Consider the following 57,671-nt stretch of genomic DNA (forward strand, 5'->3'; position numbering starts at 1 on the left):
CTTTCTGCGGGTGTTACGGCGCGCAGGCACTGTTTTGCCGGCGTTAAAAGCCCGGTGGCCCTATACATCGGTGCCGATGAAAGGCGCCTGGAACCTCCGGTTGAGTAAGTTGGAGAAGCTGGCTGCCTGATGATTATCGACCGCGCGATGCCGATAGCTTTCACTGGAAGGTCAGCCGCGACCGCCCTGTGTCAGCCGATCCACCCTCAATCGCTCGCGCCCGTCAAACAGTCTTCGGGAGCAGATGGCCACCGCGGTAAAGGTGCCGAAACCGGTGCCGGCGGCGATGGTGAACATGATCAGTATCTGGTATTTCACCGCCAGCGCCGGCGGGCTGCCGGCAAGTATCTGGCCGGTCATCATGCCCGGCAGGGAGACTATGCCGGCCGCGGCCATGGCATTGATGACCGGCATCAGCCCCGCGCGCATGGCCTCGCGGCGGAAGTCACCGCAGGCATCTGCCCAGGTATCGCCGAGCATCAACCGGTTTTCGATGATATCGCGCGAGCGGTGCGCGCTTTCGGTGAGCCGGTCCAGGCCTAGCGCCACGCCGGTCATGGTGTTGCCAAGCAGCATGCCCAGCAGCGGTATCGCGTACTGGGGCTGGTACCAGGGCTGTGGGTCTATCACTGCAATCAGCGTCAGTATCGTGACGCTGAAGGCGGAGATAAACATGGACACTGTGCCTATGGCGAAGCTCCAGCCACCGCGCAGTCGGTACTTCTGCCGGGCGACGATTTCGCGCCCGGCGAGTAGTAGCATGGCCAGGCCCATCAGGGCCACCCAGTGCAGGCTGCCCACCGCGAAGAGTACCTCCAGCACCACGCCGATCAGCGCCAGCTGAAGCGCGGTGCGCGCTGCGGCTATCAACAGGGATCCGCCCAATCCCAGGCGCGCGAAATGAGTGCAGGCGGCCAGGGCAAGCACCAGGGACGATGCCAGGGCCAGTTGCCACCAGGACAGTGCGATCACATTCATTCCCGCACTTCCACCAGTCGCCGATCCTCGATGCGAAAATGCCGCCCGGCCACCCGCTGTATCTGGTCTTCGCGGTGAGCTACCCAGAGCGCCGGGCAGTGGCGTTCACGAATGACGGACTGCAGCCAGGCTTCCACCTGCCGGGTGGTCTTGTCGTCCAGGTTGGCCGTGGGTTCGTCCAGCAACAGGGCTCGGGGCTCGCGGGACAAGGCTCGCGCCAGGGCCAGGCGCTGCTTCTCCCCGGACGACAGGCGGGACACGGACCAGTTGCCGACATCCCCGGCGAAGCCCAGGGCGCGCAGCGCTTCGGGCATGGGCTTTTCCAGGTGCTCGCCGACGGTATCGAACCACCAGGCGCTCTCAGCCGGCACCATCATCACCGAGTGCCGCCAGCGGTGGCCGGGCACCGAGTCCTGCTCCGTATCGCCCAGGCGCACCCTGCCGCCGTGGGGTTCCAGGTCCGCGACTGCCCTGAGCAGGCGGCTCTTGCCGGCGCCGGAGGCACCGGACAGGCAGACGATCTCCCCCGGCGCTATTGCCAGGTCGATTTTTTCCAGATCACCGACAGCGACGTCTTTGAGGGTGAGGCTCGTCATGGGGTCTACCCGTTTAGCCGCCTTTCTATTTTAGCGAAACTGGCCTATCCCCTTCGCCATCATCGCTGCGCACAGCAGTATGCCGACAATCGCCGCCAGCTCGATATGCACAACCCTGCGCATCAGCTTCCACTGGCCGTCGCTGACATCGGGCAGCTGCCCCTGCTTCAGGGATTTGTTCCAGCGAATAAAGCGCACCGTCGGATAGATGGACAGTAAAGCGGCGAGGAAAAACAGGGTCAGTTTTGCGTGGAAGGCGCCATTGTGGAAATAGTAGGCGGCGCCCTTCTCGAAATAGAAGACCCGCAACAGGCCGACCACCAGCAGCAGACCGGCGGAAATACCCAGCACCCGGTCGACGGCCTGCAGTTTGCGCGCGCTCTCCAGGGTGAACTTCTGCCCCAGCAGCACCAGTTCTATGGCGATGGCGGCGACCAGGGCGAAGGCGGTCAGGTGGTGCAGGAAGGCGAGCAGGGTGGGCATCAGCGGTCTCCCGTATTCCGTTGGGGATTATTATTTCCAGAATGCGGGAGAAGGTATCACAAATGGTGTAAATATTTATGAGCGGCAATAGACAGGCTGCAGGCCGTCTCAGGCTATTGAGTGCACTTTCCCGGTCAATGTCTCCACAAGCTTGTCCACCTCCCCGTAGGCACTCTCGATGGACTGGCTGTGGCGCTCGTCGCCGAACTCCTGGTATTCGATGCGGATCTCATAAAAGTCCTCGACCCCAAGGTAGTGGCCCAGTGTGCGCACATGGGGTCCCAGGTGGTTCATGCTCTCGCGGATTCCGCCGGGCTCGAAGCCGAACTCGCCGCTGGACGACAACAGCACCAGGGTTTTTCCCGAGAGTATCGGTTGCAGCGGGAAGTCGCCGCGGGCCAGGTCAAAAGAGAAGGTCTTGTTGACCCGCACCACCTGGTCAAACCAGGCCTTGAGACTGGCCGGCATGCCGTAGTTGTACATGGGCGTGGAAACCAGGATCAGGTCCGCCTGCGTCACCTCGTCGATCAGCTGATCGGAGAGCGCGAGCAGTGCCCGCTGCTCTGTACTGCGCTGGGCCTCGGGGGTAAATACAGCGGCGATCCAGTCCTGGCTGACGAATGCCGGCGGCGTCGCGCCGACATCCCTGTGGATGAATAGGTCTTCGCTACTGTGCTCCAGCCAGCGCTCCTGGAAATGCTGCGACAACAGTCGGGAAAGGGAGCGGTAGGCCGGTACTTCGCTGTCCACTGTGCGTGCACTGGCATCTATTTTCAGCACTTTTTTCATATCTGTCTCCTGTATCTGGCTGGGTTTTCAGTGCAAATATGCTGTCCATGACCTGTGTTGACAAAGGATGCTTTCTCACTTATAGATGAGCAAAATTCACTTATAGGGGTGCCATGTACAGGCAGTTGAGCAACCTGAACAGCATCCGGGTATTCGAGGCGGCCGCGCGCCTGGGCAGTTTCAAGGGGGCGGCGGAAGAGCTGCATATCACGCCCACCGCTGTCTCCCACCAGATCCGCAACCTGGAGGCACAGCTGGACACGGCGCTGTTCGAGCGGCGCACCCGCGCCGTCTACCTGACCGGGGCCGGCCAGCAACTGGCTGATGCCGCGCGCCTGTCACTGCAGACCCTGGCGGATGCGATTGAGGCAATCTCAGGCCGGCCCAAGGTGCTCACGGTCAGCACGACCAGTGCCTTTGCCGCCCTGTGGCTGGCATCGCGGCTGCAGGATTTTTACCGGGCGCATCCGCAGCTGCGGGTGGTGGTGCAGACAGATGAGCAACTGGTGGACCTGGAGCGCGACCGGCGGGTGGACATTGCCATCCGTTACGGCCAGCCGCCGGCGGAGAGCGGGGCCGAACTATTGTTGCGCGAGGCGTTCGGTGTTTACGGCAGTGCCGATAGCCTGGCGAAGCTGGAAAAAGGCCGGCCGGTTACCGCGTTTGAAACCCAGTGGAAGAGTAGCAATCTGCAGGCGATTACCGCGGAACAGTGGTGGCGGCGCTTTATGCCGCGCCGCAAGATGCCGGAGCGCTACCGTTTTGACCAGGAGCTGCATGTGATTCAGGCGGCGCTGGCGGGGCGGGGCTTGGCCTTTGTCAGCAGCCTGCTGGTGGACTCCGCCGTACAACAGGGATGGCTGCGGCCCTATCGGGAGGACTGCCGCCTGCCGGGTTTTGGCTATTACCTGATAAGCCGCGAACGCGGCCAGCCAGCGAAAGTCGAGGCGTTTCGCTCTTGGCTGAAAAGTGAACTGCCCGGAGTTGCCGAACCGGAGGGCAATTGATACCCCCGGGGTCTCCTCTTTGAACCGACCGCCATTCGCCGCCATAATCCGCTCCTTCCGAACAGAATAACGAGAGCTGTATGACCGACACCTCCGTCTATGAGGCCTCCGAGCGACTGCCGCTCAAGGAATACACCGAGAAGGCGTACCTGGACTACTCCATGTACGTGATCCTCGACCGAGCCCTGCCCAATATCGGCGACGGCCTGAAGCCGGTGCAGCGCCGCATCGTCTACGCCATGAGCGAGCTGGGCCTGAAGGCCAGCGCCAAGTACAAGAAATCCGCGCGCACCGTGGGCGATGTGATCGGTAAGTACCACCCGCATGGCGACAGCGCCGTCTACGAGGCCATGGTGCTGATGGCGCAGCCGTTCAGCTACCGCTACCCGCTGGTGGACGGCCAGGGCAACTGGGGCTCGCCGGACGATCCCAAGTCTTTCGCCGCCATGCGCTACACCGAATCGCGCATGGGCAAGTACTCCGAGGTACTGCTGTCGGAGCTGGGCCAGGGCACTGTGGACTGGCAGCCGAACTTCGACGGCACCATGGACGAACCGGCGGTATTGCCGGCGCGGGTACCCAATATATTGCTGAACGGCACCACCGGTATCGCCGTGGGTATGGCCACGGATATTCCGCCGCACAACCTGCGCGAGGTGGTGGATGCGACTGTGGCACTGCTGGAAAATCCCAAGGCCACGGTGGCGGAGCTGTGCGAATATATCCAGGGCCCGGATATGCCCACCGAGGCGGAGATCATCACCCCCCGTGCGGATATCCATAAGGTCTACGAGACGGGCCGCGGCTCGATAAAGATGCGCGCTATCTGGAGCAGGGAGGACGGCGATATCGTTATCACCGCGCTGCCCTACCAGGCCAGCGGCGCCAAGGTACTGGAGCAGATTGCCGCGCAGATGCAGGCCAAGAAGCTGCCGATGGTGGCAGACCTGCGCGATGAGTCGGATCACGAGAACCCGACCCGCCTGGTGATAGTGCCCAAGTCCAACCGCGTGGATATGGACGGGGTGATGAACCACCTGTTCGCCACCACCGACCTGGAGAAGAGCTACCGGGTCAACCTGAATATGATCGGTATCGACGGTCGCCCGCAGGTCAAGTCACTGGACAAGATACTGGGCGAGTGGCTGAGTTTCCGCACCGTGACGACAAGACGCCGCCTGCAGTTCCGCCTCGACAAGGTCGAGAAGCGATTGCACCTGTTGGCCGGTCAGTTAATAGCCTTCCTCAATCTTGATGAAGTCATCGAGATAATCCGCACCCACGACGAGCCGAAGCGGGCGCTGATGGAGCGCTTCGAGCTCACCGATACCCAGGCGGAATATATCCTCGACACCAAGCTGCGCCAGCTGGCGCGCCTCGAGGAGATGAAGATCCGCGGCGAGCAGGCGGAGCTGGAGAAAGAGCGCGATACGCTGACCAAGACCCTGGACAGCGCGCGCCGCCTGAAGACATTGATCAAGAAGGAATTGTTGGCCGCCGCCGACGAGTTCGGCGATGAGCGCCGCTCGCCGATCGTCGCGCGCGAAGAGGCCAGGGCCTTCAGCGAGGCGGAGTTGCTTTCCAGCGACCCCATCACCGTGGTGCTGTCAGACAAGGGTTGGATTCGCGCGGCCAAGGGTCACGAAATCGACCCCACCGCACTCAATTACAAGGCCGGCGACGGCTTCAAGTTCGCCGCCCGCGGCAAGAGCAACCAGCCGGCGCTGCTGCTGGACTCCACCGGTCGCAGCTACGCGATAGCATCCCATTCACTGCCGTCGGCGCGCGGCCAGGGCGATCCACTGTCCGGCCGTATCAATCCGCCCTCTGGCGCCACCTTCGAAGGGCTGCTGATGGGGAGCGACGAGCAGCGGGTGCTGCTGGCCTCGGACGCCGGTTACGGCTTTATCGCCAAGCTGGCGGACCTCCAGTCGCGCAACAAGGCCGGCAAGGCGATGCTGACCCTGCCCAAGGGCGCGCGGGTACTGCCGCCCTGTGAGGTACAGAATCCGCAGGAGGCGCTGCTGGCGGCGGTGACCAGCGAGGGCCGCATGCTGGTGTTCCCGGTCTCCGAACTGCCGGAACTGGCCAAGGGCAAGGGCAACAAGATCGTCAATATTCCCTCGGCCCGCGCCGCCAGTCGCGAGGAGATCATGGTGGGTATCGCGGTGCTCGAGGGCAGTGCGCAACTGGTGATTCACGCCGGCAAGCGCCACACCAGGATCAAGATCTCGGAACTGGATCACTATCACGGCGAGCGCGGCCGCCGCGGCAACAAGCTGCCGCGGGGCTTCCAGAAGGTGGACAGGATCGAGGTGCTGGAGAAATAAGGTCCTCCTCAACTTGATGCGTAGGGGCGATCCTTGTGATCGCCCTTTTCGGTTGTGTCGTAGGCGGCCATCGATCGCGGCCACCGGCGGATGGCCGCCCCGCCGCTCCTACTGTTGCCCTGTGGTGAGTCTTGTGCACCCATTGCGACATTTATAAGCATGCTTATAATGAGCGCCCTTAAAACGGGGGCCAGTCCAGAAAATCCATGTCCACTAAAGACAATGCCGCTCAGATGAGCTTCGAGCTGCACAGCGCCGCGCGCCTGTTGCGGCGCAACTTCGACCGCCGCGCCAAGGCCCACGGGCTCAGCCGCTCGCGCTGGCAGGTGCTGTGGCACCTGGCGCGGGAGCAGGGGCAGAAGCAGGCGGAGCTGGCAGAGAGAATGGATGTGGCGCCGATCAGCCTGGCGCGGCAGCTGGACAACCTGCAGCAGGATGGCCTGGTGGAGCGCCGCCCGGGTCCCCGCGACCGGCGCGGCTTTCGCCTCTTCCTCACCGCCGCCGCCGAGCCGGCCCTGGATGTGCTGCGCGGCCTGGCGCTGCAGACCCGCACCCAGGCGCTGGCCGGTTTCTCGATGGAGGAGGTGGGACAGCTGCAGGGGCTGCTGGAGCGGCTGCGGGAAAATCTGACACGGGAGGAGGCCTGAAGTGATAGGGGACGACGTGAAGGAGCAGGTGGGGAAAAAACTGGGCGGACTGCCGGCGCGGCGCCTGGGCTTCGCCGCCGGTATCGCCGCCGCCCTGGCAGTGGCGGGCTGGTGCCTGTTCGGTGGCGGCAGCAGTGTGGAAACCGAGAACGCCTATATCAAGGCCGACAAGATCTCATTGGCGCCGGAAGTCAGTGGCGTGGTGGCGCTGGTGTTGGTAAAGGCCAACCAGGCGGTCGCAAAGGATCAGTTGCTGGTGCAGCTGGACTCGACGCCCTTCGATCTGGCGGTGGCCGAGGCCGAGGCGCACCTGGGGCAGGTCAGGAATGACCTGCTGGCGCGCCGCGCCGACTATGCGGAAGCCGAAGCCGCGGTGCAGCAGGCGCGCCAGGATGCGGACTACTATCGCCGCATGCTGGAGCGCAACGAGAAGCTGGGCAAAGTGGCGCTGTCGGAGGCACAGCTGGACGAATCGCGCCAGCAACTGGAGCGGGCCAAGGCGCAGATAGCGATCAACACCGAAAAACTCTCCAGCCTGCGCGCGGAGCTGGGCGGCAATCCGGAGATTCCGCTGGAGGAGCAGGCGGACCTGAAGGTGGCCCAGGCGCAGCTGGACAAGGCGCGCTACCAGCTGTCCCGCACCCGTATCGTGGCGCCGGTGGCCGGCGTCATCGCCAACACGGTACCGCAGGTGGGCGAGATGGTTCCGGCCGGAATCAGTGTGATCAGCATGCTCGGTGCCGACGGCTTGTGGGTCGAGGCCAACCTGAAGGAGACGGAGCTGGCCAATGTGCGCACCGGCCAGCAGGCTGAAGTGACCCTGGACGCCTATCCGGGTTTCACCTGGCAGGCGCAGGTGGACAGCCTCAGCCCCGCCAGCGGCAGCGAATTCGCGCTGATACCGCCGCAAAATGCCAGTGGCAACTGGGTCAAGGTGGTGCAGCGGGTGCCGGTGCGCCTGCGCCTCTACCCGGCCAAGGAGGCGCCGGCCCTGCGCGCCGGCATGAGCGCCAGGGTGCGTATCGATACCAGCGAAGACGACAAGCTGGTGTCCGCGCGTGCCAGCGGCGGTGAGAGCGGTCGCGTCGTACTGGCGCCGTGAGTGCCCCTGGCATGACCGCTGTCGCCATGACTGAAGGGCGCCGCAAGATGATCACGGCCAGTATCATGCTGGCCACGATTATCCAGGTGCTGGACACCACCATCGCCAATGTGGCCCTGCCCCATATGCAGGGCAGCCTCGGTGCCGGCAGCGACCAGATCACCTGGGTGCTGACCTCCTATATTGTCGCCGCGGCGATCATGACATTGCCGGTGGGCTACCTGTCCCAGCGTATCGGCCGCCGCAAATTGTTTCTCTGGTCGGTGGCCGGCTTTACCATCACCTCGATGCTGTGCGGCCAGGCCGCAAGCCTCAACGAGATGATCTTCTGGCGCCTGATGCAGGGCGTGTTCGGCGCCGCGCTGGTGCCCCTGTCCCAGGCCACACTGTTGGATACCTACCCGAAAGAAAAGCACGCCTCGGCCATGAGCCTCTGGGGCGTGGGGGTGATGATCGGGCCCATCCTGGGGCCGACCCTGGGCGGCTGGCTGACCGAGTATTACTCCTGGCGCTGGGTTTTCTATATCAATCTGCCGTTCGGCATTCTGTCGCTGGTCGGTATCTATCTCTACCTGCCCGAGGGCGAGACCAGAAAGCCGCGCTTCGACGCGCTGGGTTTTGGCCTGCTGGCGCTGGCGGTGGGCGCGCTGCAGATGCTGCTGGACCGCGGCGAGCAGGTGCACTGGTTCGAGTCCCTGGAGATACAGCTGTATGCGATCGCCTCGGTACTGGGGCTCTACCTGTTTGTGGTGCACTCGCTGACGACCAGGACGCCCTTCCTGTCCCCGGAGCTGTTCCGCGACCGCAACTATGTATCCGGGCTGGTGTTCATTTTCGTGGTGGGCATTATCCTGCTGGCTACCATGGCCCTGTTGCCCTCCTTCCTGCAACAGTGGAAGGGCTACCCGGTGGTGACCACCGGCCTGGTGCTGATGCCGCGGGGCCTTGGGGTGATGGTGGCGATGATGCTAGTGGGCAGGTTGCTGCAGCTGGTCGACGGGCGCAAGCTGATCTTTGTCGGCATGCTGCTGGTGAGCCTGTCCCTGCACTTGATGGCGGGCTTCAACCTGCAGGTAAGCCAGTCTGCGCTGGTAATGACCGGCATGCTGCAGGGTTTCGGCCTGGGGCTGGTATTCGTACCCATCTCGACACTCGCCTACGCGACCCTGCCGGCCAGCCTGCGCGGCGAGGCCACGGCGCTGTTCAGCCTGTCGCGCAACCTGGGCAGCAGTATCGGCGTGTCCATCGTGATGGCAGTGCTGACCCGCAACCTGTGGATCAACCAGCAGCAGTTGGGGGAGCGGCTGCAGCTGTCGCCGGATCTGATCGGTACATTGCCGGGGGGCGGGGAGCTGGGGACACTGCCACTGAATGTGTTTCAGGAACTGTCGCGGCAGGCGGCGGAGATCGCCTATGTGAACGATTTCCAGCTGCTGATGTGGATCAACCTGGCGGCGGTGCCGCTGGTGTTTTTGCTGTCGAATCCGGGCAATGAATCGGAAGTTACAGCGTAATCTTCTGTAGGAGCGGCGGGGCGGCCATTCGCCCATGGCCGCGATCGATCTGGGGCGTTGCCTGAAAGTCCGATCGCGGCCATGGGCCGCTCCTACCGCAGAAACTCAGATCGCGTGTTGTTCCGCATTCATCATTCACTGCACCCTGTGCCAGGTCTGCGTGCGGTAAAAGAAACCCAGGTAGCCGCGCACCTTCAACTGGTTGCCCTCGAGCCAGAACTTGCAGTCGTAGATCTTGCCCTTGGTGGGGTCGAGAATCTGGCCGCCCTCGTAGATATCGCCGCTCTTCACCATGCCGGTGATCACGTCCATACCGACAATCTTCTTGCCCTTGCGCGCGCCGGGGCACTTGTCGCAGATGGTGTCGTCCGGCTTCATCAGCAGGTCCACCACGCGGCCGTAGTATTTGCCGCCCTTCTGGTAGATCTCGACGATGGATTTCGGCTGGCCTGTCTCGTCGTCGACGGTGCGCCACTTGCCCACCACATCCTGGGCGCTGGCCTGGAGCGCAAACAGCAGGCAGCAGGCCGCCATCAGCAGGTTTCTCATCATCTCGGTTACCCCTTTGTTAGAACTGTGACCGGGATCTTACACCAAGTCATGCAGATCGACAGGAATCTATTTCCAGTGTAGCTCTGGCGTGAGAATTTTGTTTTAGCGCTTCCCGCTAGGAGGAACAGCTGACCGGCATATGCTTGCCGGACTCCGGCGGTGCCGCGGCCCAGGTCTCATGGTCGGGATGTTCGTCAAAGGGGTTCTGCAGCAGCAGCACCATCGTCTGCAGCGGTCGGTGGTCGCCCTGCTCGGCGGCGTCTATGACCTTCTGCGCATAGTGGTTGCGCAGGACATACTTGGGGTTGGCGCCGAGCATGGCGCGATTGCGCGCGCGTGAATCGCTGTCCTCGTGGGCCAGACGCTGGTCGTAGCGATCCAGCCACTGCTCCAGCGCGCCATGTTGTGCCGGGGCAACCAGTTCCCGCAGCGCCGCGGCCGGGCGCTCGCCGCGGTAGTGGGCCAGGGCGCGGAAAAACAGCGTGTAGTCGGCCTGGCCGTCGGCCAGCAGTTGCAGCAGACTCGCGCAGAGTGCCTGGTCGCCGTCCTCCTCCATCTCCAGTCCCAGCTTGCGGCGCATGCGTGCGGCGTAGCCGTCGACCAGGCGTGGCTGGAATTCCTCCAGGCAGTCGCGCAGCGCCTCGGTGCTGACAAAGGCGGAGAGGGCGTGGGCCAGGGCATTCAGGTTCCACAGCACCACGCCGGGCTGTTGCTCGAAGGCGTAGCGGCCCGTGTGGTCCGAGTGGTTGCAGATAAAGGCCGGTTCATAGTCGTCGAGAAAGCCGTAGGGGCCATAGTCGAAGGTGTCGCCGATAATCGACATATTGTCGGTGTTCAGCACGCCGTGGGCGAAGCCCACCGATTGCCAGCCGGCCACCAGCTCGGCGCTTTTTCGTGTCGTGAAGCGCAGCAGCGCCTCGGCCTGCTCGCTGACGCTAAGCCCGGTAACTTCGGGCAAAAAGCGTTGGCAGACAAATTCGATCAGCTTGTGCAGTGCTTCCAATTGCTTGGTATAAAAAAAGTATTCGAAGTGACCGAAGCGCACATGGGTCTCGGCCACGCGGATCAGCATGGCGCCGCTCTCGATCTGTTCCCGCGTCACCGGCTCGTCGCTGCCGACGATACACAGGGCGCGGGTGCTGTTGATGCCGAGCCCGGTCAGTGCTTCGCCGGCCAGGTATTCGCGAATGGTCGAGCGCAGTACCGCGCGGCCGTCGCCGAAACGGGAGTAGGGAGTCTTGCCGGCCCCTTTCAGGTGCAGCTCCCAGCGCCTGCCGGCATTTTCGATTTCCCCAAGCAGCAGTGCGCGGCCGTCGCCCAGCTCCGGGTTGTAGACGCCGAACTGGTGGCCGGTGTATTTCATTGCGAAGGGCCTGCTGCCCTTGAACAGTTTCTTGCCACAGCCGAGCTGGGCCCAGTCCGGATTTTTTGATTCGGCTGCGTCTATGCCCAGCAGCTGCAGTACCGCCGGATTCACGTGAATCAGCCCGGGGTGTTCAAACGGCGTGGGATCTATCCGGGTGCCGAAGGCATCGCCCAGATCGGCGTAGTGGTGGCTGAGGGTGACTTCGCTGAGTTTCATAAGTGACAATTGTAGGGTGAGGTAAGCGTTTGCGAAGCACCGCTTCGCGCGCAGCCGAACGACGCCAATCTGTGATTGGCGGCCGGGCTCAACGGCCGACACGCTCGGTGTGTCTCGCAAGGGATACCCACCAGCAGCGCCGCCCAGATCTTCATGTTTTGGCCTTATACAGCATCCAGTTTCAGCATTAACGGCTGCGACTGCCAGTGGTCCACCTCCTGGTAGAGCAGATCCTCGATGGCGGGATTTTTTTCCAGCCACTCCTGGGGAATACGCAGCCGGTAGCGGTCGTCGCGCGCTTTCAGTTCCAGGTCATTCACGGCGCGATCGGTATGATCGCGGTGCACGATACAGGCGAGGCGCAGGCACAGCAGCAGGTCGGGATTGGGGCGGAATCCGTAGTGTTCCCGCCTTGGTTTGATGCGGCCGCGCTGGTTGCGCACCAGGTGGGCAATGTGTTCCTGCTCGTTTTTGGAGAAGCCCGCCAGGTCCGACTGCTCGACCATATAGGCGCCGAGCTTGCGAAAATTGCTGTGGGAGAGCGCCAGGCCAATCTGGTGCAGCTGCGCGGCCCAGCGCAGGCGCTGTCGCTGGTCGGCGGGGGTGTCGGGGCGCAGCTTGTTCAGCAGATCCAGCGCCGTGTCGCCGACGCGGCGCGCCTGGGCGGCGTCCACCTTGCCGTCGTGCATCAAAGTCGCGACCGTATCGGCGCGCCTGTCGCCGCCGTGTAACCGCCCGGCCAGGTCGTGGACTATGCCCTCGCGAATCGCGTAGGGGGACACCTGCATGCTCTGGATATCCAGCTCGCAGAAGATGGCGTGCAATATCGCCAGCCCGGCAGCAAATACCGGGTGCCGCTCCTCGTCCAGGTCGGGCAGTTTCAGGTCGGCGATATGCCTGGCGCCGGCCACCTGTTCCGCCAGCTTGTCGATATCCTCGCGCTTGATCGCCGACAACTCGCCGCCGTTCAACACCCGCGCCACCGCCTTGACAGTGCCGGAGCAACCCACCACCTCGGCATTTTCCGCCAGGTGCTGCAACTCCTGCAGTTCGGCGCGCGCGGCGCGGCGGGCGCGCTCAAAGTGGTTGACGGTATTGGTGGAGAGGATGCCGTCAGCAAAGAAGCGCTTGCTGAAGGACACGCAGCCCATATACAGGCTCTGCAACCGGTGCGGCACCTCGCGCCCGCGCACCAGCTCGGTGGAGCCGCCGCCGATATCGACGATACAGCGCAGCCGCGGCGGGCCGTCCGCTGCGGCCATGGCGCCGCTGTAGATCAGGCGCGCCTCCTCTATACCGCTGATGATCTCGATGGGTACCCCGAGGATGGATTCGGCGGACTCGAGGAAGCCGTCCGCATTGGCGGCGGTGCGCAGCGTATTGGTGCCGACGCAGCGGATATGGTCCGTCGGGAGTTCCGTCAGCACCGGACGAAAGCGATGCAGTGCCGCCAGCGCCCGCTCGGCGATGGCCGGGGCGAGATTGCGCTCCTCGTCCAGCCCCTCCGCCAGGCGCACCATGGATCTGTCTGTGTGCAGGCGCACCATACGCTGGTCGCGGAATTCCGCCAGCAGCAGGTGGAAACTGTTGGAGCCCAGGTCCAGGGCGGCGTAGCGTTCTAGGTCAGGCACCATCCGCTTCCTTGTCAAAAAACTGTCATCTGAATGTAGCAAACTGCTCTACTATTTTATGTCGATCGCACCCGGCCGCCCCGCGACCCAATGGATCCCCAGGACGTACAAGCAGTCACTCATGTCCAATAATACGCCCCTATACCCGAAAGAGCTAAGCTGGCTTTCCTTCAACGAACGCGTCCTGCAGGAGGTGGAGGATGAGACGGTACCCATTATCGAGCGGGTGCGCTTCCTCGGCATCTTCTCCAATAACCTGGACGAGTTTTACCGTGTGCGCGTGGCCGACGTACGCCGCCTGGCCACCTTTGCCAAGGGCGGCAAGAACAAGGAGCACTTTGCCGAGTTGCTGTCGGATATCAACGAAAAGGTACTGCGCCTGCAGCGCCGCTCCCACGCCGCCTATACCAAGGTGCTGTCGGATCTGGACAAGCACGATATCCACCTGGTCAACGAATCCCAGCTGTGCGACAAACAGCGGGCTTTCGTCGAGGACTATTTCCACCGCGAAGTGTTGCCGGAATTGGAACCATTTTTTATCGACGACCGCGACACAATGCCGCTGCTGAACGAAGCGAGCATTTATTTTGCGATCTACCTGCAGCTTGCGGACGGTTCCGAGCGCTTCGCGGCGATGGAAATCCCCACCGATACGCTGCCGCGCTTCGTGGTGATACCGCCCCGGGAGGGCAGGCACGAAAAGGTCTATATAGTCCTCGACAACATCATCCGCGCCTGCCTTGTGGAGGTGTTCCGCTACGTGCTGCCGATCGCCAGGGCGCAGGCGTATATGTTCAAGATCAGTCGCGATGCAGAACTGGAATTGGGGGAGCATATCACCCAGAACATCGTCGACCGGGTGGCCAAGTCGCTGAAGAAGCGCAAGCAGGCGGAACCGGTGCGCATGGCCTACGATGCCGAGATGCCGGAGGGGCTGCTGAAACTGGTGAAGAAAAAGCTGAAGATGGGCCGCTACGACAGCTTTACCCCCGGTGGTCGCTACCACAACTCCAAGGATTTCATGGGCTTCCCCGCCGACTCGGCACGCGACCGTTACAAGCCACTGAACCCGCTGCAGACGCTGCCCGACAGCGAGAGCATCTTCGATGTGCTGCGTGGTGGTGACCAGCTGTATTACTACCCCTATCACGACTTTCGCGCGATTACCAACCTGCTGATTTCCGCCGCCATAGATCCGGAGGTCAGGGAGATCCGCATCAACCTGTACCGGGTGGCGAAGAATTCCCGCGTGGTGGCGGCGCTGGTGAACGCGGTGCGCAACAACAAGAAGGTAATCGCGGTGGTGGAGTTGCAGGCGCGCTTCGACGAACAGGCCAATATTCACTGGTCCGCCGAGCTGCGCGATGCCGGCGTCAAGGTGATCTACGGCGTGCCGGGTCTCAAGGTGCACTGCAAGTTGATTTCAATCGTGCGCAAAGAGGAGAGTGGGGACCGTTTCTACAGTCACCTGGGTACCGGCAATTTCAACGAGAGCACCGCCCGCGTCTACTGCGATTTCAGCCTGCTCACCAGTGACCAGGAACTTGGACGGGATGTCTACGACGTGTTCGAGTTTATCCAGTTCCCCCACCTGCGGCCCGACTACCAGCATATTGCCGTGTCCCCCTACACCAACCGTCCGGCACTGCTGGGCGCCATCGATCGGGAAATAGAGGCGGCCGAGGCCGGCGAGAAGGCGGAACTCTTCTTCAAGTGCAACAACCTGGTGGACGGCGAGCTGATCGAGCGCCTCTACCGCGCCGGCGCCGCCGGGGTGAAGGTGCGCATCATTGTGCGCAGTATGTGTGCACTGGTGTGTGAAACCCCGGGGCTTTCCGACAATATCCGGGTTATCAGCCTGGTGGACAAATACCTGGAGCATGCGCGGGTGTATATCTTCCACAGCGGCGGCGACGAGTCCATGTGGATGTCGTCCGCCGACCTGATGACTCGCAACCTGGATCACCGCGTCGAGGTGACCTTCCCGATTGCGGACGAGGCGCACAAGCGGACGGTGAAGAAAATCATGGAGTTGCAGTGGAGTGACAATCAGAAGGCGCGGGTACTGGATTCCGAGCAGAGCAATACGCGTATCGCCAGCAACACCGAAAAGGGATGCCGTTCCCAGGATGCGATTTACCGCTATCTGAAAAGGCGGGACTCACAACCCTCGTAGGCTGCGCCGCGCGCACTAATAGGGCTTCGTCGTTCGACCTGGTGTGCGCGGCGCACCCTACCCACTCACCGCCGGCTGAAGCCCACCAGCTTGCCGCGGCTGAAGGAGAAGCGGTAGCGCTCGCCGACCTTGAGCCGGTCGCGGCAGGTGGACTGGATGGTGATGCGCGGATACTGAGGGGTGACCACCCAGGTGGTGAAATCGCTGCCCGGGCCGCGGCCGATCAGCCAGTAGTGGTCGCCACCGGTGCAGGTCCCCCCGGTCATGCAGTTGTCGAAGCCCCAGACATAGGCGCTGACGTCATATTGCGCCGGCGTATTGTCGGCCTCGCGAAACGGCTGTCTGGCGTCGTCGGTGAAGGTGTAGAGGTCGTCGAACTTTACCCGGCGGAAGCCGCGGGCCTGTGTTTTGCAACTGACGGTGTGCTGCTTGGCGAGGATGCGCGCGTGGCCGCGGGTTTTGCCCTCCCCCGGCTTCGCCAGCTCACTGGGGAGGTATCCGCAACCACTTGTGGAAATCAGGGCAAGCGTGCCGATTGCCACCGCCAAGCCAGTAAAACGCACTATCCACACCTCGCGCCAATAGACACCTCTTTCCACTATAGCTGCTAATCAGTTCCTTGATGTGCCAAAGGAGCGCCGCCTGAAGCGCCACTTGCGCCGGTAGGGGAAGGCGCTCTCGATATGGCCGCCGCGGATGCGCTCCTGCAGCCGCTGCCAGTAGCGGTAATCGTACAGATCGCTGTGCTGGTCCTCGAAGGCCCGGCGCGCGACCGGGTTGCCGGAGAAGAAGAGGCGGAATTCCTCCGGGAAGACATCCGCCTCGGCCACCGTGTACCAGGGCCTGTCGGAAAGTTCCTGCTCCGCGGTCTGGGGCTCGGGAATCCTGCGGAAGTTGCAGTCGGTCAGCGGGCACAGCTCGTCGTAATCGTAGAAGACCACGCGGCCGTGGCGGGTGACGCCGAAGTTCTTCAGCAGCATATCGCCGGGGAAGATATTCGCCGCCGCCAGTTGCTTGATCGCATTGCCGTACTCCTCCATCGCCTCGCGGGTTTCCTCGTCGCTGGCATCCTGCAGGTAGAGATTCAGCGGTTCCATGCGCCGCTCCACATACAGGTGCTTGATGATGACCCACTTGTCGTCCATCTCCAGCTTGGATGGCGCCAGCTCCTGCAGCTCCTCGAGCAGCTCTTCACTGAAGCGGTTGCGGTAAAAGATAAAGTTGGTGTACTCCTGGGTATCCGCCATACGCCCGACGCGATCGGAGCGGGATACGAACTTGTACTTCTCGCGCACGATTTCCTCGGTGACGGTTTTCGGCCGGTCGAACCGGTCCTTGATCACCTTGAACACCACCGGGTAGGAGGGCAGGGTGAAGACGCTCATCACCATGCCCTTGATACCCGGCGCTATGATGAATTTGTCATTGCTCACTTTCATGTGGGCGAGGATATGGCGGTAGAACTCCGTCTTGCCGTGCTTGTGGAAGCCGATGGAGTTGTACAGCTCGGATCTCTCCTTGAGCGGCATTATCGTGGACAGGAAACGCACGAAGCGCGACGGAATCGGCGCGTCGACCATAAAATAGGAACGGGTAAAACTGAAAATGATACTGGCGGAGTCGTTGCTGTATAGCACCGTGTCCACGAAGATGCCACCGCGGCCATTGTTCAGGCAGGGCAGTATCAGCGGTATCACCTCGCCGCCGAACATCATGCGCCCCACCAGATAGGCTGCCTTGTTGCGGTAAAACACCGATTCCAGCATATCCACGCGCAGCTGCTTCTCATTTTCCAGCCCCGCCAGCGGCGCGGCGCGCAGGGCGCGGCAGATATTCTCGATATCCCGCTGCTGGTTTTCCCAGGGCACTGAGAAGCCGTAGTCGTTGAGTATGTCCTCGAGCATATATTCGAGGCCGTCGCGCCCGCTGTAGCTGATATAGATGCTGTAATCCCTGAGAGGTTTGTCATCCGGGGTGCGCGAGGGTTTGACGAAGATATTGCTGTCGTGAATATGACCGTGCTGGAACTGGCTGCAGAAGACCGAGTTGAAGAAGGTCTCGGCGATTTCGTAATTGCTGTGGTTGGCAATCAGCTGGGCATAGGTGGCGCGGGCATCGCGCCACAGCTCCAGCATACTGGTGTCCTTGCTGGTGACCGAGTGCACCAGCTTGAGTACCTGGTTGACCTTGGTCTTGTAGAGGTCGATGCGCTCCTTGTTGGCCAGGTGCACGCCCTGCCAGGCGGCTGTCTCAAAACGCGCCTTGGCGCCGAGGGTGATGTTCTGGTAGTCGGCAAAATAGGCATCGAATCCGTTGAGGATGGTTTTGGCGATGCGGCGCGCTGTCGGTGAGTGAGTGGTCATGCACTAGACTTTGGTATTGCAATACGGATTTAATTGTCCTCCGTAGGAGCGGCCCATGGCCGCGATCGGCATCGCTACGCAGCACAGATCGATCGCGGCCATGGGCGGATGGCCGCCCCACCGCTCCTACGACAGAGATTAAGCCGATAGTAGCACGCCGCCCCGGAGCAACCCTTGAGCGATTGGATCAGCAGTTTTGTCTTTTTCTTTGCGGTGATAGACCCGGTGGGCACGCTGCCGGTGTTTATCGCCGTCACCGCCCAGCACGCCGAGTGGCAGAAACGCAAGATAGCGATACTGGCAGTGCTGGTGGCCGCCGGCATACTGATGTTCTTCCTGCTCGCCGGCCAGTACCTGCTGGAGACCATCGGTGTGCCCCTGTCGGCCTTCCAGGTGGCTGGCGGCGTAGTGCTCTTCCTGTTCGCGCTGACAATGATCTTTGGTGAGGGCAAACCGGAACAGGAGATGGAGATAGTACAGGAGGGGCATGAGACAGCGATTTTCCCGCTGGCGGTGCCCTCCATCGCCTCCCCCGGCGCCATGCTGGCAGCGGTGGTGCTGACCGACAACTACCGCTTCGATCCGATACACCAGGTCAAGACCGCCACCGCCATGCTGGCGGTATTGGGCATCGTGCTGCTGATACTGTTGACCGCCAACTGGATCTTCCGCTGGATCGGCAACGCCGGCGCCAGCATCGTCAGCCGGGTGATGGGACTGATCCTGGCCTCGGTGGCTACCACCAATGTGCTGCTGGGGATACAGCAGTTTTTCTCCGTTTAGCTGCACGCCCCACCATTACCGGCTTTCCCTGACCAATCGACCCGTGGTGGTGATTTGCCGCCTCCGCTTCCGAAGAAGATAGAATAGTGAGCTCTCTGAGCCTGATAGAGGGAAAGCGCAACTTGCATCACGATATCACCCTGATTACCACCATCTCGGCGGCCCTGGGGCTGGCACTGCTTCTCGGTTTTGTTGCCGTGCGCCTGCGATTGCCGGCGCTGGTCGGCTATCTGGTGGCCGGTGTGCTGATCGGGCCGGCCACACCGGGATTTGTCGCGGATATTGAACTCTCCCAGCAATTGGCCGAGATAGGCGTGATACTGCTGATGTTTGGAGTGGGGCTGCATTTTTCCATGGCCGATCTTATGTCCGTGCGCCGCATCGCCATTGTTGGCGCCCTGGCACAAATTGCCGTGGCTACCGCGCTGGGCGCGTCAGTGGCGGGTTATTGGGGCTGGTCCCTGGGGGCATCCGTGGTATTCGGCCTGTCGCTGTCCGTGGCGAGCACTGTGGTCCTACTGCGCGGCCTGGAAGCACGCGGCCTGCTCGATTCCATCAACGGTCGCATTGCCGTGGGCTGGCTGGTGGTGGAAGACATTGTCATGGTGCTGGCGCTGGTGGTACTGCCGCCACTGGCGGGCTGGCTGGGGGGCAATGGCGGCGACGTGGCGGAAGGCGACCTGTTGGCAACGGTGCTGTCGACCCTGGGCAAGGTGGCGATATTCGTTGCGCTGATGCTTGTAGTGGGGCGCAGGCTTTTTCCGTGGTTTCTGTGGAAAATTGCACGCACAGGCTCACGGGAGCTGTTTTCCCTTTGCGTAATAGCCACTGCAATGGGCATTGCCTTCAGCGCTGCGGAAGTGTTCGGTGTTTCCTTCGCCCTGGGCGCCTTCTTCGCGGGCAGTGTATTGCGGGAGTCTTCTCTCAGTCATCGCGCTGCCGACGAGTCGCTGCCCCTGCGCGACGCCTTCGCGGTGTTGTTCTTTGTCTCCGTGGGGATGCTGTTTGATCCGAGAATGCTGGTCGAGGAACCATTGCGGGTGCTGGCGGTACTCGCGATCATTGTGCTGGGGAAAACCCTGGCCGCATTTGCGCTGGTGTTACTGTTCCGTTATCCGCTCAATACCGCACTTACCGTATCCGCCAGCCTGGCGCAGATTGGAGAATTCTCCTTTATTCTCGCCGGTCTGGGAGCGTCCCTGGGGTTGCTATCCGTGGAGGGGCAGAATCTGATACTTGCCGGGGCCCTCTTTTCCATTGCCATCAACCCGTTGCTGTTCAACGCGGTGGAGCCGCTGCAGCGATGGATACGCTCCCGTTCCCGCCTGGCCCGGGCCATGGAAAGACCCGCGGACCCCCTCGCGGAGCTGCCGGAAACGGTGGATGCGCGAACACTGACCGGCCATGCGCTGTTGGTTGGCTATGGACGAGTGGGTTCGCGTATCGGCCGCCAGCTGGAGGAGTACGGGATCTCGCTGGTTGTGGCCGAGCAGAACAGGGAGATAGTCGAGCAACTCCGTCGCAGCGGTATTCCCGCAGTCTCTGGAGATGCGGCGGAGCCGGAAGTGCTGATTCAGGCCCATGTGGCGCGGGCACGTATTCTGGTCGTGGCCATCCCGGATGTGATACGTGCAAGGAAAATGGTGGAAATCGCCCGCATGCTGAAACCTGATATTGAAACGGTGGTGCGTGCGCACAGTGATGAGGAAGCGGCGCTGTTGCGAAAAGACAAGGTCGGCAACGTGCTTATGGGGGAGCACGAGCTGGCCATGAGCATGACCCGGCGCGTCCTGGAGCGCTTCTGGGAGGACGAGCCGGGCGAGCGGACCGCTTGAAGGCGTAGCTGCCTTTCGAATCACTATTCCCAGCAGGCCGGCGGCGGCTCGGAGCCGTCGGCCGGCTGGTACTGCGGGTCAAAACAGCGCGGCAGTGGCCAGGTGGGTTTGGTGCTGTGGAAAATTCCGGACAGGTCGCAGTCGTCGCCGCCCTCCAGGCACCAGCTGTCCGGCTCGAGTTCCCTGGCGTCATTCTCCCGGTGCCGGAACTGTGACACCGCGTGATACACCAGGCGGCGGGCCCGGTTCAGGCTGCCCAGGGGGCGCCAGTCGTCCACACCGTGCCAGGGATTCATGGACAGGTTTTCGCAGAACGCCTGTTGCGCCTCGCCGTCGAAGGTCTGCGGCGGAATGTTGACTCTGGCCACCGGCACGAAAGGCGATGCCTCCTCCGACCAGATCACCGCGGCGTCGTCGATCGGCATATCGGCGTCGGCCACCCGCTCCTGCAGCATGAAATCAAAACAGGCGCCGCCCTCGGCCAGTTGCTCCGCCATGGCCTCGGTCAGGTAATCTCCATCCGACTCGTCGATATCCAGTTCGAAGTTCATGCCCGGGCAGGGACGGGCGGAAAACTTCAGCTGGGTGTCGCCGAGCTGGTAGGGCAGCATCGAGTAGTACTGCGGCTGCAGCGGCGTATCGATTTTGGACGACACCGTCTGCACCGCGCGGTAAAACAGCTCGGGGTGGAAACGCGGCGGCCACAGGTTGATGAACCAGCCGGTCCTGTCGAGCTCGGCCAGGTGGCTCATATTGTCGACGTAATCGTAAATATTGCGGTTAAAGAACGCCGGCGTATTGGTCATGATGAAATCCTGTGTCGCCGGGCCGGTGAGCTCCGGGGCGATTTTCACACCGTCGACATCCAGCAGTTTGATGGCCATGCCTCGCGCGTCCGCTTTCGCATCCGGCTGCACGGTCATATCGCCGTTGGAAAAGCGGATCCAGGATTGGTATTCGCGCCCCGGTTGCGACAGGACACTGTGGCGGAAGTGCGCCGGGATATCGCCGTTGACCGAAAAGGTCGCGCGCAGGCAGCCGGTCGCCTTGGCGTGGGCGTCGCGCCTGAAGGGCGGGCCGTTGATTTTTTCCGCCTTGCGGGAAATCTCGCGGCCGAATTCCATGGCGCGCTCGATCGCCGCCATTTCCTGGGCGGACATTTCCATATCCAGTGCAATTTTTTCCAGTTCGCTCAGCTCGCTGGGGCTGTTCGCCTGGGCGGATGCGGCGCAGATAAACAGGCCTGCGGCCAGGGGGCGCAGAGCGTGGGGGATCAGTCGGCGGATCATTGCGCTGTCTCCTGTGCGAGCAGTTGGCCGGTTTCGCTACCCGTGTCGATACCGAGGCTGAAGTGGACGCTCTTGCAGGCCTGCTGGGTCGAGTCGCGGGCCGGTGCAGGGCTGTAGCTGGCCCAGTTCATCGGATCCCCGCCGAGGGCGCTGTCGAATTCCGGGTTACCCATCACCTTCAGGTATTCGATGATCGCGTAGCGCTCCTCCTCGCTGAGCAGTTTGCCGATGCGGCCGGGCATATCCACATCGGTGAACAGGTGGCCGCTGTTGCGGTTGCCGTCGATACTGGTGTCCATCAGGAAGCTGCCGGGGGACTGCCCGGTGACATAGCCGAGCTTGTTCGGGTCGAATTCGCGATTGCCGGCGTAGAAAGTTTTCGGCCGGGCGCGCAGCGGCGAAAGCAGGTCGTAAATCGTCGGCACAGAGCCGTTGTGCAGGAAGGGCGGTGTGGCCCAGACGCCGTGCAGCGGCCGCGACTTGTAGGCGCGTTTGTTCTCTATACGAAAGGGCACATTCAGGCCGTCGAAGTCGGCCACCTGCTGCGCGTCATCGATATCCCACTGCCGGTAGAGCTTCGGTACCAGGTCGTTCAGCAGCAGCTGCAGGCCGTAGCCGGCATTGACCGGCTGCTCACCGGGGAACAGCTTGCTGATGTCGTAGCGGTTGTCGACGAAATTGTCGGCCAGCTTCGGGTCGGTGCCGACAACATCGGTAGCTATCCAGGGCAGGGCCCACATGGTTTCGCGCCAGTCGGCGCGATAGGCGAGGCCGTCCCTGCGAGTCACTTCACCGGCCATATCCCACTGCCAGTTCAGCGCCAGCTGTCCCGGCAGCCTGGCGTCGGGACCGTCGGCAAGCTGCCAATCGTAGGGCTCGGAGACGTGGGGGCCGTGGCAGAAGGCGCACTGGTCGGTAAACAGTGCCTTGCCGGCCCTGGCCCGGGCGACATCGATTTCACCCAACACATCTTCCGGCCACTTGGGCGGCTGCAGTTTCCTCAGCAGGCCCTCCACACAGTGCATGCCGTCCAGGTCCACCGTGGTCTCGCCGAATTCGCTGCCGCTGATTACCTCACCGTCGTCGTCGACCAGCTTGATCGGCGCCAGTACACCCAGGCTCTCGCCCACATTGCGGGTCATGGCCTGGTTGGTGAAGCCGGTGTACTGCACCCAGTCGAAGCGCCAGATATCCCAGATGAACGGGTAGCTGGCCGGGGCATCGGCGGGTCTGTAATTCTCGGGCTGCTTCAGGTCGTAGCCGAACACCACATTGGCGATGCGGCCAATGGCATCGGTGCGGCCGCGGCCCTCTTCCACCGGGTAGTATTTGGGGGCGCCGGCGGTCTCGGAAAAGTGCTTGAGCCGTTGCGCAAACTGCCAGAACTCCGTTCTCAGCGCCTCGCGCCTGGCCCCGTCGTCGCCCACCAGGCGCGTGGCGAACCGGTTCCACTTGGCCGGGTTCAGCAGGGTTTCGAACACCGAGGCACCCAGGGTGGTGATGAACTCGCCGCGCTTGGCGTTGGGAATGCTCTGCATCGCCTGGCCGCCGTCCACCCGCAGCGCCGTGCCCTGGTAGTGGAGTTCACCGGTGTGGCAGGCCGCGCAGCCGATATCCAGGCGTGCGCGGCCACTGGCCGGGTCTATATGGCGGGTCAGGCCGACGGGCAGGTTGCCCGGGTTCAGCGGGCTGGGGCGCTGGTTGGGATCGACGACGAAGCCCCAGCCGCGCATATTGCGCTCGCTGGCCAGAAGCTCCTGGGAGAGGGGCAGCTCCAGGTTCTGGAACCAGTCGTACTCGATGCCCAGCAATTCGGTACCCTGGGGCGTGTAGTAATAGCTCTGGCGTTCCCTATCGCTCCAGCCACCGTTCAGGTACTGGACGCGGTAGACGGTCTCCTGGGTGAGGTTGGGCTTCAGGAAGGCGGCCAGTTTGGCGTGCGCGACCAGCACAACGGCGGCCAGCGCTATACAGACCCGCAGCCAGCGCGGTCCCAGCGCGCGCCACAGATTGGCAGCGGCGCGGACGAGTCCCTCAATCCAGTGCCACAGGGTGAGAGCGGCTGATTTCAGAAAATGTATTGTTCTGCTGGCGGCACTTCCGAGCGGCGCCAGCACTCTGTATGCGATACGCATTACAGTCCCCCAAGATCCAAGAGTTAACAATCGATATATTCTTCGCGCTGCTCGTAGGCAATCTGAGTCGCACTGGCCAGCTTGGAATTGATATTGTGCAGGTAGTGTTCCATATAGTGCGCACTGATACTGGTGTCGCCCAGGTTTTTCCAGAAGGAGCCGATACCCGAGCGATGGGCCTTGTGTGCATCCTGGTACACGTAGTACTCGCCCTCCAACAGCATCAGCTCGGGCCCCAGGTGCTGGTAGCCGCCGTGAATCGCATTGATCAGGTCATTGGGCGGGACCAGGGGGACCAGGTCGTTTTCATCGACCACCCGCAACAGCGGCAGGAAAGCGTACTTTTCCACCCCTTTGTGGTTGGTGACCTTGGGCTGCCCGAAATTGATGGAGGCGCCAAGACTGAAGCCCTCCTCGTGCAGGTACATCATCAGCAGGGTGGAGATGGCCGCACCCAGGGAGTGGCCGGTCAGGATAATCGGTTGCGACTTGTCCAGCCGGGGCGCCAGGGTGTCGAACACCTGCATGGCGTCTTCATCGAAACCGCTGTGTACATAGATACCGAGCCTGGTGTTCCTGGACTGCACATACTCGGCGTCCTCGCGGGCATTGCTGAAGTTGGCGGTGCCGCGAATGGTGACTATCTGGCGATGGTTTTCAGCGTCGCTCTCGAGAAAAAACTGGACGTCGTTGCTGGTGGTGGTGACCAGCGTGGTATCGGGAAAGACCCCGCGGATATCCGCTTCCGTCTGATAGGCGGCCGCCGCGCGCTTCGCATACCAATTGACCCGGTTGAAATTTATGGATTGCACCATCGCCTCCTGTGCTTTCTTTATTATTGGCGCGCACCCGCGTCGATACTGCGGGCGTCGCTCGTGGTAATCCTTTAACGTTCTTATGGCGGTGCCGCTGCCATACTCGGGGACAGTGCGGACTATCCCGGCTTTATCGTTTTTCTTGTATTTACTGTGTCATATTCAGGGAGTTTCTGAAGGCCGGAGAGGCCATGGAGTTGTTCAGAGGCTCCCGAACCTTTATAAATAGCGCCGGTCCCAGCCAATCCCCAACTAAAATGCATAAAAATCCATGGAGCCGGCACGGGGGCTCGAAAACCCGCGCTTTCTGGCGCTCGCTGCGCGGGTGCCACAGTGTAATTAAAACCGTGACGGCCGTCATATTCTTATTGCCGCTGATCTGCCTGGCGCAGGCGCCGATAGAGCTGGATGCGGGAGAGGACGGTCGAAAATTGACCGGTCTCGCCGAGGTCTGGCACGACGCACAGGGGACCGCGGACCTCGAAATGGCCCAGGAGGCCTTTGCTCAGGGGGAATTCGGGCCACTGGACAGTGCCGGCTCGACCGGTCTGCAGCCGGGCGCCTACTGGTCGCACTTTACCCTCAGGAATAGCGCCGATACCTCCCTGACGTTGCATGTCGAATATGTCGATCACCAACTGATCGGTATGGAGGCTTTCGGCAGGGATATCCCGGGCACCGAAGCCTACCGGCCCATCGCACGCCTGTCGCTGGCGGAGCCTTTCGAGCACAGGGATATTCCCCACAACCGCTTTGTATTCGAGGTAAAGCTGCCGCCCGGCGGCACGGCCGAATATCTGGTCCGCTTCAGCTCCGATGAGCTGGGTGTTGTCTTCCCGAGTATGCGGCTCTGGGATCCGGATGCCCTGCGGGCCACCGGCACTGTCGAGGCCAGTATTACCGCCTTTCTGCTCGGCGGTTACTTCCTGATGTCGGTCTTTGCGCTGGTCAGTGCCATCACCACCGGGGGCAGAATCTTTTATTTCTACTCCTTCTATTCCATCTCCAAGATCACAGTGTGGTGCACGATACTGGGCTATACCCACCAGTACTTCGTTACCGACAACTTCCACTGGAGCTATATGTCGATCAGTGGTGCGGTCACCATCCTGTGCGGGGTGATTTTCTCACGCATGTTCCTGCACTCCAGGAAAAACACCCCAAAGCTGGATTACCTGTTGCGGTTTATGATCGCCAACGCCGTATTCCTGCTGGCCTGTGCGCTGTTGAAGTTGACCGCGCTGTCGGTGATCTCCATGACCGTCGCCCTGCTGCTCTACCCGCTGATCGCGATTGTCGCCTTTATCCGCTGGCAGCAGGGCTACCGGGAGGCGGCCGTATTTGCGCTGGCCTGGAGCCTGCTGGTGTTCGGCCTGGTGGTACAGGCGATGCGGGATCTGGGCTATGTGGAACACAATTTCATCAATTACTACTGGCCGCCGGTGGCGTCCTTCTGTGAAATGCTGGCCATCATGGCGGCCATCGGTGTGCGGGTGCAGCGGCTGCGCACGCAGAAGGAACTGGCGGAGCACAAATACACCCAGCAGCTGGAAGTTTCCAAGGCCGATCTGGAGCAGCAGGTCAAGGTGCGCACCCGGGAACTGGAAGTGGCAAAAGCCAGGGCCGAACAGGAGGCCAGAACAGATCCTCTCACCGGCATCTACAACCGCCGCAGCTTTTTTTCAGAGTCGGAACATCTGCTCAGGCTGGCGGAGAGAAAGTCGCTGCCGCTGAGCCTGCTGATGCTCGATATCGATCACTTCAAGTCCATTAACGATATACATGGACACGCGGTCGGGGATAAAGCCCTGCGCGCATTCAGCGATGCGGTTGCCGGCCATATCCGCGAGACCGACGTTTTTGGCCGTCTCGGCGGTGAGGAGTTCGCCCTGCTGCTGGCCGAACCGCGCCAGGGTGCCCTGGAGTCGGCGCAGCGCCTGCAGCGGGAAATCGAAGAGATCAGGATAGAGACGGCGCAGGGCCAACTGCAGTTTACCGCCAGTATCGGTGTCGCCTACTGGCGCGACGAGAAATTTATCGACGAGCTGCTGCACAACGCCGACCGCGCCCTGTACCTGGCGAAGAAGCGCGGACGCAACCGCATAGCGGAGCAGGAATCCTCCCCGCAGCCAGAAGAGATCAGCGAATGAATCGGGATGCTTCGCGAACCTTTTCCCGGACTTCTTCCGGCAGGGGGATATAGCCCAGGTCTTCCGCCTGGTCCTGGGCTTCATCGCTCAACATATAGCTCACCAGCTGGCGCAGGGCCGCCGCCTTTTTATCGTCCTGCTCGGCGTAGAGGAGCAGCCAGGTAAAGCTGGTGATCGGGTAGGCGTTTTCCCCCTCGGGATCCCACTCCCAGGCCACCAGGTTGGGGGCGCCGCTGCCCGGCAGCTTGCCGTCGGGGAACTCGACGTTTTCCAGGGCGGCGCTTCCGGATTCCGCCCCCGGCGCCACGAAATTGCCGGCCCGGTTCTGCAGCTCCGCCACCGGCAGCTCCACCAGTTTGGCGAAACCGTATTCCACATAGCCAATCGCGCCCGGAGTCTGCTTGACCAGCGCGGCCACCCCCTGGTTGCCGGGCGCCTTCCTGAAATTGTCGGGGCTGGGCCAGTTCGGCGTCCTGCCCTGGCCCACCTTTTTCCTGAAGTCCGTGCTGATACTGCTCAGGTGACCGGTAAATATGTATGAAGTACCGGAGGCATCAGAGCGACGAACTACCGTGATATCCAGGTCCGGCAGTTGCGCAGTCGGGTTGGCGGCGGCGATTTTGCGGTGGTCCCAGTGGCTGATCTTGCCACGGAAAATATCCGCGTACACTTCGCGCGAGAGTTTCAGCGTATCCACCCCCGGCAGGTTGTAGACCAGCACCACCTCCCCGGCGGTCATTGGCAGCAGAACCGCGCCGCGTTTGACCAGGGAGATTTCGGCCTTGTCCATCGCGGCATCGGATGCCGCGAAATCGATCGTCTCGCCGATAAAATCGCGGATGCCGGCGCCGCTGCCGGTCATTTCATAGGAGATGAAAACGTTTTCGTGAAGGTCGGAAAAATCCCTGAACCACTGAGTGTAGATGGGGTAGGGAAAACTGGCGCCTGTCCCCCTGAGTGTGATCTCGGCGCGCGACTGCGGACTGAAGGCAAAGGCGGCCGCGGCGACGGCCACTGCGAAGAGCGGGAGAAAACTAGTGAAAAAGGCGCGCCAGAAGATCATCGGCAGTCCTCGACAGAGTGGCCTGGGCGGCGGGAAAGATGACAGTGGCCTATGATTAAATCTTAGCAGGCCACCTCCATTCGCTGCAGCCACCAACGGCGCGTCGATTCATCTTCCCACCGGCTTTACGTCCTCGCGATTGTTGAAGGCGACAAGGCGCAACTTTGTCAAATTAATGATTCCATGGGCGACTTCCCGATTCAGGGTGCTTAGTCGCGCGTAGAGCTATATGCCTGCCAGTGATTATCCAGGTCACTTCGCATGCTTTGCAAGTCGACAGCGAGATCGCGTTCTGTATTCTGCAGTTCACTCATGAGTTGGGTGGATAGCTGAACATACTGCGTGTACTTCTGGGCGACATCTTGAGATCTCGATGCGCTGGAGTTTCTACTGACCTGCTGGGCGAAGTCGCGAGCCAATCTGTCCTGAAGTCGGCGCAGCTTCCTAATCTGCTCGAGGACCTTTGGCGACGCCTCCCGCGAATGTAATTGTTTGCTCACTATGTCCAATGTGTCACCCGACCTCTTTAAGGCCGACAACATTTCCTGTTCGGCAGCCTGGGTTGCACTACCAGATGCCTGGGACAGGTGCAGAGAAGATTGCCCTCTGGGGTTTGCCGGCATCACGTTTTCGAGATTGGAGCTGGGTGAGCGCATGTATTGATTCTCAAGGCGGCCCAGATTATCGGCGTCCGCCAGGATGTTGAATGACCCGGTAAGGGCTGTGAGCAACAGTATTGCTGAAGCCGTACTGAAATTGGATTTGTCTGCCATAGGTTGGTCCTCCCTCTGTGTGAGCCAGCAGGTCGAGTTCCGCATAAGGCGTTGGCAGTGGAACTCGAGTGGCGGACCATTTGGCGAGCCCCTACCTGAACCGCCCAAGCCGAAGAAAGTATAGGGTATGCAAAGCATGATCAGCGCTGTGATCGGCTGGATAGGGAGCTCGCGGCAATTTGGAGTCAACTTCCCACCGGTTTCCCGTCTTCGCGATAGATGGCCAGCACCGACGGTCGCGGCGGCAGCGCCGGGTCGTTGTCTGGCCAGCGGTGCATCGGCTTGTCGAAGGTGGAATCGCCACCGTCCGCCGGATGCTGCACGGCCACGAACAGGGTCTTGCCATCCGGGGTGAATTCCGGCCCGCATACCTCGGCCCCCTGGGGGCAGCCGAAAAAGTGCCTGGGTGCGGCGCGCATTTCGCCCTCGGTGGCCATGGCCCAGAGACCGTCGTGGAACCCGAAGCTCTCGCAGCCGTCCGTGGCGACCCACATATTGCCGGCCGGGTCGAAGGCGACATTGTCCGGGTTGGCGAACCAGCCGTGGGCGGAGATGGCGCCCGGCGACTGCTGACCATAGGCGCCGCGCTCAGCGGGATTTTCCGCATTGGGGTTGCCGCCCAATAGGAAGGTATTCCACTTAAAAGTATCGGCGGCGTGGTCGCGCGCACCGTATTTGCCCGGCGGTACTATTTCCAGCACATGGCCCATTGAATTGCGCGCGCGCGGGTTGGCCGCGTCGATGTCGTCGGCCTTGCGCTTCTTGTTCTTGGTCAGCATCACGTAGGTGCAGTCGTTGACCGGATTGGTCTCCACATCTTCCGGGCGATCCATGGGGGTGGCTCCGAGCAGGGCGGCGGCGCGGCGCACGTCGATCATCACATCCGCTTGATTGCGGAAGCCGTTATCCCCGGTCAGCGGGCCTTCGCCGAATACCAGCGGTAGCCAGCGGCCGCTGCCGTCCTCGTCGAAGCGTGCCGCAAAGAGAGTGCCCTCTGTCAGCAGATCGCGGTTGTGGGCGTATGCCTCCGGTCTGTAGGTGTTTTTGGAAACATAGCGGTAGACGAACTGGTGTTCGTCGTCGGCGCCGCCGTAGGCGACGATGGGCTGGTCGGGTTTGCTGACCAGAGTGAAACCCTCGTGTTCGAAGCGACCCAGATTGGTGAGCTTGCGCGGGCGCGAAGTCGGGTCGTAGGGATCGAACTCCACCATCCAGCCGAAGCGATTGGGTTCGTTCGGCTCCACGCCTATATCGAAGCGATGGTCGTGGTCGCCCCAGTTGCGGTTGTCGGGCGCAATGCCAAAGGCGTGATGATTTTTTGCCTCCAGCGGATCGGCGATATTGTCCGGGTCGCCCTGGAAGGCGCCGCCGAAGCCCTCCTCGGCGATCAGTACCGTGCCCCAGGGCGTCTTGCCGCCGGCGCAGTTGCCGACGGTGCCGAATACCCGTTGGCCGGAAGGGTCTGCGCTGGTCTGCAGGCGGCGGTCGCCGGCGGCGGGGCCGACAATATCCATGGCGGTATTCAGGGTGATACGCCGGTTGTAGGGGCTCTCCAGTATCGGCTGCCAACCGTTGGCAGTTTTCTCTACTTCCACTATCGCGTGGCCGCAGGCCGCCTGCTCGATCGCCACATGGGAGGCCGAGACGCCGCGGGTGGCGCTGTATTCGTCGTTGTAGCCGGAGAACATCAGGTGCGGTTGGGTGTACTCGTGGTTGACGCACAGCAGGCCGCGCTCGCTACTGCGGCTCTGGCTGTGGCGCTCTCCCTCGCCGGGGGCGGCCTCACTGTCCAGTGGCATAAAGGCAATAAAGTCGTTGTTGTAGCCGAAGCGCCGCTCCTGCTCGGCAGCGGTCAGGGTCGCGGGATCGAAGGGGCCAGCTCCGGCAATGATTGGGTCGCCCCAGCGCAACAGTACATCGGCGCTGTAATCCGCTGGCAGGTGATGTTGGTCATCCAGGGCGTGGGGGATCTCCGCAAAGCCGAGATTTTCTTCGCCGTCTCTCGGGTCATTTCCGCAGCCGGGCAGCAGGCTGGCTGTGGCGCCGGCGGCGGTCGCTGCGCCTATTGCCTTGAACAGGGTGCGGCGGGCGGGATTTTTCAGCTCGTTACTCATCGGGTTCTCCAGCTCCGTGGCTGACGTCGGTCGGATTGACTCCCATGTTATGGCACGGATATGACAAATTTAAAAAAAGCGTAACGCAATATTCACAACCACTGACTAGCCTGCGCCCCATTAAAACAACCGCCATAAACGCAAACGGGGACACTATGTACATCAAGACCATGCAATCGCGCCTGCTCGCCATGCCGCTGACGGCCGTGGCCGCTGCCGTTCTCTCGGTCAATGCGGCCGCCCAGCAGGGGGAATCGAAAATGGGCGACCAGCTGATGGAAACCATCACGGTAACTGCCCAGGCCGCCAACGCGAGCAGTGATATAGAGCGCCAGCGCAGATCCAACAAGGTGGTTGCGGTACAGACTTCCGACGCCATCGGCGAATTGCCGGACGCCAACGTCACCGAAGCCCTGCAGCGTATGCCCGGTGTGTTTATTGCCCGCGACCAGGGCGAGGGTCGCTTTGTCGGGGTGCGCGGTATCGACCCCAACCTCAACGCCTCCACCATCAATGGCATGAGCCTGCCTGCGCCGGAAACCGACAGCCGCGCCGTGGCCCTGGATGTGATCCCGTCCGATCTGCTCGCCAGCCTGGAAGTCTTCAAGACCCTGACGCCGGACATGAGCGCCGACTCCATCGGTGGCGCCATCGAGATCAAGAGCCTGAATGCCCTGGATCACGACGGCCAGCAGTTCAAGCTGAGCGCCGAGAACAGTTACAGCGAGCTGCAGGAAGAGAACAGCCCCAAGCTGGCCGGTACCTTTACCAATGTGTTTGAGCTGGAGGGCGGCCGCGAGCTGGGCGTCGCCATCGCTGCCAGCCACCAGGAGCGCAATTTCGGTTCCGAGAATGTGGAAACCGACGGTACCTGGGAAGAATTCACTGCGGAAGACGGCAGCGAGGCCTTCGGTGCCGCTGAAATCGAGCAGCGCGACTACACCATTACCCGCGAGCGCACCGGCCTGGCCGCCAATTTCGACCTGCGCCTGAGCGAGACCAGCCAGCTGTACCTGCACAGCCTCTACTCCGATTTTTCCGATGCGGAAGAGCGCCAGCGCAATTCCTGGAAGCTGGATGAAGAGAACGATGATCCGGCCACTATCAGCGCCAACTCCGCGGTGTGGGAAGACGCCGCGCTGGACAAGTCCCTGAAAGATCGCCGGGAAGAACAGGAAATCCTGTCCCTGGTCTTTGGTGGCGAACACGACCTGGATCTGTGGGGTATCGACTACGCGCTGGGCTATTCCCACGCGGAAGAGGCGGAGCCGCACCGCCGCGACACCGCCTTCGTACAGGAGGGGCTGCAACTGGGCTACACCAGGGCCGGTGAGCAACCGCAGCTTGCCGTCGGCGCCGGCGATGCCGCGGCCGCCCTGGATGCCGCCAACTACGAGCTGGACGAACTGGTGATCGAAGACAACTTCACCGAAGACGAAGAAGTCAGCTTCCGTATCGATATCAGCCGCGAGATCCAGGTTGCCGGCAACCCGTCTGAGCTGAAGTTCGGCCTGCACGAGCGCCGTCGCGAGAAATCCGGCGACCTGAATGCCACCACCTACGACGGCTTCGGTGACGACTACACCCTGGCCGACTTCGCCATGAACAATGTCGACTACGGCCTCGGCGCCTTCGGTCCCGGTATCAACAAGGGCGCGCTGAACCGCTTTATCAATGCCAACCTGTCCAGCTTCGACGTGGATGAAACCGAGACGGCCCTCGGTTCTGCGCGCGACTATGTGATGAACGAGGATATTTCCGCGTTCTACGTGATGAACAGTGTCGATCTCGACCGCGCCCAGTTGGTCTACGGTGTGCGCTACGAGAGCACGGAATTCTCCGCCGATGGTTACAGCGTGGTGGAGTCCGGTGACGCCGTCGACGGCGCCGAAGAGGTGGCGGAAGACGTTTACGTGACCGAAGTGCACTACGAGACCGACTACAGCAAGCTGTTCCCGAGCGTGAACTTCAAATATGACTACAGCGACAATGTGGTGCTGCGCGCGGCCTATACCGAGTCGCTGTCCCGCCCGTCCTTCGGTCACCTGAACCCGTCTCCGGCGGCGATCGAATACGACGAGGGTGAGCTGGAAGTCGAAGCGGGCAACCCGGCGCTGGATCCCTACGAGGCGCAGAACCTGGATTTCTCCGCCGAGTACTACGCGGACAATCTGGGCATGTTCTCCCTGGGTGTTTTCCACAAGCGCATCGACAACTTTATCGTGGTCGCCGACGTGGCCAGCACCGCGGACTTCACCCGCTATGTGGGTAGCCTGGCGGTCGACGAGGCGGAAATCCTGCAGCCGGTCAACGGCGACACCGCCACCCTGACCGGTGCCGAACTGTCCTGGACCCAGGGCTTCGACAACGGCCTGCTGCTGCGCGCCAACGCTACCTTCACCGATTCCGAAGCGAGCCTGGGCCTGGGTGCCGATGCAGAGCGAGGCGATGATATCTCCCTGCCGTCCCAGGCGGACCTGGTGGGCAACTTTATTGTCGGCTATGAGCGCGATGCGCTGAGCCTGCGCCTGTCCACCACCTTCAAGGGCGAGCGCCTGCTGGAAGTGGACCTGGAAGATGCGGCCGGTGACCGCTACGAGGACGATCATATGCAGGTGGACCTGTCGGTCAAGTACCGTTTCGACAACGGCCTGCAGCTGACCTTCAGTGGCGTCAACCTGACCGACGAGCCCCTCTTCGTACACAACTCCGGCTTCAACGGCCAGTACGAAGAGTACGGCACTACCTATATGCTGGGGTTAACCTACAGCACCTTCTGACGCCGGCTTTCCCCTAGCCGGTACCAACCCGGTTCCCATTGGGGAGCCGGGTTTTTCTGTTATGTTCGGGCGGCAATCTGTTTGCAATAAAAGTGGCGTAAATTTGTCATACCCGAAACATGCCGACCCAAAGCAAAAGTGAATAAAATGGCACAAAAGAAATTCCTGAAAGTTTGCCTCGCCGCGACCGTCGCTGGTCTGCTGGCGGGGTGTGACGCAACCACCGAATCCCCGGCACAGCAGGCGGAAGTGCTGAAATCGCAGCAGTCCATTTCCCTCAATGGTGTTGTTTCCAGCCAGCTGGCGCCGCTGACCCTGGCCGATAAAAACTATCTGTTGCTGGCCAGTGAGGAGCGCGGACTGGTATTGATCGATGAAAACGGCAGTGAAGCCGCTGCCCTGGACGGCGGCAGTGTCGAGCGCTTTGCGCTGCAGGCGCAGGGCGACGATCAGTGGCTGGTGGCCGCCTACGACGAGGAGAGCGCGGAGATACAGCTGCGCGCTGTGCAAACTGACACGGCCAGCGGTGCGCCGGGCCTGAAATACCTTGGCGCCGTAGCGAGCGCTGCGCCCCAGGCTGCGCTGTGCTTTTCCCGCCAGAATGGCCGCACACACCTGTTCGCCATCGACGAGACAGGCCTCGGCCATGAATATGTGGTGCACCCGCGCGACCAGGCCTGGGCCTTCAGTGAAGTGCGCCAGCTGCATTTCGGGGAGCAGGTGAACGCCTGCGCTGTGGATGCGCTGCAGCAACAGCTGCTGGTGTCGCAGCCACCGCTGGGCATCTGGAGCCTGAATGCGGATGCGGAAAAAGACGAGGAGCGCCGTGTATTTGTCGCCGCAGACAAGCTGGGCGAGAATTTCGGCGGCTTCTGGATCGACAGCACCGCAGGCCACCTGTGGCTGACCTCCGGTGACGAGGTCAGGGCCTACAACCTGAAACTACCCCGGGCCGAAGCGGTTTTCGCTCGCGCCCTCTACGACATGGAACCTGTCTCCGCCGTATTGCAGGGGGGTGCGCTGCTGGTGCTGGAGGAAGAGAGTAACAGCATCCGCCAGTTTTCCGCCGATCTGCCGCCGCCGGCTGCGGAAACCCAGGCTCTGCGTGCGCGAAGCGAAATTCCCCGCGTGGCCGCGCGGGCACAGACACAGCCCGTCGTCTCCGGCGGCGGTGCCGCCGACGACCCGGCCATCTGGGTCAATCCGGACAATGTCGCCGTCAGCCTGGTTCTCGGCACCGACAAGAAGGGCGGTCTGGATATCTTCCCCCTGGATGGAAAACTGTTGCGGCAGTTTCCGGTGGGCCGCGTCAACAATGTCGATCTGCGCAGCGTCGAGCACCCGCAGTACGCTGCACTGGCCGCTGCCTCCAACCGCACTACCCCGGGCGTCAGCCTGTTCGGTATCACCGACAGCGGTGAAGTCGAGAGTCTCGGTTTGCGCGAGATGGACCTGCAGGATCCCTACGGCCTGTGTATGTACCAGCAGGAGGGCAAGCAGTTCGTGTGGATCTCCGACAAGGAGGGCGGCCTGCACCTGGCCGAAATTCTACTCGGTGATAATCCCCGTGAATGGCAGCTGCGCAACCGGGCCAGCCTGCCGGTGGAGAGTCAGGTCGAGGGCTGTGTCGCCGACGACGAGCGCGAAACCCTGTTCTTCGGTGAGGAGGACGCCGGCGTCTGGCGTCTGGACATAACCGCATTCGTGGCCGGCGAAGGCAAGCCGCAGCTGGTGGCCGCGGTGGACGAGGAAAGACTGGTGGCCGACGTGGAGGGCATGGGTCTCTACCTGAACGGTGACAACAGCTACCTGGTGGTTTCCAGTCAGGGCAACAACAGCTATACGCTGTTCAGCCGCGACGGTTCCGAGTTTGTCGGCCACTTCCGTGTGGATATGAATCTGGACCAGGGTATCGACGGCAGTTCGGAGACCGACGGTCTCGAGGTTACCAGTGCGGCATTGGGTGCGGATTACCCGGAGGGGCTGTTGATAGTGCAGGATGGGCGCAACCGGCTGCCCAGTGAGGCGCAGAACTTTAAGTTGGTTTCCTGGGGGGATATTGCCGGGAAGTTGGAGTTGCAGTAGGCGATACACTGATCGCGGCCATGGGCCGCTCCTACAAAAGGTAGGTTCTGGCACCTGTAGATACTCTGTTTCGGGTCAAGCGTTCTTATGCTCTTCGCTGAATAGCAACGTAGAGTCGAACGCTGATCCGGTCTTCATACAGGCCCAGATGCCAGTGAGATATTTTCGCATCACAGCACACTGGGCTTGTATCTTCTTCTTCCCTCTAGCTACCAAGGACTCGTAGAAGGCTTTTGCTCTTGGGTCATGTCGCGCTGCACTCATAGCCGGCATATACAGCGCGGCTCGCAGGTAGGCATTACCTGACTTACTCAGGCGTGCCGGCCTGTTCACGCTGGTGCCGGATTGGGTCAGCCTTACATCCAGCCCTGCGTGGCGGCTCACCTGGGGTGCCTTCAAGCTAGCGGGAAGCACACAGAGTTCAGCCAAAACTGCGATCGCTGTGGCCTCCCCAATCCCTTTCGCGGCGCCTATGTTGGCCAAGTGCGTCGAAAGCTCTCCACAGCCGGCAATAAGCTCTAGAGCTGCCTGGCTGAGCCGTTTGATCCTGCGGTCCAGTAGCGCGATTCCTTCCTGCTCATCCTCGATCAGCAATGGCATCGTTGCACGCTTCGACTGAAGGGCGTGCAGACGGTTCTTGGCCTGTGTCTTGGTGGCGGTTAAACGGTTTATCTGCCTACCGATATCACGCAGGGCTAACCGCTCTTCACTCGGCGGTGTCCAAAGCCTCGGGCTCATGCGTTCGCCGTACTCGGCCAGCAGCGTAGCATCCACGCCATCCGTTTTACTGCCAGCCAACTTCAATTCTGCAAAGTGGCGGAAGCTTTTGGGGTTTATTACCGAGACCGGCAAATCAGCTTTGACCAGAGCTACCGCAAGGTCCAGGTAGTAGATCCCGGTAGCCTCTATGACGATGACTGAGGGTTTGAGTGCCTTGAGTCGCTTGATGGCCTTGGCATGTCCTTGGGATGTTTGGCTAAACCGCTCGGCCTTAGAGGATTTTTCTTCTACCCTGCTGACCAAATCAAAGGACTTGGCCGCAATATCCACACCAACAAACACACTCATCAACTTCCACTCCCGGCAGGCTTTGCGTCACAATAGCCACCGGTTCCCCGACCTCGCACTTGATGCGGCCTCGACCTTGCGATGCGAAGTCCAGTCTTGCTGGCTTCCCGATACTCTTCGAGGTCAGCAATGAGGCGGGGAGCCACTCTACAGACGAGGTCAGTTAATACTGCCTCCAGGAGCGGACGGCCTCCCCGGCAACTGGTGAAGAACCCTATCAGTTCGTCGGATCTAAACATACAAGGAGCGGCCCATGGCCGCGATCGGTCTATCAGTTTACAACCAGACGGCATTCCAAAACGAATAATTCCCTATCTTGCCCACCAATCCTGCCCGCAGGGGATTGGCTACGATATATCGCGCCGCAGCTGGTATATCTTCATCCTGCCGCAGTGCACGATCGTGAAATCCCCTGTCCCAGACCGGCTCTTTGATAGTATTCGTGTGGTTAATTTCGCGAGCAGTCGCGGATTTAATACGCATTACCAGTTCGCTCAGCTCCAGCTGTTTTCCTAGCTGAATCAGCCAATGGGCATGATCCGGCATCAACACCCAGGAAAGCATCGTTGCATCCTTTAATAACTTTGGATCTTCGAAACAACGACAAGCTGTGTGCGCAAACTGCCACTCTGAGAAAAGAGGTTTCCGTTTTCGGGTGGTGCTGGTGACCAGATATATCTGATTTCGTATTGAGGCTCTGCCCTGGCGCAGGGCCTGGTGTCCCGGTTTGTACTGAGCCATTTGCTTCCCTGCAAGATTGATCGCGGCCATGGGCCGCTCCTACAGATGTTTGATTTCTACTCTGTAGGAGCGGCCCATGGCCGCGATATGTATCGATTTAAAAATGCATACTCCACCCCAGCGACGCCGCCTCTACATCAAACCCACCGCGAAAATCCTCACTGCCCACCTCGGAGAAACTCTCCCACTCAGCCCGCAGCGTCCACGAATTCCGGTAGCGGTAGCTGAGACCAAACCCATATCCCCAATGAAATCCGTTATGAACTTCGGTGGCCTTGCCGCTGACTTCCGTCAGGCGCTCCTCGAACGCCTCTTCGCCGATCTGGTAGACAAAAAACAGTTCACCGGTCTGGCGCTCGGACAACTCCGAATTCCAGGCGCCGCCGCCCAGCTTGCCGAACAGGCTGAGTCCTTCCGCCAATGGCCAGTGGCCGATGACGAAGGCGTTGATCAACTGGGTTTCTATCTCGTCCTCGAACTGCAGGTACTCACCGTTATCGGCGTCAATGCGGAAATCCAGTTCGGCGCTGGCCAGCTGATGGTAACTGGCCTCCACCGCCAGGTGCGGTGTCCAGCGCCAGCCGCCATAGATTTTCCAGCCGTCGCCACGCTCGCCGCAGCCACTGGAGCTGGCCGTCTGCTGGGGCAGATTGAGGCTCTGTACAAATTCCGCGGCGCCGCTGCAGAAATCCTGCAGTTGCATATCGCTGTAGGCGATACCGCCGTATTTGTGCGAGTAGAAGTCGGCCTGTGCCTGGACACAGGTGGTGAGGAGGGGTACCGCTAGCAGAAAGTGTGGCCGGTTCATGGCGTTACCTGCTGGGTTGGGGTGAATTATTCTTTTACTGCCTTGTTCGTTACTACTTTGGTTGGGTAATTTTTACAGGCGCGCATGGCCGCCCCGCCGCGCCTACAGTTAAGTATTAAATATCGAGCTTGGCCCGCAGTGCTGCCATCTTCTGCGCATTCTCTTCTTTCGACAGCGGTGTTCCCGGCTTCTCTTCCAGTTGCAGCTGCGCAGGCAGAGGCAGCTTCTCGCCCTCCAGAACCCGCGCACAGATCTTGCGGTAGTGCTCGGCGAACACCGGGTAGGCCACCGACTCGGCGTTGTTGGCGAGGAAGAACCAGTTGGATTCGCGCCCGGCGTGGTAGACGGCGGGGTGGCTCCAGTTGAAATTGGCCTTGGGGCTCGAGGCGTTGCAGGCCTCGCGGTAGGCGGCGCGGGCGTCGGGCAGGCCGTTGTCGCCGGCGGCGCACAGTTGCAGCATCTTGTGCACCGTGGGCAGGTACTCGCTCTGCTTGATGGCGCGTTTGGCGCCCGCGACTATCTCCGCCGCGCTAAAAGCGCCCAGGGATTCCAGCCACAGGCGTTTGGCGAGGTTCAGGGTCTCGGTGTCGGGGAATGCCGAGTTGAACTGATTGTGGTAGCTGAGTTTGAGCAGGCCGAAGACTTCATTGAGCGCGCGCTTCTTTTCATTGAGCTGCTCGTTCGCTTCCCCGCTACCAGTCTGTGTCCGTGACGATGTCGAGGACGGATCTGTCCCTTGTCCTCTGCCTATCGCTGCGCTGGTTGTCTGTGTTGGTATGTTGCGACTTGCCATTGGATTGTCCTATTGCCAGCTTATTGCGCTCCGCCCACTGGTGGCGCGCGTGACGCACGAAGACGGCGTCCCAGCTCTTGCGCGCGGCGTTCTGGCCGCGCCAGTAGATGATGAATTCCGGTACCAGGGAGAGGGCGAAATCCCTGTCTATTTCACACTGGTTGACCAGGTGACTCAAGCAGTCGCCACCCGGCTGCCAGTTGCGCCCAATGGGCTTGGCCACCGGGTTCTTCTCGATGCCCTGGCAGTAGTAGGCCCACTCCTCGCGCGCATACTCGATAAACAGTTCGCCCCAGCGCGCACTGTGGCCGCCGCGCTCGAGCCATTTGTAGATAAATTCCGGCAGCAACTCGGCGGCGAAGTTGGGATTGATCGCCAGGCGCCTGAGCTGCTCCCAGGTGGGCTCACTGGGCTGCCAGTCGCGGGTCATGGCGGTGGGTTTGCGCTTCTCGATAAAGGGGGCGTCCTGCTTTTCCCAGTCCTCCATCACCCAGTCGTTGAACTCCAGGTCCCAGGAGATGGACTGCTTGCCGCTGTAGCGGTGGTAGTCGACGAAACGCTGCAGGCCGCGCTGTACAAAGGTACTGGGCACGCCTTCATCGGACAGCTTGCGCAGTGTGTCTTCGTTCGGGCGCCAGTCATGCGCCAGCGGCTGCTTGCGCTGTGCGGTGGCCCGGAAGGCTTCCCACTTGCTCTTCACCTGCTTCAGGAACAGGGAGCCAAAGGAGTGGCGGGGCTCGCCGCGCTCGCGCCAGTAGGTGACGAATTCCGGCAGCTGCTCGCGCACAAAATGCTCGGGCACGCCCAACTGGGCGATACGCGCCATTGTCTCGGCGTCCGGCTGCCAGCCGGGAGAGATGGTGTTGGCACTGCGCGCAGTCGGCGCCTGGGGCGTCTGCTGCGGGCGGCTGTGCTCGCCGGGCAGGGCGAACTTGAGAATCTCGCTGCTGCCGTAGGGCGCCGCGCCCAGCAGCAGGGCGCCCTGGTTGCGCAGGCTGGTGGCTACCCGCTGGATATCCGTCGGTTGCCAGAAAGGCAACAGCTGTTGCAGTTGCCCGCCGTCGGCCGTGTACCAGTCGCGCCCGGGGTGGGGCTCCAGCGGCAGGAAGGGCAGCAGGTCTGCGAGCGCGGTCAGCAATACCGCCTCCTCCAGGCCGAGGGTGGCGGCCAGAGTGGGGGATATGCACAGAGGTCTTTCCGGGAGCAGGGGGTGTTTCATGGCGCGATTCTATCACCCCGCAAGTCCAGGGGCATGGCTCATTCAGGCCTGCCTATCGGGACTGGTAGTGGCTCAGAAACATGGCCGCGGTGCGTTCGGCGAGCGCGTGCCGCCCGGTGGCGTCCAGGATGGGCGCTACCTGAATCAATTGCGGCCAGAAGCAACTGCCCTTGATCAGGCTGTGGATTTGGCTGGCAGCTATCTCCACTTCCAGCGGTTGCAGGCGATCGTCGGTGCGCGCGGCCTTGATCCAGCGCTTGATGCCGGTCTCGAGAGCGGAGAATTTTTCCAGCTCCTCGCGCAATGCCTGGGGTTGGTGGAAGAAATGGTCGAAAGCCACCCGGTTCAGTTCGATATATTCCTGGCTGCAGATGGTCTCTATCTCTGACTCGATCAGTGCGCACAGCTGGGATTGCAGATCGGTCTCCGGGTCATAGGCGCCCTCCGGCAGCAAGGTCGCCTGCTGCCAGAGTTCGCCGATCAGCTCTACCACCAGCGCCTCCTTGCTGGCGAAATGGTTGTAGACGGTGCGCTTCGACACCTGTGCCCGTGCCGCCAGTTCGTCCATGCTGGTGCCCTGTACGCCCAGTTCCTGGAAGGTCTGCTTGGCCGCGTCCAGGATGGCCTGGCGCTTCATCTCACTTCTTGTCGGCTTTCTGTCGGTCATCGGTTTCCACGCTTGGGACTGGGCAGTCGGTGCCGTTTTCATCATTGGGGTAAATTTTACACTATACAGTTTACTTCTGGCGATCTCGTGATTACACTGCACCGTATAGTTTACTTATGGTGATTCAATGAGAGTTCGCTGGTTGGCAATCGCGGGGTTTACGCTTATGGCTACAGGTCTGTTCAACGCGTGTACATCGAACACGGAGAAATTTAGCAATACATTCGCCGATGACCGGATCCGTTCGGGCAATATCTTCGAAATCGCCAAGGCCTATATCCGCGCCGAACGCACGGCGCCGATACCCGCGGCACCGCTGCCTCTGCGGCAGATACCGGCGGCGGAACTCGCCGCCCGGGATGGCGAGGCGGTTGTTTACCGGCTGGGGCATTCGACCTTACTGATGCGCCTGGATGGTGACTATGTCCTTACCGACCCGGTGTTCAGCGAGCGAGCCTCGCCGGTGCAGTGGATGGGGCCCAAACGCTTCCACCCGCTGCCTTTCGAGCTGGATGAGCTACCGGGCATCAAGGCGGTGGTGATCAGTCACGATCACTACGACCACCTGGACAGGGCCAGCGTGCTGGCGCTGGACGGCAGGGTGGAGCGCTTTATCGTGCCGCTGAAAGTGGGCAATCACCTGCGCCGCTGGGGCATCGCCGCCGACAAGATCGTCGAACTCGACTGGTGGCAGTCGGTGTCCGTCGGCAGCCTGAAATTCACCGCGACACCGGCGCAGCACTTCTCCGGCCGCGGCCTGATGGACAGGGACCAAACCCTCTGGGCCAGTTGGGTGATCGAGAGCCACGAGGCGCGCGTCTTCTTCAGTGGCGACAGTGGCTATTTCGACGGTTTCAGGGAAATCGGTGAGCGCTTCGGCCACTTCGATCTGACCCTGATAGAGACGGGTGCCTACAACCACCTGTGGAGTCAGGTCCATATGCTGCCGGAGCAGAGTGTGCAGGCACATATCGATCTGCGCGGCAGGGTCATGCTGCCGATCCACAACAGCACCTTCGACCTGGCCCTACACGACTGGTATGAGCCGCTGGAGCGAGCGGCGATCGCCGCGGAGCAGTACGACGTGCGGCTGGCGACTCCAATTATCGGCGCGCCCTTGAAACTGGGCGCACCCGGCGAAACCCCGGCGTGGTGGCGGGAGGGTGTTGCGCGTGACGCGTCGCTGGCAATCACTGAGTCCTGAGTGTCGCTGCCCGGTCCCATTCTCAGAATAATATCTGTGCCAGCGCTTGCTCTGCCCTTGGGGGAAGCCCCTAAGCTCCGCGCCACTGATCCATGGCTAGGATAAGGAAATGGCACAGAGCAAGCAGACCTTTACTCTCAGCGGCGCCTCGTGCGCCAGCTGCGTCAACAAGATAGAGCGCGCCCTGCAGCGGCTACCAGGCGTTGCCGAGGCGCGAGTCAACCTGGCGGAAAAGACGGTCGCGGTGCGGGGTACTGCCGCTGCGGACGCCTGCGTGCAGGCAATCGAAAATGCCGGCTACGGTGCGGCGCTGGCCAGGGTTGGCGAACGCGAGCTGCGCGAGCAGCAGCGGCAGGTGGACCGCGCCCACTATCGCGAACTCCTGTGGCGCGCCGGGCTGGCCCTGGCCCTTGGGGGGCCGCTGATGGCCTGGGGCCTGCTCACCGGTGAGATGTCGGTGCACAACCCCGCACAGCAGCTGGCCTGGGGCGCCGTAGGCCTGCTCACGCTGGCAGTACTCATTTATTGCGGCGGCCACTTCTTCACCGGTGCCTGGAAGGCCTTCCGCCATCACAACGCCAATATGGACACACTGATTGCGCTGGGCACAGGCACTGCCTGGGCCTTCTCCATGCTGGTGGTGCTGGCGCCACAACTGTTACCGGCGTTGGCAAGGCACGTCTACTTCGAGGCCAGCGCCATGATCATCGGCCTGATCAACCTGGGCCAGGCGCTGGAAATCCGCGCCCGCGGCAGGACCAGCGCCGCCGTTGAGAAGCTGTTGCAGTTGCAAGACGCCACTGCACGGGTACTGCGCGACGGCGAAGAGGTGGATGTGCCGGTGGAACAGGTACAACTCGGCGACCGCTTGCGGGTGCGCCCCGGAGAAAAAGTCCCGGTGGACGGCACCGTGATAGAGGGCAGCAGCCTGGTGGACGAGTCGATGCTCACCGGAGAGCCACTGCCGGTGCAGAAAAGCGAGGGTGACTTCCTCTCCTCCGGCACCCTGAACAGAAACGGCACGCTGCTGTTCACTGCGGAAAAGGTCGGCGCCGAGACTCGCCTGGCGCAGATTATCGAAATGGTGAAAAGCGCACAGAACTCCCGCGTGCCCATCGCCCGCCTCGCGGACACAATCTCCGCAGTGTTTGTGCCGGTGGTGATGATTGTCGCGGTGCTGGCGGCACTCGCCTGGTTCAACTGGGGGCCGGAGCCGAAAGTCGCGCATATGCTGGTGGTGGCCACCGCGGTACTGATCATTGCCTGCCCCTGTGCTTTGGGACTGGCAACACCCATGTCGGTGATGGTGGGTGTCGGCAAGGGCGCCGAGCACGGCGTGCTGGTACGCAACGGCAAGGCGCTGCAGCAGGCGAGCAAGCTGACCACGCTGGTGGTGGACAAGACCGGCACCCTCACCGAGGGCCGCCCCCGGGTTACCGACCTGCAGGCGGATGGCGACGAGCAGGAGCTGCTGCGCCTGTTGGCCAGCCTGGAGCAGGCCTCGGAACACCCGCTGGCGGAGGCCATAGTGGCCGAGGCGCGGGAGCGGGGCATGCGCCTGGGCAAGGTGCAGGACTTCGAGGCAATCACCGCCCACGGCGTTGCCGGCACAGTGGATGGCCGCGCGCTGCTGTTCGGCAACCGCAAGCTGATGCAGCGCGAAAATGTCGATGTCGCCCAGTGGCGGGAGGCCGCCGGCGCCCTGGCGGCCAAGGGCCGCACGGCCATCTACGCGGCCATAGACGGAGAGGCCGCCGGCATTATCGCGGTGGCGGACCCACTACGCGAAGATGCGAAATCGGCTATCAAAAGGCTCAAGCGCCTCGGCCTGGAAATCCAGATGCTTACCGGCGACAACCGCGCCACTGCGGAGGCGGTGGCCGCGCAGCTGGGCATAGACGCGGTGCACGCGGAACTGCTGCCGGAGGACAAGGAGAGCATCGTCGCCGAACTGCAGGCGAAGGGCGGGCATGTGGGCATGGCCGGCGACGGCATCAACGACGCCCCGGCGCTGGCGCGCGCGCAGGTGGGCTTCGCCATAGGCGCCGGCACAGACGTGGCCATAGAGACCGCCGACGTGACATTGATGCGCTCCTCACTGCACGGCGTGGCGGACGCCATAGAGCTGTCGCGGGCCACGCTGCGCAATATCAAGCAGAATCTGTTCGGTGCCTTTGTCTACAACACCCTGGGCATACCCATCGCCGCCGGGCTCCTTTACCCGCTCACCGGCAGCCTGCTGAGCCCGGTGATCGCCGGCGCGGCCATGGCGCTGTCCTCGGTGACCGTGGTCAGCAATGCCAATCGCCTGCGCCTGTTCAAACCCTCGGAGGTGAGCGCATGAGCCTGCTAATCAACCTGTTGGGCCTGGCGCTGATCGCCGGCATCGTCTGGTGGTTCTGGCTGGCGAAGCGCAGGCCCTCGGTAGAAGCCGCGGAGCCCGCCGCATTGATTCTGGTGAAAGACGGCGTCTACGAACCCGAGCGCATCCACATCGCCGCCGGCGCGGAAACCAAATTGCATTTCCTGCGCGAGGACCCCAGCCCCTGTGCCGAGTATGTGGTGTTTGCGGATCTGGATGTGAGCGCACAGCTGGCGGTCGGGCGCGAGACTCTGGTGCACCTGCCGCCGCTGGCGGCGGGGGAATACGAGTTCACCTGCCAGATGCGTATGTATCGTGGCAGGCTGGTGGTGGAGTAGCCCGGGAAAGCAGTACTGTTGCTCGACTGTAGGAGCCTGTTTGCAGGCGAATAGCGGGCCTGCGGCCCGCGATGCCGAGCTGGAGCCCGGCGTTCCCAGAAGTTATTTGCTGGACCAGTGCACATGCACGATTTTCCAGCCGTCGCCGGTGCGCGCCAGTACCAGGGTTTCCATGCTCTGTAGATCCAGCGCCTTGCCCTTGAACTCGCCCTGCACCTGCGCGCGCCCGTAGGCGTAGGCGAGATCGCCCTGTTCGCGGACCTGTAGTTCCCGCTGGGTGATATTCATCTGCTTCAGGAAGGCCATATCCGCGGGCAGGTGGTGGCCAGCGTATTCGCTGGCCGAACGTTCGACACCACCGCCCTCGAAAATAACCACGGCGTCCGCCAGCGCATCCATCACCGTCTGTTGGTCGCCCTCGCGCAGGGCGCGGTGGAAAGCCAGTACGGTTTTGCCGGCGCCACTTTCCAGCCCGGAAAACAGCGTCGGGTCCTTGTCCGCGTGATTTTTTTCGCCGTGGGCTGCGGCCAGCGGGGCGGCGCCGAGCAGGAGGCCGAGGCCCAGGGCGCGCAGGGGCTTGAAGAATCTTTGCATGGTTTTCTTCCCGTCAGTGGTGGTCGCCCGCGTCATCGTCGTCGCGCGCGGTGAGTATCTGGTATTGCTGTGCATTCAGGTCCGGTAGCTTCTGCAGGAAGGCCACCATGGCCCAGATACGCTGGTCGTCGTGGGTGGGGCCCCAGGCGGGCATGCCGGAGGCCTTGATGCCGTGCTTGATTACCCAGAACTGGCGGCGCGGGTCCGCGGCTTTTTCCGTCAGGTCCGGCGGTGCCGGGTAGAGGCCGACACTGAGGTCGCTCTCTTCCAGGCCCGGTTTCAGGTGGCAGCCGGTGCACATGTCGTTGTAGTCGGGGCCGCCCATCAGCAGCAGTTCCGGATCGTCCAGTGCGGGCACCTCGATGGAGGCGGCCGCCCTGTCGATGGACCTGTCGCGCAGTGTTTCCAGCGCCCAGTGGGTGAAGGCGGTGTGCCGCACGTCCGCGCCTACCGGATAGCTGCCCGAGTAGATAAAGGCCGCCAGGCCAGCGCAGGCGGCGATGGCGGCGAATAAAAGCGTCCTGATTGTTTTCACGTTTTTTCTCCGCGCAGGCTGGGGGCGGGGCCCCCGCCGCAGTTATTTTTCCGGTTGGTGACTGTCGCCGTGATGACCGGCGGAGTCGGACTCCTCGTGCAGCTGGTCCATACACTTTTTCATCATGGCCTGCATGACCGGGTCATTGGGGTCCATCTTCGAGTGGTCCATGTTTTCCATGGCTTCGCACTTGGGCTTTTCCCCTTTGTTTTTGTGCAGGCTGGGGTCGTGGGCCTGGGTTGCGGTGGCTGTGAACAGGGCGGCAAGCAGTATTGGGGCTGTGAGGCTTTTCATGGTGTTTCTCCGTAAAGTTTTGGGCGGGCCTGCGGCCCGCTATGCCGAGCTGGAGCTCGGCGTTCCCAGGGGCGGGCCTGAGGCCCGCCAGGGCAAACACGAAGGGCTAGAACCAGGCCTTGAGGCCGATCACCCAGGTGGTCTCGCGGGTTTCGTGGCCATCTTCGCGGGCGAAGTCGGCGGCGCGGCCGAACTTGCGTTCGCGATGCACGCCGATATAGGGCGCGAACTGGCGCGTGAACTCGTAGCGCAGGCGCAATCCCGCCTCCATGTCCGAGAGGCCTGTGCCCAGTTCGTTTTCGCGGTCGTTCTGGCCGTAGAAATCCAGTTCGATTTCCGGACTGAGGATCAGCCTTTGCGTAAACAGCAGTTCGTACTCGGCGCCGACGCTGAAGCCGATATCGCCGTCCTCGCCGACAAACAGTGCCGAATCCACTTCGAAGAAATAGGGCGCCAGGCCCTGCAGGCCGATCACGCCCCAGTTCTTGCTCGGCCCGTTCTCCAGCTTGAAGTCGTGGCGCAGACCCATCTGCAGATCCCAGTAGGGGGCCACCGCGCGGCTGTAGAGCACCTGCAGCTCGGCGTTCTCGGTTTCGCCCTCTTCGCGTTCCAGTGTGCCCTTGAGCCACAGCTTGTCGCGGTCGCCGCCGAACCAGAGGTCGCCGTTGAAGGCCTGGCTGTCGTCCTCGCGCACTTCCAGCTGGTCGATATTGAGGAAGGTGAGCAGTGAGTCGTGGTCCATTACATGGTCCGGCGTACCTGTGCCGTGGTGTCCCTCTTGGGCTGCGGCGTTGGCGGCCAAAAGCAGTGCGCTGGTCATCAGTAGTTTTTTCATTTCATTTCTCCTTAAACGACACGCACTTCGCGGAACATACCCGGCATGTGGTACAGCAGGTGGCAGTGGTAGGCCCAGCGGCCGTAGGCGTCGGCGGTCACCAGGTAGCTGATCTTGGATCCCGGCTGCACCAGTATCGTGTGCTTGCGCGGAATGTAATCCGGCTCCTCGGTTTCCAGCTCGCTCCACATGCCGTGCAGATGGATGGGGTGGGTCATCATGGTGTCGTTGACCAGGGTGATGCGGATGCGCTCGCCGTACTTCAGCATCAGCGGCTCGGCCTCCATAAACTTGATGCCGTCCATGCCCCAGACGTAGCGCTCCATATTGCCGGTCAGGTGCAGTTGCAGTTCCCGCGTCGGCTCGCGTTTGTCGATGGTGGGGGTGAGGTTGCGGATGTCACCGTAGTTCAGCACCCGGCGGCCGTAGCGCTGCATATGGTCGCGCAGGCCAATGCCGGGATCGCGCAGGCCGTTCATCGGCTGCTCCGCGCGCATGTCCACCGTGTAGCGGTACTCGCTCGGCAGGTGCACTATCGGACTGTTGCTGCCGAAGCCGGCGCGGCCCAGTTTCTCGGTGAACCAGGCGCCCTGCATGCCGCCCAGTTCCGGGCGCCCGCCGTGCAGGCTGTACTGACCCGAGGCGCCCTGGGCCATGCCGCCGTGCTGGGAATGATCCATGCCGCTCATCTGGTGCTGGCTGTGGTCCATTTTCGAGTGGTCCATGCCTCCGTGCTGGGAGTGATCCATACCCCCCATCTGGTGCTGGCTGTGGTCCATTTTCGAGTGGTCCATGCCTCCGTGCTGGGAATGGTCCATGCCGCCCATCTGGTGCTGGCCGTGATCCATCTTCGAGTGGTCCATACCACCCATGCCGCCGTGGTCCATTCCCCCCATGTCGTGGGCCATGCCCATATCGCGATGGCCAAGCACCGGCGCATAGTCCATAGCCGGCACCGCCGCGCTCAGGCCCAGCTCCGGGGTCAATGTGCCGCGGGCGAAGCCGCTGCGGTCTATGGTCTGTGCGAACAGCGTGTAGGCGGTGTCGGCTTCCGGCTCCACCACCACGTCGTAGGTCTCGGCCACGCCGATGCGGAATTCGTCCACGCTCACCGGCTCTATGTTCTGGCCGTCGGTGGCCACCACTTTCATCTTCAGGCCGGGAATACGCACGTCGAAGATGCTCATGGCGGCGGCGTTGATAAAGCGCAGCCGCACCTTCTCGCCGCGCTTGAACAGCGCCGTCCAGTTGGCGTCCGGGGTCTGGCCGTTCATCAGGTAGGTGTAGGTGTAGCCGGTGACGTCGGAGATGTCGGTGTCGGACATGCGCATCTCGTTCCACATTTCGCGCTCGCGGAAAGTGCGGCGCACGCCCTTTTCGCGGATATCGCTCCACAGGTCGCCGACGGTGCGGCGGCGGAAGTTGTAGTAGTGGCTCTCGTTCTTCAGCTTGCCGTAGACGGCATCCGGCGCCGTGTCGCTCCAGTCCGACAGCAGCACCACATAGTCGCGGTCGTACTCCACCGGGTCGGGTCCCGCCGGATCGATCACTATGGCGCCGTAGACGCCGGTCTGTTCCTGGAAGCCGGAGTGGCTGTGGTACCAGTAGGTGCCGCTCTGGTTGAGGTCGAACTGGTACTGAAAGGTCTCGCCGGGGCGTATGCCGTTGAAACTGAGGCCCGGCACACCGTCCTGGCCCGTGGGCAGGATGATGCCGTGCCAGTGGATGGAGCTGTCGTGGGCCAGGCTGTTGTTGACATTCAGGGTGACGCGCTGGCCTTCCCTCCAGCGGAGCACCGGCGCCGGCAGGCTGCCGTTGACCGTGGTGGCGGTGCGCGAGCGGCCGGTGAAGTTCACCGATGTGTAGCCGATATTCAGGTCGAAGTTGTTGCCCCTGAGCGTCTGCGGCGACGTGGCAGGGCGGTGATCGCTGGATAGGGCGCGGCTGCCGGTTGCCCCCAACAGTGCCGCGCCGGCGGCCATGCCGGTGACGAAGGTGCGCCGGCTCATCTGCGGCAGGGCAATGGATGATTTGTGCTTTTTGTTCATGGATTTTCCTTAAAACTGCTTAAAACTGTTCCCTGGCTGAGTCGATGGTGGCGTAGACCTGCTGGCTGCCGTCGCCATTCAACTGCCACACCTGGTAGGGAGTGAAGCGGTTCTCGTACTCCATGCCCGGGCTGCCCAGCGGCATGGCCGGCACCGCCAGGCCGCGCGCGTCGGCGGGCGGATTCTGCAGGAACTGGCGGATCAACTTGGCCGGGATATGGCCCTCGAACACATAGCCCTGTTCCGACACGCTGGTGTGGCAGGACTGGAATTCGGCTTCAATGCGGTGCTGGTTTTTCACCGCGTTCAGGTCGGCCACGTCCACGGCCTCGACGGCGAAGCCGCTGTCCTTGGCGTGGTCCACCCACAGTTTGCAGCAGCCGCAGCTGGCGGACTTGTAGGTGGTCAGTTGGATGGTATCGGTCGACGGCGCGGCAGCTGCCTGCGGCTTGTCGGTACAGGCGGCCAGCGCCAGCAGCGCCAGGGCGCCGAAGGCGGCGAGGGTAAATTTGCGATACATGTTTTTTCCCAATCAATCACAGGAGCGCTTGCTGGTGCAGGCGCATGGAAAGCATTAGACAAGTGAAAAGGTCGCCAAAAAAAAGGCGCAACTATCCCGTATCAGCGGGACTGGGGCGGACGGATCATGCCGTCGAGGGAGGGATCGGAATTGAGATCGGAATAGGTATTGGCGGCTGCCCTTCCCGCGCTGCTGGCCAGCAGCGGATCCGCAGCCGGCAGCGCCCCGGGGCAGGGGCCGGGGCAGGAGTCGCAGCCCTGGGCGCAGGCGGCAGCCTGCAGGTGATTGCCGGCGGTATCCCGCTCGGCCTGGCGGCCGCAGTGGTCGTTGCCGGAGCAATGCGCCTTTTGCATGTCCACCGCCGGCATGGCCTCGTGGACGCCGGCTTCCATCGCGCAGGGAGCCGCCAGCACCCGGCCGGAGATGGCCAGGAGCAGCAATAGCAGCAGTGTCATGCCGGCCCTTGTGCGCATAGTGGATACCAGAAAGTCAGACCCGGGCAATGCTAGATAACTGGCGCCACCGTTGCAAGTGCCGCCGGCTCAGCCGCGCCGCGGCGGATTGCCGTAGTCCGGGTCGCCGCTCACCTTCCAGGCCACGGTGCCCTGTGGGGCCTTGTACCAGCCCGGGTCGCTGTAATCCCCCGGTGCCAGGTCGTCGCGCACCTTGACCAGGGTGAACATGCCGCCCATCTCGATATTGCCGTAGGGCCCCTTGCCCACCATCATCGCCAGGGTATTGCGCGGACCCGGGTGGTGGCCGGCGTCCACATGGTCCTGGTGCTCGGCCATGCCGTAGCGGCCCATGGGCATAAAACCCGGCAGCATCTTCTGGATTTCGTCCGCCACGCCCGTCTGGTCCACGCCCATGGGGTTGGGTATCTCGTGGCCCATGGCGTTCATGGTGTGGTGGGCCATATGGCAGTGGAAGGCCCAGTCGCCGGGGACTGCGGTGAACTCAATATCGCGGGTCTGGCCCACGGCGACTATCTCGGTGGCCTCGCTGCGCCACTGGGACTGCGGCCAGCGGCCGCCGTCGGAGCCGGTGACATGGAACTGCACCCCGTGCATATGGATCGGATGGTTCCACATGGACAGGTTGCCCATGCGCACCCGCACCCGCTCGCCGCTGCGCGCGACTATCGGATCTATGGCCGGGAACACCTTGCTGTTGAAGGTCCAGAGGTCGAACTCCACCATCACCGCCGGGTCCGGCCTGTAGGTGCCCGGGTGCATCGCCCAGTTGTGCAGCAGGAAGCAGTAGTCCCGGTCCACCGGCACCGGCTCCGGTTCCTTCGGGTGGATGATGAACATGCCCATCATGCCCGCGGCCATCTGCACCATCTCGTCGGCGTGGGGGTGGTACATGTGGGTGCCGTGCTGTTTGAGGGTGAATTCGTAGGCGAAGGTCTCGCCGGGCTGGATATGCGGCTGCGACACGCCGCCGACGCCGTCCATGCCGCTGGGCAGTATGATGCCGTGCCAGTGGATGGTGGTGTGCTCCCCCAGGCGGTTGGTCACCAGTATCCTGATGCGGTCGCCCTCCACCGCCTCTATGGTGGGGCCGGGAGTCGTGCCGTTGTAGCCCCAGCATTTGCTCACGGTGCCCGGCGCGAACTCGTGCTCGAACTCCTCCGCCACCAGGTGGAATTCCTTGACCCCGTCCTTCATCACATGGGGCAGACTCCAGCCGTTCAGGGTGCGCACCGGCACATGGCCGCGGCGCTTCTGTCCCTTGGCATTGGCGGGCGCCTGTGCCGCCGCCTGCGGCGCGCGCGCGGTCAGGGCCGAGCCCAGGGCGCCCATGCCGCCGGCCTGCAGGAAGCGGCGCCGGCTGATCACGGCAGTCCTCCGCTGCGCCGGGGCGCATACTGCTGTTCAGTGGTGACGGTGCGCATCCTCTGCCTCCTGTTGCTGCTCTTCGCCCTGTTGCTTCCCCTCGCCCGAATCCTCTGCCCCCGGATGCATGGCGCCGTGGCCGCCGTGTGCGGGGGCGGCCGTGCCCAGGTAGTCTTCTGCGGCCGCACTGGTGCCGCTGGCGCGGGCGCCGCTGGGCAGGCGCCGCCCCACCGCCTGCGCCAGCGCCGCGCGCGTCATCCAATAGTCCCCCAGCGCTTCCAGGTAGCCCTGGTAGGCGTTGTACTCGCGCTGCTTGCTGAGCAGCAGTTCGAAGGTGCCGATCAGCATGAAATTCTCCTCCAGCTGCGCCTGTTGCGTGGCCTCGATACGCGCCGGCAGCAGGCGCGTGCGGAAGGTTTCGGCCCGCGCGCGCGCGTTCTGCACGCCGGCGTGGGCCAGGCGCACGGCGTTGTCGCTGTCGAGCATCAGGCGCGCCACCTCGGCGATGGCCATCTGCAGCCCGGCGTCCACTTCCAGCAACTGATCGCGGTGTTGGGTGAATATCGGGATCTCCCAGGACAAGGTGGGGCCCAGCAGCCGCGCGCCGTCTGTCTCCCGCTCGCGCTCCACGCCCAGTTCCAGTTCGCCCAGCCAGCGGCGCCAGTTGGTGTAGCAGAGTTCTTCCGCCAGGCGCTCGGCGCGGGCGCTGGCGCTGGCCAGGTCGAGGCGGCTGTGCCGCGCCAGCGCCAGCAGTTCGCCCAGGTCGTCCTCCTGGGTCACCGGCAGCGCGAGCTGCGCCGGAACCTCCCAGGCGCCGGCCAGCGGCAGGCCGAGCAGGTCGGCCAGCGCGGTGCGCGCGGCCAGGGCGGCGTCCTCCGCCTGCAGCCTGTCTACTTCCGCCTCGGCGGCGGCGGCCCTTTCCAGGGCCAGGTCCCGCGGGGTCATATTGCCGGCGTCGAAATAGCGCTCGGCCAGTTGCAGCGATACGGCGGCGGCCTTCGCCACCTGGCCGCGCATGGCGGCCACCTGGCGCGCGGTGACGTAATCGTAGTAGGCGTGCTCTGTCTCGGCGGCCAGCCGCACCAGCTCGGCGCCAACCTGGTACTGCACCTCGGTGAACTGGCGCCGGGCCAGGCGCTTGCGCGAGGGCAGGGTGATCAGGTCGGAAAAGGAGGCCGCGAGGCCGTAGGTGATCTGGTCCATCTCGCCGCTGCGGTTGGAGTCGAGCACTGAGGCGGAGAAGAGCGGGTTGCGGATGTGCCCGGCGCGGTAGACGGCAGCGGCGGCTATGCCCAGCTCGGCGTAGTGGGCGCGGATATCCGGGTTGTTGACCAGCGCCAGGCGGATGGCGCTCTCGGCGGACAGGGGCGCGGCGGTGATCTCCGCCACCAGCGGCGGCGCTGCGTCCGCCGCTTCGGCCGGCCAGCCGCGCGCGCGCACCTGCTCCTGCACCTGGCCGCGGCCCAAGTCCGCGGGCACCTGGGTGCAGGCGGGCAGCGCCGCGGCCAGGCCTGTCACTAGTACCAGTGCGCTCCTGCGCCGGGAGGCCACCGTCTCATCCCTGAAGTTGTTCCCTGCAATTCAGGCTAGCAGCCAGTTGGTCAGCTGCCGAAGTCGTCGAAGGCGATGCGATGCTCTTCCACGCCGAGATCGCGCAGCATGTCCATGGTCGCGCGCAGCATCGGCGGCGGGCCGCACAGGTAGAAGTCGCAGCGGTCGAGATCCGGGTGGTTCTGCAGGTAGTGGTCGCGCACCAGATCGCTGATAAAGCCGGTGGCGCCGCGCCAGTTGTCCGCCGGCAGCGGCTCCGACAGGCCGAACTGCCAGGAGAAATTGGTGTGCTCCTCCTGCAGTCGGTCGAACAGCTCGCGGTAGAAGACTTCATTCAGGTTGCGGGCACCGAACCAGTAGCTGATCTTGCGCCCGCTGCCGCGGTGCACCAACTGGTCGACGATCATCGAGCGCAGCGGCGCCATACCGGCGCCGCCGCCGATCAGTACCATCTCGCGCTCGCCCGGTCGTGCGCGGAAGTCCCCGTAGGGGCCGGCGATCTGCACCCGCGCGCCGGCTTCCAGGTCGCACAGGTAGCTGGAGCCGCGCCCGGCCGGGGCCTGTGGCATGTCTGCGGGGGGCGGCTGCAGGCGCACGTTGAGCACAATCGGCGCGCCCGGCTCCGCCGGCCCGTTGGCCATGGAATAGGCGCGCCGGCCGCCGCCGGGCAGGTCTATCTGTATGTAGCTGCCGGCCTCGAAGGCGAAGGGGGTGTCCCGCAGTGGTCGCAGCCGTATCTCCTTGATCATCGGCGTGACGAAACGGCTCTGCAGCAGTTCCGCCTCGAAGCGGCGCGATTGCAGCACGCTGTTATCCAGTGCCAGGCGGGTGGCGGTGGCGACCCGCTGCTGGCAGGCCAGGCGATAGCCGGCGGCCAGTTCGGATGCGGACAGCAGGGCCTTCTCGCTGCCGGTCACCGGCGCGTCCGCAGACATTTTCACCTGGCACAGGCCGCAACTGCCGCCGCCGCCGCAGTTGGAGGGCAGTTGCACCCCCTCGGCGGCGAGGCCGTCGAACAGGTTGACGCCGCTCGGCAATGCCAGCCGTTGCACCGGCGCCGCGGCGCTGTCCAGCAGGGTTACGGCCACCTTGCTGCGGCGCGCTCGGTATATCAGGGCCACCAGGTTGAAGTCGTGGCGGCTGAAGCTGGTAAACAGCAGCAGGCAGCCGGACAGGGCCATCAGCAGCGCACCCAGGCCGAAGGCGATGATGAAAGGATTGTTGAAGTCCTGCCGCTCCGTGTAGTCCATGATGTGCAGCATCCAGAAGATGTCGAACAGGCGCCAGCTGTCGTTGCGGCGCTCCAGCACGCGGCCGTCCTGCGCCGAGACGTAGAGACTGGTGGCGTGTTCGTCGGCCACGTCCAGGCGCCACATGGAGCCGCCGTGGCGGCGCGCTTCCATATTGGCATTGTCCAGCCACTGGGGCTCGCCTATCAGGCGGTCGTCGCCGGCGTAGTCGCGCGCGGCTATGGCCAGGGCGAGATCGGCGTCGATGGGCAGCGGCTCGCCGCTGCTGGCATGGCGCAGCTCGACACCGGCGTCGGTCTGCACCCGGTACACGGGGCTGTCGAGCAGCGATTGCAGGCGGATATCGAGAATTTCCCCGGGCGCGTAGCGGCGCGCTATATCGGCGTGGGAGACCAGCGGCCCGGCGGCGATGGCCTGTGCCGGCTGGCGCTCGGCCAGGTGGCGGCCGCTGACGATATTGGAGTCCAGCAACGCGAAGGCGAGGCCGCTGGCGAGCCACAGGGCCAGCTGCAGCCCGATCACCAGACTGAGCCACTTGTGGGCGATCTTGACGAAATTCATGCGCGGGCCTCCGCTGGTGACAGTGAGGTCTCTTTTCTGCGTTTGCCGAAGCTGTAGAAGAGCAGCACCAGGCCGGCGAGGACGCTGGCGAGGCTGAGGATGGATACCACCAGCAGCAGCGGGTTGTGGATATCCGCGCGCTCCTCGTAATCCATGATGTGCAGCATCCAGAAGAAGTCGAAGGCGCGCCAGTAGTTGTGGCGGCGGGTGACCAGCGCCCCGGTATTTGGGTCGACATAGAAGCTGGTGCCGTAGCGGTCGTCGAAGTCGATGCGCCACAGGGGCAGGGCGCGCGACTGCAGCTCGGTGGGCGGGTTCTCACTGATCAGTTCCGCGGATGCGGCCGGCAGTTCGCCGCTGTAGTAGTGCTCCGCCAGTGCTTTGGCGAGGCCGCCGTCTATGGGCGATATCTCGATGCCGCTGCGGGCGTCGATCAGGTGGGCGCCGTCGCCGTCGCGCACGACATAGTAGGGCTGGCCGCGCAGGGATTTCAGCTGCACCGATTCCACGGAGGAAAAGTCGCGCAACAGGGATTCGGTCGAAACCAGATCGCCGCTACCTGATACGGGCTCGCGCAGGTTTTCGACCAGGTGATCGCCGTGAATAAAGTCCAGGTCCATAACCACCATGTAGACCCCGCTCAGGGTCCACAGCAGCGCCTGGACGCCGACAAACAGGAAGAGCCATTTGTGCACCTTCCTGGAGAGGGTTGCCGTTTTCATTGTTATCTGTTCTCTCGATTACCGCTGGTGAGAAAATATACAGCAGCGGGAGTTTAACCCCCGCTGCCATGAACGTCCCGGGAGACTCAGTCGAACCGGTAGGTCATGCGCACATAGCTGCGCATACCGGCCAGGTCGTAGGTCATGGTGTCGGTGTTGCCGTCGGTCCAACTGGCGACACGGGGTGCCTCCTGGTCGAACAGGTTGTCCACGCCCACACTCATCCGCAGTGCGTCGCTCACCGAATAGGAGAACTGCACATTGTGGTAGAAGACGTTGGGCATGCTGGAACCGGCGCCGTTGTCTGCGTTGAAGTCGTCGCCCTCGCCGATCATGCGGATCGAGTAGGTGCCGCTCCACTGGTCTCCGCGGGTCGTCAGGGACGTATTCGCGCGCCAGTGCGGGTAGCCGCCGTTGCCGCTGCCGATAAAGCCGTCGAGCACGAAGGGCTCGTCGCCCTCGAAGGCGGTGGTCTCGTACTTCTGCAGGTAGGAGGCCTTGAAGTCGACGGTGTGCGACAGGCCCGCCATTTCGAAATCGTACAGGGCGCCGAAGTCGATACCCTGCATCACCTCGTTACCGGTGTTGAACTTCTGCGTCGACAGGTAGTTGACGTCGCCGTTGACCGGGTTGCGGGTGTGCTGGTCCGGCGCACAGAAGGCGTGGCTGAGGCCGGCGGACTCGTAACACATGGCCAGCTTGGTGGAGCCGGATACCTCGCGGATGGCGTCGTCTATCTCGATATCGAAATAGTCGAGGGTCAGCGACAGGCCGTCCAGCGGCTGCAGCACCAGGCCGAGGGTGAAGCTCTCGGCGCTCTCCGGTGTCAGGTTGGGATTGCCGCCGCGGTCGGTCAGTATCGTGGTGCCGAGCTGGGTGTAGTTCAGCGGTACCCCCGCCGCCGCACAGTTCTGGTACACAGTGCTGGACGGATCCCGCGCCGCGTAGTTGGAGCAGGGATCGGTGGTGGTCAGGTTGCCCTCGGACACGCCGCCGAACAGCTCCGGCACGTTGGGCACGCGGAAGGCGGTGGTCACGGTGCCGCGCACTTTCAGCATGTCGTTGACCTGCCAGTTGAGGCCGGCCTTGTAGGTGTCCTCGCCGTCGAACAGGTCGTAGTCCGAGTAGCGCAGGGCCAGGTCCAGTTCCAGCGACTGCACCAGCGGCCGGTCGGCCAGCACAGGGATCAGCAGTTCGCCGTAGATCTCCCGCGCCTCGCTGGAGCCGGAGATGGGATCCTCCTGGTTGCCGAGGGCGTAGCCCGCCTGCACCAGCGAGTCCGGCTTGCGCCAGCCGCTGTCCTCGCGCCACTCGACACCGGCGGCGAAGCCGACACTACCGGCGGGCAGCTCGAACAGGGCGCCGTTGATATTGGCATTGAGGCTCTTCTGCTCGTTGCCGCCGGTGCCCTCCTGGTTGAAGACGATATAGTCGAGCACCTCACCGGTGACGTCGCCGTAGCCGAGGTAATCGGCACAGGGAATGCCGTTGCTGCCGCACAGGCCGGTATCCAGCGTCTCGCCCACGCGCTGCATATTGATGTTGTTGGCGATGGCGTCGGTGGCGGTATTGCGGCCCCAGTTGAACGCTATGTCGTAACCCCAGTTTTCGTTGATGTCGCCCTCGATGCCGGTGACCACACGCCAGGTATCCACCTCCTGGTAGAAGTCCCGCGCGCCGTTTTCCAGCAGGCGGCGGCGCTCCAGCACGAAATCGCTGCCGGTGGGGTTGCTGGGGTGGTCGGCCGCGTAGGCAAGGTTCTGCAGCGATGCGGGCGATGCCGGCTGGCCGGACTGGCGGTTGGTGTACATCAGTTCCGTGAACAGGGTAGCGGAGTCGGCAATCTCGAAGTTGCCGAGGGTAGTGAAACTGAAGCGCTCTATCGGCTGCACCGCATTGAAATAGGGGTTGTAGTTGAAGCCGTGCTTCAGCCCGTCGTAGGGCTCGTAGAAGTCGCCGTCGCCATTAGGGTCCTGGTTGAAGTTGACGCGGGTGGCTTCGGTCAGCACTGTACCGTCCGCCAGCACGGCGCCGGCGGGCAGGGTGGTGCGCCCGCCGATGGTGGAGGAGCTGCCGCTGCACTGGCTGTCTGAGTCGAGCGGGCAGGGCACCCGGTCCGCCAGCGGCGAGGCCTCGTTGTTCTGGTAGCTC

The 57,671-nt window shown here is 62.7% G+C and carries 47 protein-coding genes (1 of these 47 running past the window's edge); 14 read left to right on the forward strand and 33 right to left on the reverse strand.

Annotated features, from left to right (window positions below; all coding sequences use genetic code 11):
* Positions 1-171: 171 nt before the first annotated feature.
* The 4 genes from IG627_RS01605 to IG627_RS01620 all read right to left on the reverse strand — a co-directional run bounded on the left by IG627_RS01605 (position 172) and on the right by IG627_RS01620 (position 2,846).
* Positions 172-978, reverse strand: coding sequence for an ABC transporter permease (locus tag IG627_RS01605; protein ID WP_193189375.1), 807 nt, complete (start codon positions 976-978; stop codon positions 172-174).
* A complete protein-coding gene (locus IG627_RS01610) occupies positions 975-1,574 on the reverse strand; it encodes an ABC transporter ATP-binding protein (protein WP_193189376.1) in 600 nt (199 codons plus the stop codon). The genes IG627_RS01605 and IG627_RS01610 overlap by 4 nt, the downstream gene beginning before the upstream one ends.
* 30 nt (positions 1,575-1,604) lie before the next feature.
* Complete coding sequence (locus IG627_RS01615; protein ID WP_193189377.1) at positions 1,605-2,057, reverse strand: DUF2214 family protein; 453 nt, start codon at positions 2,055-2,057, stop codon at positions 1,605-1,607.
* A 108-nt stretch (positions 2,058-2,165) separates the two neighbouring features.
* Complete coding sequence (locus tag IG627_RS01620) at positions 2,166-2,846, reverse strand: FMN-dependent NADH-azoreductase (protein WP_193189378.1); 681 nt, start codon at positions 2,844-2,846, stop codon at positions 2,166-2,168.
* A gap of 113 nt (positions 2,847-2,959) precedes the next feature.
* Between IG627_RS01620 and IG627_RS01625 the strand changes: the two genes are divergently transcribed.
* The 5 genes from IG627_RS01625 (at position 2,960) to IG627_RS01645 (ending at position 9,446) form a co-directional block, all read left to right on the forward strand.
* Positions 2,960-3,853 carry a LysR substrate-binding domain-containing protein gene (locus IG627_RS01625; RefSeq protein ID WP_193189379.1) on the forward strand — a complete coding sequence of 298 codons (894 nt, stop codon included), beginning with the start codon at positions 2,960-2,962 and terminating at the stop codon, positions 3,851-3,853.
* An 80-nt stretch (positions 3,854-3,933) separates the two neighbouring features.
* Positions 3,934-6,183, forward strand: a complete 2,250-nt coding sequence (gene parC / locus IG627_RS01630) for a DNA topoisomerase IV subunit A (protein WP_193189380.1) — start codon at positions 3,934-3,936, stop codon at positions 6,181-6,183.
* Positions 6,184-6,389: 206 nt separating this feature from the next.
* Complete coding sequence (locus tag IG627_RS01635; RefSeq protein WP_226864594.1) at positions 6,390-6,830, forward strand: MarR family winged helix-turn-helix transcriptional regulator; 441 nt, start codon at positions 6,390-6,392, stop codon at positions 6,828-6,830.
* Between the two features lies 1 nt (position 6,831).
* Entirely contained in the window at positions 6,832-7,932 is a 1,101-nt protein-coding gene (locus IG627_RS01640; RefSeq protein WP_319024465.1) for an HlyD family secretion protein, read from the forward strand.
* 26 nt (positions 7,933-7,958) lie between these two features.
* On the forward strand, positions 7,959-9,446 hold the full coding sequence (locus tag IG627_RS01645; RefSeq protein WP_193189448.1) for a DHA2 family efflux MFS transporter permease subunit: 1,488 nt from the start codon (positions 7,959-7,961) through the stop codon (positions 9,444-9,446).
* A 135-nt stretch (positions 9,447-9,581) separates the two neighbouring features.
* Here the strand turns inward: IG627_RS01645 and IG627_RS01650 are convergent, their stop codons facing one another.
* From IG627_RS01650 to IG627_RS01660, 3 genes are all read right to left on the reverse strand, one after another.
* On the reverse strand, positions 9,582-9,998 hold the full coding sequence (locus IG627_RS01650; RefSeq protein WP_193189381.1) for a DUF2147 domain-containing protein: 417 nt from the start codon (positions 9,996-9,998) through the stop codon (positions 9,582-9,584).
* 115 nt (positions 9,999-10,113) lie between these two features.
* Positions 10,114-11,580, reverse strand: a complete 1,467-nt coding sequence (locus IG627_RS01655) for a protein adenylyltransferase SelO (protein ID WP_193189382.1) — start codon at positions 11,578-11,580, stop codon at positions 10,114-10,116.
* 164 nt (positions 11,581-11,744) lie between these two features.
* On the reverse strand, positions 11,745-13,211 hold the full coding sequence (locus IG627_RS01660) for a Ppx/GppA phosphatase family protein (RefSeq protein ID WP_319024466.1): 1,467 nt from the start codon (positions 13,209-13,211) through the stop codon (positions 11,745-11,747).
* Between the two features lie 121 nt (positions 13,212-13,332).
* Here IG627_RS01660 and ppk1 point away from each other — a divergent pair, with 121 nt between their 5' ends.
* Positions 13,333-15,387, forward strand: coding sequence for a polyphosphate kinase 1 (gene ppk1, locus IG627_RS01665; RefSeq protein WP_193189384.1), 2,055 nt, complete (start codon positions 13,333-13,335; stop codon positions 15,385-15,387).
* Positions 15,388-15,452: 65 nt separating this feature from the next.
* On the opposite strand, the gene IG627_RS01670 is transcribed toward ppk1, so the two are convergent.
* Together IG627_RS01670 and aceK are read right to left on the reverse strand one after the other, a co-directional pair.
* A complete protein-coding gene (locus tag IG627_RS01670) occupies positions 15,453-15,986 on the reverse strand; it encodes a hypothetical protein (RefSeq protein WP_193189385.1) in 534 nt (177 codons plus the stop codon).
* Positions 15,987-15,998: 12 nt separating this feature from the next.
* Complete coding sequence (gene aceK, locus IG627_RS01675) at positions 15,999-17,750, reverse strand: bifunctional isocitrate dehydrogenase kinase/phosphatase (protein ID WP_193189386.1); 1,752 nt, start codon at positions 17,748-17,750, stop codon at positions 15,999-16,001.
* Positions 17,751-17,924: 174 nt separating this feature from the next.
* Between aceK and IG627_RS01680 the strand changes: the two genes are divergently transcribed.
* Both IG627_RS01680 and ybaL read left to right on the forward strand, forming a co-directional pair.
* Entirely contained in the window at positions 17,925-18,533 is a 609-nt protein-coding gene (locus IG627_RS01680) for a MarC family protein (RefSeq protein WP_193189387.1), read from the forward strand.
* An 86-nt stretch (positions 18,534-18,619) separates the two neighbouring features.
* Positions 18,620-20,368, forward strand: coding sequence for a YbaL family putative K(+) efflux transporter (gene ybaL / locus IG627_RS01685; RefSeq protein WP_377482859.1), 1,749 nt, complete (start codon positions 18,620-18,622; stop codon positions 20,366-20,368).
* A 23-nt stretch (positions 20,369-20,391) separates the two neighbouring features.
* Here ybaL and IG627_RS01690 read toward each other — a convergent pair whose 3' ends face one another.
* From IG627_RS01690 to IG627_RS01700, 3 genes are read right to left on the reverse strand one after another with little or no spacing between them, the layout of a single operon-like run.
* Positions 20,392-21,657 carry a catalase family protein gene (locus IG627_RS01690; RefSeq protein WP_193189388.1) on the reverse strand — a complete coding sequence of 422 codons (1,266 nt, stop codon included), beginning with the start codon at positions 21,655-21,657 and terminating at the stop codon, positions 20,392-20,394.
* Positions 21,654-23,792, reverse strand: a complete 2,139-nt coding sequence (locus IG627_RS01695) for a di-heme-cytochrome C peroxidase (protein ID WP_193189389.1) — start codon at positions 23,790-23,792, stop codon at positions 21,654-21,656. Before IG627_RS01695 ends, IG627_RS01690 begins: the two co-directional genes overlap by 4 nt.
* Before the next feature lie 23 nt (positions 23,793-23,815).
* On the reverse strand, positions 23,816-24,604 hold the full coding sequence (locus IG627_RS01700) for a lipase family protein (protein WP_319024467.1): 789 nt from the start codon (positions 24,602-24,604) through the stop codon (positions 23,816-23,818).
* A gap of 350 nt (positions 24,605-24,954) precedes the next feature.
* Between IG627_RS01700 and IG627_RS01705 the strand changes: the two genes are divergently transcribed.
* On the forward strand, positions 24,955-26,757 hold the full coding sequence (locus tag IG627_RS01705; RefSeq protein WP_319024468.1) for a sensor domain-containing diguanylate cyclase: 1,803 nt from the start codon (positions 24,955-24,957) through the stop codon (positions 26,755-26,757).
* On the opposite strand, the gene pstS is transcribed toward IG627_RS01705, so the two are convergent.
* The 3 genes from pstS to IG627_RS01720 form a co-directional block, all read right to left on the reverse strand.
* On the reverse strand, positions 26,747-27,820 hold the full coding sequence (gene pstS, locus IG627_RS01710; protein WP_193189392.1) for a phosphate ABC transporter substrate-binding protein PstS: 1,074 nt from the start codon (positions 27,818-27,820) through the stop codon (positions 26,747-26,749). The genes IG627_RS01705 and pstS overlap by 11 nt on opposite strands.
* A 209-nt stretch (positions 27,821-28,029) precedes the next feature.
* Positions 28,030-28,593, reverse strand: coding sequence for a hypothetical protein (locus IG627_RS01715; RefSeq protein ID WP_193189393.1), 564 nt, complete (start codon positions 28,591-28,593; stop codon positions 28,030-28,032).
* Positions 28,594-28,778: 185 nt separating this feature from the next.
* The gene (locus IG627_RS01720; protein ID WP_193189394.1) at positions 28,779-30,707 is read right to left on the reverse strand and encodes a PhoX family protein; all 1,929 of its coding nucleotides are present in this window, start codon (positions 30,705-30,707) and stop codon (positions 28,779-28,781) included.
* 155 nt (positions 30,708-30,862) lie between these two features.
* Between IG627_RS01720 and IG627_RS01725 the strand changes: the two genes are divergently transcribed.
* Together IG627_RS01725 and IG627_RS01730 are read left to right on the forward strand one after the other, a co-directional pair.
* Entirely contained in the window at positions 30,863-33,487 is a 2,625-nt protein-coding gene (locus tag IG627_RS01725; protein ID WP_193189395.1) for a TonB-dependent receptor, read from the forward strand.
* A gap of 147 nt (positions 33,488-33,634) precedes the next feature.
* Positions 33,635-35,572 (forward strand): phytase, encoded by a 1,938-nt coding sequence (locus IG627_RS01730; protein WP_193189396.1) that lies wholly within the window; start codon positions 33,635-33,637, stop codon positions 35,570-35,572.
* Positions 35,573-35,647: 75 nt separating this feature from the next.
* On the opposite strand, the gene IG627_RS01735 is transcribed toward IG627_RS01730, so the two are convergent.
* From IG627_RS01735 to IG627_RS01760, 6 genes are all read right to left on the reverse strand, one after another.
* On the reverse strand, positions 35,648-36,640 hold the full coding sequence (locus IG627_RS01735) for an IS110 family RNA-guided transposase (protein WP_193189397.1): 993 nt from the start codon (positions 36,638-36,640) through the stop codon (positions 35,648-35,650).
* Positions 36,641-36,916: 276 nt separating this feature from the next.
* Positions 36,917-37,411: an REP-associated tyrosine transposase gene (locus IG627_RS01740; RefSeq protein ID WP_226864595.1), complete on the reverse strand. Its 495-nt coding sequence runs from the start codon at positions 37,409-37,411 to the stop codon at positions 36,917-36,919.
* Between the two features lie 67 nt (positions 37,412-37,478).
* Positions 37,479-38,189 carry an outer membrane beta-barrel protein gene (locus IG627_RS01745; RefSeq protein ID WP_193189398.1) on the reverse strand — a complete coding sequence of 237 codons (711 nt, stop codon included), beginning with the start codon at positions 38,187-38,189 and terminating at the stop codon, positions 37,479-37,481.
* 115 nt (positions 38,190-38,304) lie between these two features.
* Positions 38,305-38,982 (reverse strand): replication protein P, encoded by a 678-nt coding sequence (locus IG627_RS01750; protein WP_193189399.1) that lies wholly within the window; start codon positions 38,980-38,982, stop codon positions 38,305-38,307.
* Complete coding sequence (locus tag IG627_RS01755; protein ID WP_193189400.1) at positions 38,882-40,201, reverse strand: DnaT-like ssDNA-binding domain-containing protein; 1,320 nt, start codon at positions 40,199-40,201, stop codon at positions 38,882-38,884. The genes IG627_RS01750 and IG627_RS01755 overlap by 101 nt, the downstream gene beginning before the upstream one ends.
* Before the next feature lie 52 nt (positions 40,202-40,253).
* On the reverse strand, positions 40,254-40,868 hold the full coding sequence (locus tag IG627_RS01760) for a TetR/AcrR family transcriptional regulator (RefSeq protein WP_193189401.1): 615 nt from the start codon (positions 40,866-40,868) through the stop codon (positions 40,254-40,256).
* A 166-nt stretch (positions 40,869-41,034) separates the two neighbouring features.
* Here IG627_RS01760 and IG627_RS01765 point away from each other — a divergent pair, with 166 nt between their 5' ends.
* The 3 genes from IG627_RS01765 (at position 41,035) to IG627_RS01775 (ending at position 44,772) form a co-directional block, all read left to right on the forward strand.
* Positions 41,035-42,072 (forward strand): MBL fold metallo-hydrolase, encoded by a 1,038-nt coding sequence (locus tag IG627_RS01765; RefSeq protein ID WP_226864596.1) that lies wholly within the window; start codon positions 41,035-41,037, stop codon positions 42,070-42,072.
* Between the two features lie 109 nt (positions 42,073-42,181).
* Positions 42,182-44,416 carry a heavy metal translocating P-type ATPase gene (locus IG627_RS01770; protein WP_193189403.1) on the forward strand — a complete coding sequence of 745 codons (2,235 nt, stop codon included), beginning with the start codon at positions 42,182-42,184 and terminating at the stop codon, positions 44,414-44,416.
* Positions 44,413-44,772 (forward strand): cupredoxin domain-containing protein, encoded by a 360-nt coding sequence (locus IG627_RS01775; protein WP_193189404.1) that lies wholly within the window; start codon positions 44,413-44,415, stop codon positions 44,770-44,772. The genes IG627_RS01770 and IG627_RS01775 overlap by 4 nt, the downstream gene beginning before the upstream one ends.
* A gap of 102 nt (positions 44,773-44,874) precedes the next feature.
* Here IG627_RS01775 and IG627_RS01780 read toward each other — a convergent pair whose 3' ends face one another.
* The 12 genes from IG627_RS01780 to IG627_RS01835 form a co-directional block, all read right to left on the reverse strand.
* The gene (locus tag IG627_RS01780) at positions 44,875-45,366 is read right to left on the reverse strand and encodes a YybH family protein (RefSeq protein ID WP_193189405.1); all 492 of its coding nucleotides are present in this window, start codon (positions 45,364-45,366) and stop codon (positions 44,875-44,877) included.
* 13 nt (positions 45,367-45,379) lie between these two features.
* Positions 45,380-45,901 (reverse strand): c-type cytochrome, encoded by a 522-nt coding sequence (locus IG627_RS01785; RefSeq protein ID WP_193189406.1) that lies wholly within the window; start codon positions 45,899-45,901, stop codon positions 45,380-45,382.
* Between the two features lie 42 nt (positions 45,902-45,943).
* The gene (locus tag IG627_RS01790; RefSeq protein ID WP_193189407.1) at positions 45,944-46,195 is read right to left on the reverse strand and encodes a hypothetical protein; all 252 of its coding nucleotides are present in this window, start codon (positions 46,193-46,195) and stop codon (positions 45,944-45,946) included.
* 106 nt (positions 46,196-46,301) lie between these two features.
* Complete coding sequence (locus IG627_RS01795) at positions 46,302-47,030, reverse strand: copper resistance protein B (protein ID WP_193189408.1); 729 nt, start codon at positions 47,028-47,030, stop codon at positions 46,302-46,304.
* 11 nt (positions 47,031-47,041) lie between these two features.
* Entirely contained in the window at positions 47,042-49,078 is a 2,037-nt protein-coding gene (locus tag IG627_RS01800) for a copper resistance system multicopper oxidase (RefSeq protein ID WP_193189409.1), read from the reverse strand.
* Positions 49,079-49,097: 19 nt separating this feature from the next.
* A complete protein-coding gene (locus tag IG627_RS01805; protein WP_193189410.1) occupies positions 49,098-49,598 on the reverse strand; it encodes a DUF411 domain-containing protein in 501 nt (166 codons plus the stop codon).
* A 101-nt stretch (positions 49,599-49,699) separates the two neighbouring features.
* Positions 49,700-50,071, reverse strand: a complete 372-nt coding sequence (locus tag IG627_RS01810; RefSeq protein ID WP_193189411.1) for a hypothetical protein — start codon at positions 50,069-50,071, stop codon at positions 49,700-49,702.
* A gap of 69 nt (positions 50,072-50,140) precedes the next feature.
* Complete coding sequence (locus tag IG627_RS01815; protein ID WP_319024469.1) at positions 50,141-51,439, reverse strand: multicopper oxidase family protein; 1,299 nt, start codon at positions 51,437-51,439, stop codon at positions 50,141-50,143.
* A 36-nt stretch (positions 51,440-51,475) separates the two neighbouring features.
* Complete coding sequence (locus IG627_RS01820; protein WP_193189412.1) at positions 51,476-52,987, reverse strand: TolC family protein; 1,512 nt, start codon at positions 52,985-52,987, stop codon at positions 51,476-51,478.
* A 50-nt stretch (positions 52,988-53,037) separates the two neighbouring features.
* Positions 53,038-54,798, reverse strand: coding sequence for an NADH:ubiquinone reductase (Na(+)-transporting) subunit F (locus IG627_RS01825; protein ID WP_193189413.1), 1,761 nt, complete (start codon positions 54,796-54,798; stop codon positions 53,038-53,040).
* Complete coding sequence (locus IG627_RS01830; protein ID WP_193189414.1) at positions 54,795-55,520, reverse strand: hypothetical protein; 726 nt, start codon at positions 55,518-55,520, stop codon at positions 54,795-54,797. Before IG627_RS01830 ends, IG627_RS01825 begins: the two co-directional genes overlap by 4 nt.
* 86 nt (positions 55,521-55,606) lie before the next feature.
* Positions 55,607-57,671, reverse strand: partial view of a TonB-dependent receptor domain-containing protein gene (locus tag IG627_RS01835; RefSeq protein WP_226864597.1) — the 3' portion only. The gene runs 659 nt beyond the window's last position; the window shows 2,065 of its 2,724 coding nt (coding positions 660-2,724); its start codon lies off the right edge, out of view; the stop codon is at positions 55,607-55,609.

Origin of the sequence: Microbulbifer taiwanensis, assembly GCF_014904815.1 — a bacterium.
GTDB classification, from domain to species: domain Bacteria; phylum Pseudomonadota; class Gammaproteobacteria; order Pseudomonadales; family Cellvibrionaceae; genus Microbulbifer; species Microbulbifer taiwanensis.

What these genes read in the sequence shown, in the direction of transcription:
- IG627_RS01605 (WP_193189375.1), bottom strand. Translation starts at nt 978, where the DNA reads ATGAATGTGATCGCACTGTCCTGGTGGCAACTGGCCCTGGCATCGTCC.
- IG627_RS01610 (WP_193189376.1), bottom strand. Translation starts at nt 1,574, where the DNA reads ATGACGAGCCTCACCCTCAAAGACGTCGCTGTCGGTGATCTGGAAAAA.
- IG627_RS01615 (WP_193189377.1), bottom strand. Translation starts at nt 2,057, where the DNA reads ATGCCCACCCTGCTCGCCTTCCTGCACCACCTGACCGCCTTCGCCCTG.
- IG627_RS01620 (WP_193189378.1), bottom strand. Translation starts at nt 2,846, where the DNA reads ATGAAAAAAGTGCTGAAAATAGATGCCAGTGCACGCACAGTGGACAGC.
- IG627_RS01625 (WP_193189379.1), top strand. Translation starts at nt 2,960, where the DNA reads ATGTACAGGCAGTTGAGCAACCTGAACAGCATCCGGGTATTCGAGGCG.
- parC (WP_193189380.1), top strand. Translation starts at nt 3,934, where the DNA reads ATGACCGACACCTCCGTCTATGAGGCCTCCGAGCGACTGCCGCTCAAG.
- IG627_RS01635 (WP_226864594.1), top strand. Translation starts at nt 6,390, where the DNA reads ATGTCCACTAAAGACAATGCCGCTCAGATGAGCTTCGAGCTGCACAGC.
- IG627_RS01645 (WP_193189448.1), top strand. Translation starts at nt 7,959, where the DNA reads ATGACTGAAGGGCGCCGCAAGATGATCACGGCCAGTATCATGCTGGCC.
- IG627_RS01650 (WP_193189381.1), bottom strand. Translation starts at nt 9,998, where the DNA reads ATGATGAGAAACCTGCTGATGGCGGCCTGCTGCCTGCTGTTTGCGCTC.
- IG627_RS01655 (WP_193189382.1), bottom strand. Translation starts at nt 11,580, where the DNA reads ATGAAACTCAGCGAAGTCACCCTCAGCCACCACTACGCCGATCTGGGC.
- ppk1 (WP_193189384.1), top strand. Translation starts at nt 13,333, where the DNA reads ATGTCCAATAATACGCCCCTATACCCGAAAGAGCTAAGCTGGCTTTCC.
- aceK (WP_193189386.1), bottom strand. Translation starts at nt 17,750, where the DNA reads ATGACCACTCACTCACCGACAGCGCGCCGCATCGCCAAAACCATCCTC.
- IG627_RS01690 (WP_193189388.1), bottom strand. Translation starts at nt 21,657, where the DNA reads ATGATCCGCCGACTGATCCCCCACGCTCTGCGCCCCCTGGCCGCAGGC.
- IG627_RS01695 (WP_193189389.1), bottom strand. Translation starts at nt 23,792, where the DNA reads ATGCGTATCGCATACAGAGTGCTGGCGCCGCTCGGAAGTGCCGCCAGC.
- pstS (WP_193189392.1), bottom strand. Translation starts at nt 27,820, where the DNA reads ATGATCTTCTGGCGCGCCTTTTTCACTAGTTTTCTCCCGCTCTTCGCA.
- IG627_RS01715 (WP_193189393.1), bottom strand. Translation starts at nt 28,593, where the DNA reads ATGGCAGACAAATCCAATTTCAGTACGGCTTCAGCAATACTGTTGCTC.
- IG627_RS01720 (WP_193189394.1), bottom strand. Translation starts at nt 30,707, where the DNA reads ATGAGTAACGAGCTGAAAAATCCCGCCCGCCGCACCCTGTTCAAGGCA.
- IG627_RS01725 (WP_193189395.1), top strand. Translation starts at nt 30,863, where the DNA reads ATGTACATCAAGACCATGCAATCGCGCCTGCTCGCCATGCCGCTGACG.
- IG627_RS01730 (WP_193189396.1), top strand. Translation starts at nt 33,635, where the DNA reads ATGGCACAAAAGAAATTCCTGAAAGTTTGCCTCGCCGCGACCGTCGCT.
- IG627_RS01735 (WP_193189397.1), bottom strand. Translation starts at nt 36,640, where the DNA reads ATGAGTGTGTTTGTTGGTGTGGATATTGCGGCCAAGTCCTTTGATTTG.
- IG627_RS01740 (WP_226864595.1), bottom strand. Translation starts at nt 37,411, where the DNA reads ATGGCCGCGATCAATCTTGCAGGGAAGCAAATGGCTCAGTACAAACCG.
- IG627_RS01745 (WP_193189398.1), bottom strand. Translation starts at nt 38,189, where the DNA reads ATGAACCGGCCACACTTTCTGCTAGCGGTACCCCTCCTCACCACCTGT.
- IG627_RS01750 (WP_193189399.1), bottom strand. Translation starts at nt 38,982, where the DNA reads ATGGCAAGTCGCAACATACCAACACAGACAACCAGCGCAGCGATAGGC.
- IG627_RS01755 (WP_193189400.1), bottom strand. Translation starts at nt 40,201, where the DNA reads ATGAAACACCCCCTGCTCCCGGAAAGACCTCTGTGCATATCCCCCACT.
- IG627_RS01760 (WP_193189401.1), bottom strand. Translation starts at nt 40,868, where the DNA reads ATGACCGACAGAAAGCCGACAAGAAGTGAGATGAAGCGCCAGGCCATC.
- IG627_RS01765 (WP_226864596.1), top strand. Translation starts at nt 41,035, where the DNA reads ATGGCTACAGGTCTGTTCAACGCGTGTACATCGAACACGGAGAAATTT.
- IG627_RS01770 (WP_193189403.1), top strand. Translation starts at nt 42,182, where the DNA reads ATGGCACAGAGCAAGCAGACCTTTACTCTCAGCGGCGCCTCGTGCGCC.
- IG627_RS01775 (WP_193189404.1), top strand. Translation starts at nt 44,413, where the DNA reads ATGAGCCTGCTAATCAACCTGTTGGGCCTGGCGCTGATCGCCGGCATC.
- IG627_RS01780 (WP_193189405.1), bottom strand. Translation starts at nt 45,366, where the DNA reads ATGCAAAGATTCTTCAAGCCCCTGCGCGCCCTGGGCCTCGGCCTCCTG.
- IG627_RS01790 (WP_193189407.1), bottom strand. Translation starts at nt 46,195, where the DNA reads ATGAAAAGCCTCACAGCCCCAATACTGCTTGCCGCCCTGTTCACAGCC.
- IG627_RS01795 (WP_193189408.1), bottom strand. Translation starts at nt 47,030, where the DNA reads ATGAAAAAACTACTGATGACCAGCGCACTGCTTTTGGCCGCCAACGCC.
- IG627_RS01800 (WP_193189409.1), bottom strand. Translation starts at nt 49,078, where the DNA reads ATGAACAAAAAGCACAAATCATCCATTGCCCTGCCGCAGATGAGCCGG.
- IG627_RS01805 (WP_193189410.1), bottom strand. Translation starts at nt 49,598, where the DNA reads ATGTATCGCAAATTTACCCTCGCCGCCTTCGGCGCCCTGGCGCTGCTG.
- IG627_RS01810 (WP_193189411.1), bottom strand. Translation starts at nt 50,071, where the DNA reads ATGCGCACAAGGGCCGGCATGACACTGCTGCTATTGCTGCTCCTGGCC.
- IG627_RS01825 (WP_193189413.1), bottom strand. Translation starts at nt 54,798, where the DNA reads ATGAATTTCGTCAAGATCGCCCACAAGTGGCTCAGTCTGGTGATCGGG.
- IG627_RS01830 (WP_193189414.1), bottom strand. Translation starts at nt 55,520, where the DNA reads ATGAAAACGGCAACCCTCTCCAGGAAGGTGCACAAATGGCTCTTCCTG.